Source organism: Mangrovibacillus cuniculi (assembly GCF_015482585.1).
GTDB lineage: Bacteria > Bacillota > Bacilli > Bacillales > R1DC41 > Mangrovibacillus > Mangrovibacillus cuniculi.
In genome coordinates this window covers 1718945-1776615 of sequence record NZ_CP049742.1, presented here as the reverse complement: position 1 = coordinate 1776615, position 57671 = coordinate 1718945, and the positions used below count along the sequence as shown (strand labels likewise).

Below are 57671 nucleotides of genomic sequence, written 5' to 3'. Positions count from 1 at the left end.
CGAATGCGTGACGAATCAGGTGTTATCTCAGAAGAACAAGCGAAGAAATTAATTGAAGAAGCAAAGAAACAACGAGATGGTGTCATTGATGGGGCAGAAGCAACCCATCAGAAAGTGGTGGAAGAAGCTAAAGCACAGGCTGGTGAACACGTCAGTCAAGTGGACTGGGAAACTGGGCAAGTAAAAAGTAAATGGCAAGTCATGAAAGAAGATGTCGGACAAAAAATGAGTGATATGGGGGACGATATCTCCGATAAGTGGGATCGTGCATTGTTTATCACGAAAATCATAGGTAAAGAAATTAAAGAAGAAGGTATTCAAAAGTTTGTAGAGCTACGAGATGGCATCAAGGAAAAAATCGAATCTGCACGTGATACCATTTCTACTGTACTAGCTGAAATCAAAGGATTCTTTACCAATCTAGTATTGAAAATACCTACGCCAGAATTACCGAAACTCCCTAAATTCAACCTAGAAACTTCCTCTACAGAAGTATTAGGAAAAACAATTACTTATCCTACTGGTTTTGGTGTGGAATGGTACAAGAAAGGTGGCGTATTTACGAAGCCTATTGTATTTGGAAATGCTGGATTTGGAGATGTTAACGAAGCCATTGTGCCATTTGAAGGACCACATGCAGATCGCATAGCGACACTAATTGCAGACCGAATGCCACGAAGCCAAGAAAACACACAAAACTTCCACTTTTACCAACATGAAATTAGTCCTTCCGAAGTGGCTCGCAAAAATAAACAAGCACTTCGTGAACTCGGGATGGGGTTATAATCGTGCAACAAATTACGTTTCATAATAACTTAGGCAAAAGTATTGTCTTATCAAATCATGCACCTTTTATGTTGAATAAGGTTGAAGGATTAGGCGATGTAGGTGTTTCCATCAACAGTAGTAAGTCACCCTATCAAGATGGTACAACCTACATAGATAATACCTTAGAGCCACGAATGATCACTATGGAAGTAACTATTCTTGGCGAAACACCAACAGATATGCAGCGGAACAGAGCTTTGTTAAGCTCTATTCTTAATCCTAAACTCGGCCCTGGTGTCTTGCGATATGAAAACGATTTGACCGTAAGCGAAATTCGCTGTGTCCTCGAGTCCGTTCCGAAGTTCCCTAGCGGTATGGATTCAAGAGGCATGAATTTTCAACGTTCTTTATTGACGTTCTACTGCAATAGTCCTTTTTGGAAGTCATTAGTGGTCGAGGAAGAACCTACATTCGAGGCTCTTTTTCAATTTCCTTTTGAAGATGAATTTGAAATGGGAATGCAACGCGATCGTCGAGTTATCCACAATGATGGAGATGCACCTTGTCCTATACAAGTAGAATTTCATGGTCCAGCAGTTAATCCAATTATCACGAACACCACAACCGGAGAATTTATTCGAGTTAATCAAACACTAGGTGAAGATGAGTACATGTTGATTGATACTAGCGATGAAGAAAAGTCTGTAGTATTTATCGACGGTCAAAACAACCAACGGAACGTATTCAATTGGATTGATTTACGCAGTGATTTCTTCAAGTTACAGTTAGGAGAAAATATCATTGAATACTCTGCAGATAGCGATATACAAGGGGCTATCGTCAATATACGTTACCAAAAACAATTCAACTCAGTATAGGAGGTATAACATGGCCGAGCGTTATTTATTTTTTAATTCAGCGCCAGGAGATATTCGGAAGTATCAAGCTAACGACTTCGCCACCTATTTTTCAACATTTATGACATCTGGCATCGTTACTACGTCAACACTAGGCGATTTACTCCGTGTCCGTTGTGAAGGGGACGACTTACGAACATATGTATGTGCCGGCAGCGCAATACTAGGAGGTCATTTTTATCAGAATACTAGTGACCTATACTTAGAACATGCCATACCAGAAGCAACGATGGACCGTATTGATCGAATCGTTTTACGGTTAGATAAACGTAATCAAAGTAGGTTTATCAAGTTATTCGTCAAGCAAGGAACAGCAGCAGCAAATCCATTTGCACCTGTCCTTCAACGTGACGAGTTTATTTACGAAGTATCTCTGGCACGAATTTTAGTTAGAGCCAACACTTCTACTCTTCGCACAGTAGATCTGTTAGATGAACGCTTGGATGAGTTACTATGTGGAATTGTTCAACTAAATATGAAACTACCAACCAGCCAATTCCAAGAACAATGGGATGCTTTTATGGCCGAAGTACAGGACGATGGTTTTGCAACTCCTAGTTATGTAGACAATGCGATTGTGTCGCATTCGGCGAATGATGTGCTTCATATTACAGCACAGGAAAGGTCATCATGGAATGCGAAAGAAACACCTTTCGGTGCACAGTTAAAAGTCGAACATGACTCTTTTAAAACTGTCAAAACGTCAAAGGATTCTAATGGTATTTACACAACAATCGAGCATCGGAGAAATTCGGATAACACACTTATTAGACGCTCCGTATTAAGTGGGGGAACTAGTCCTGCGTACACTACAAGAACCGTAACGTTTTATGGAGTAGATGGGGTTACACTTTTAAGAACGGATGTCTATACGCTGACCTATGACTCTGATGGCGAATTAGTAAGTGAGGTGTAGAGATGATTGATATCAGAGATCATGGTGGTAATTATGCAGGAAAAAAAGGTTTAACTATTGAAGGTGTTTTTGAAGAAAGGGCAAAGTGTCATACTAGTGTTAAAAAAAATAACATATATTCTATCAATAGATATAATTACGTAAATGATTATAAACAATATTTATCAGGTCACGGTTGGATAGCAGGAAGTTCTGCTATGACGTGTCCAGATTTATTTAGCTTGGGTAACGATATTTATTTAGTGGTTTCTGGAAACAACAAAAGTGAGATATATGCAATGTTTTTTAAATTAACAGGAAACATAATGAGTTTTATAAGAGAATTCAAAATAGCTGATGGTCTTGTTAATTACGGATTCTCAAAAATCACTAAAGATAAGAAAAAGCTGATTATAACTTATAGGGATTTAGTAAACTACGATGGTACAGTTATATGTTGTGCTATAAACGAAGACCAAACACTAACTATAGGGCAATCGAAAATGCTTGTGGACAGTGGGACAAATGCTTCTGTTTTACAAATATCGGAGATGCTAGACGATAATTGTGGAATTTTAGTATCCAGAATAAATGGTAGTAATCATACATTCGCTACGCTGTTTAGTTTAAACGGGAACAATATTAACGCGCACAACAGTTTACAGGTATCTTCAAATGCTGGTGGTAACGGTTTAACTATGAACGCTGTTGATAGTAACACAGCTATTATAACTACTAGAAAAAATAACGACGCATCAATGGTCTATTACTATATGCTTAGACGAACTGGTTCTACACTTTATAAATCTGTAGAATACGCAACTTCAAATCAATCAATATATCCAGTTGGTCAAATTTCAGACTTATCAATATCTTCACAAGACGAAGTTTATTATTATGTAAATTTACTAACTGCTGGTGCAACATACTCTAGTAGCTGGAAATTTAGAATCCCTAAGGATAATACTAATTTATCATTTAGTTTACTCAGCGTAACTAATTATCCAAACGAAGTATCGGGGCTTAGCACTATATCGTTTATAGATAATCACAGAAACGGAGTTTCTTGTCGACGAGATACTGCAGCGACAAGTATAGCGAGACTAAGAATGTGGAACTCAGAATATGCAAGTGGATATAACGAAGTTAGCGCCTCTTTAATGTACAACATGTCTAATGATATGTGCATGTGTAAAGATGTTATTTCTGGAGATACAAAGAAATTTTTATTATTTACATTTGCATCATTCCCTACATTTATAATTTTTGAAACCGAACATAAGCTAAACATTTATAAACCTGGTCAACTGACTAGTACATCTTATAATGGTGCCTTTTTTTCAGTACCTAAGGAAGATGGCCCAACTAACAGTTGGGTTAAAACTTCAACTTTAATTTAAATTAGGAGGAATAAGAATGAAGCTTATAACTAGAAAGCTTGATGATGTAATTGTGCTAAGTAGTTCTTTAGCAAATATTACTGATAACGGTATTGAAGTCGAGAAAAACTCGTTTATCCAACCAACTCAAGATTACAACATATTTGAGGTTAGTGATGATTTTCAATTCTTAGCTAATAAACAATGCTTTGATGGGATTCATCTAACCGATAACCCTAACTATGTTGAACCACCGTTAAGCAATGAAGAAAAATTAATGCAACTTGAACAAAAACAAACCCTTATGCAGAAAGCTCTAGACGACTTATTACTAGGAGGTATGATGTAATGGGTGCTTATTTAGGACAAAGGATTATCTATGGAGCCTTCACTTACGAATATGTTATTGAACGTAGACCAGACTTAAAAAACTCCATTGATGTTTACCTAATTGAAAAAGAAAGACAAGACTTAATGACTGCATAGGAACATTATAGGACACACCCTTCTCCCAAAACGCAGTTGATTAATATCCAATATTATCCTATATTGAATGTTATAGGAGGGGAAGATATTATGTCAGACACACCTAAAGATTGGGTAAATGGTTTAACTCAAGATCATCTTCAGAGAGTAAAAGATATCATAGATGATAGAAACTTTGTTACTGATGAAGATGGTATCCTTTCAAGAGGAATGATTGAAAGAGCTTCTGATGAGTTAATTGAAAGGCTTCATAATGAAGCAGACTGGGATTATCCTTTAGACACTGCTAGTGAATTCGACCCTAGGCATGGACAAGTTGCAGCGGTTTATAGAAAGGATATTTATGAGGATGAGGAAGATTTTAAAGAAAGAGCACTTAGACCTTATATTGAAGAACAAATCAGGAATTTTAGTGAGTAATTAAGAAAATGAAAGGGCTAATAGCTTTTCTTTTTTATGTAAAAAAAGGTGGTCTATACGTGGATACAAATGAATTAAAAGTAATTGTTAACATGATTAAAAATACATTTGAGTCAGAGCTTGAGAACGAACCCACTATATTAATAGGGGCTGATGCACAAAATTACGTAGATTCAATGGAAGAGTTATATTTAAGTAAAGGTGTTTCTTTAAAGAAACAGTTTAAATGTAGTAACGGAATGTATCTATGGTGGTTCAATGATAATACAATTATTTTAAAACAAAACTTTAGAGTTAAAACTTTAGCTCACGAACTAAGACATGCTTGGCAATTTGAGAATAATGAGGATGGGGAATTTCGCTTTATAGAGGGTGTGATTGAGAAGAACCCAATCCTATATTACTTTTCAAGCAAAGAACGCGATGCAAGAAAATTTGCGAGAAAGGTTAAGAGTAGAGTAAAAGGTTTGAATATAGGGCATTAATATGTACATTCGGACCATTTTCCGTATAATTGTATATGGAATAACTTTAATAACTGGTTTTTGTGCAATTCAAAATCTCCCAACTGCTACTCTTAATAGTCTAACTTTATTTTTAAGCACGGATGGCTGGTTTATAGGTACAGCTTATGCTGGACTTCTATCAGCTTGTATCAGTAATGTATTAAACAAAATAGAAATGAAGTTGGAGATGATTTATAATATGACAAACTATAGTGTGGTTTTAGTTGCCTTGGCGCTTTGCGGGGAGCCTAGAGGCCAGTTTCTATAAGCCAAGCGCATAAGTAAAGGATGCAGCACCATATTAAATTACTTAATAATTTGAGTTATGCTGCATCTTTTCACTAGCAACTACAATATAGCGAAAAAGCAAATCCTTTTAGGGTTTGCTTTTTTGTTGTCATTTAAGGAACATTATGCGACATATATATAAATGGTTTTGGTAGTTCTTTTAGGCTTAAATACAAAATATATTTTATTAACTCAATGCATTTCATCTTAAGCAAGAATAAAATTATTGTTATTTCTCCTTTTAATACTTAAAATTAAGTCATAATTAATTTGTGTAGGAGGAGAAGCCCTTTGGTACAGAAAATATATGTTGATACCGTATTGCGTTATTTAGGACAAGGAGTAACAAAACCTGCTTTAATAATTGGAGATGATTATAGACAATATGTTTTAAAAACGCAAAAAGTTGTTGAGAATGGTAAACAGACAAACTACGATTGTATGTTTATTAATGAGCTTCTGTCATATCAAATTGCTCAACATCTTGATGTACCTATCCCGGAAGCTGCAATTGCCTACTTGGATCAAAGGTTGATTGATAAAGATCCTACTATTAGATTTGTTCATAGATTTTACGAAGGTAACCTTTTTGCCTCTTTAGAATTAAAAGACACAGAAGAAAATTTAGTGGAGAACTATGAAGAAATGAGAGATATGGGGAAGGCATACTTAACTAGAACTTGGAATGCCTTTTTTTCAAATATTGTAAATCAAGAGGATATTTCAAAGATAATTGCTTTTGATGTTCTAACAGCTAACTTTGATCGATACGGAAATACCGGTAACCTTTTAGTTGCAAATGTAGAAGAAGGAAGAAAGATATTTACAATTGATCACGGGCATGCATTTTTTGGGCCAATATGGGATACTGCTAAAATAAATGCATTAAGGGCACCAGTGTCGAATTTACAATATATTGACACTTTTGTTAGTATAGCTCTAAAAAATAATGGAGGATTGGCTGATGGATTTGGTACAGTATTCCGTGCCATAGAACCAAATATAGATTTAAAAGATATACAAAACCACTGTTTTCAAGAGATAGTAACTGTAATTGAGAAAATCTCTGAGGAATTAATTGATGAGTGGATTAGCTTTATTCCAGAAGAATGGTTCAATCCTACTGATAAGATGGCGCAAATAAGCTACTATAAGAATTTTTTACTTAAGCAGAAAATGGTTGTCAAACACATCTTGCAAAGAATGGCAGAAAGAAAAGCCTTTACGAATTATTTAGGAGGTGTATTAGAATGGCAGAGAGAAAAGAATGTTGGTACAGTATAATCAGATATTCAGCAAGTGAACTTGCAGGTGAGACAATTAACGTTGGTGTGTTAATGCATATATTTGATGAAAAAACCAATACAAAATTTTATCTACTTGAAGAGCACTCTCCAAAAATAAGAGCTATCTCAGATTCGAACGTAGATATAAATATCTATAAGTCATTCAAGGATTCGTTAGAGTACTACCTTAATAACTATAGTGACAATTTGTTAGGTAAGGTTGGTGAAATAATTATAGGTTCCCCATTAGAGGAAAACTTCTTGGAAAGACTTTATGAACAATACAAAGAAAAAAAATTATACTTAACAAGACCAATGTTTTCTTTAACTTCTAATCCTGACCTGTTGTTTAATCGTATTTTTGAATCGTATATCGGGAAAAAATACTTGAATAAAAGTGATCATAAGCAAGTTAGTGTTAAGAAATATTTAAGGGATATATTTCAAGAAAAGAAATTGCTTGATAAGAAAGTAGCGCATGATTTTTCCATTACACCGATAAAGGACCTAGATAATATAAAAATTAACATAGATTTCGGGTACAAAAATGGAGTTTGGAATTATATGCAAACTATACCTACTCTTACAGGACCGTCCAAAAACACTGAATGGTTCGCAAAAACAAAGTTTATGTTTGAAAACTTAGAAAAAGATACAAAAGTACATTTTATGTATAGATCATCAGAAATATCTGATGAAAAGGAATTCTATGGTGTATTAGACTACCTAACTAAGTTTGATACTAATAGGATATTAAAATTTGATTTAGAAGAAAAAGGAAAAGTTTTAGAGTTGTGCAGTATTATTGAAAAAGATGCACATGATATCAAGGATTTACTTATCTCATGAAAAACCGACTATTTTTTGTCGGTTTTTTCTATGAGTGATTTTGAAAATCCTATAAAGACTTATAAGTTCATACTTAGAATATCCAAAACATAATTCGACACAAACACCACTAAATAGTAGGTGTATTTTTTATGCCTAAAAGCAGGTGAACACATGAAACCATTAAGAGTAATGACGAGAGATTTCCAACTGATTACAGAAATCTCTCTTTTTGAATCTCTGCAGCTTACAAGATCCTGGCATGGCATTGGGGAATTACAGTTAAAAATAAATCGTTACCTACCAGGAGCGAATGAACTGACAAGAGGACGTATCTTATTCCCTGGTGGCCAACTACACAAAGGTTATGTTATTAGGCATCGTTCCATTGAATTAGACAAGAATGGAAAACAGTCTGAGAACTGGAGCATCGTTGCCTTACCATTGAAATCTTGGCTATTACAGCGTATAACAGAACCACCTAATGGCGTTGGATATGACATCATAAAGTCAAATACAGAAGACGTCATGAAGCATTATGTTAATACCAATACAATCAATCCTTTAGATACACGTCGTATCTTTCCAAATTTATTATTAGCAGCTACAGAATCTAGAGGTAATATCCTAGAATGGTCGTCTCGTTATAAAATTTTATCGGAAGAACTAACTGAAATATCTAAACTAACTGGCTTAGGATGGAACATTCACATTGATGTGACACAGTTAAAATATATTTTCGATGTCAAGTTAGGAAAAAATCTTACTGTTAATCAAAACGAATTACCACCAGCTATCTTCTCTCCAAAATTCAACAGTGTAGGAAAACTATCTTATACAGAGTGCGATCTTAACTATCGAAACGCTGCTATTGTCGCTGGACAAGGTGAAGGAGTAGAACGACGTATTCTTAAGGTCGGTGAAAGTGAAGGTTTTGATCGTCATGAACTATTTGTTGATGCACGAGATGTAGAAGAAGTTATTGACGATGTACCTGTTCCAGTACAAGACATAGTTGACCGATTGATGAATCGTGGACAACAAAAATTAGCTGAACAACAACATGAATTTTACCTTGAAGGACAAACATTACAAAAGTCTCCTCTGGAATACGAAATTGATTATGATCTTGGTGACATAGTGACACTTCAAAATGTAGAGTGGGGTGTAACATTAGACACTAGAATCACTGAAGTAAAAGAGATTTTCGAACGAGATGGAAGGAAAATAGAATTAATTTTTGGAAATAGGCAACCTACACTAGTAGACAAAATAAAACAAGGATTCTCTGTATTTAAACCAGAGATGACGAGATAAGGGGATATTTTCATGTGGTCAACTTTTAGCGAGTTACAAGTAATACACGCTTACTTATTGGGGGAGTAAGGTTTTTGGATTTCCTAGCATTGTTAATGCTCATTGATATTATATCTGGAGTCATCAAGGCTGCAATGCAACGTCGCCTTAGAAGTAGAAATGCACTCTATGGGTATGCTCGTAAAATTCTCATTTTCGGTGTCATTATTATGGCTAATATCATTGATAACATGCTTAATCTTAACGGTACGGTGGCGTTTGCTACGGTGCTTTTTTATATTGCAAATGAAGGACTATCTATTCTCGAAAACCTTGCTCAAGTTGGGGTTAAGGTCCCTACAGTCATTATTGATAAACTTCACGTAATACAGGAAGAACGAAAGGATGGTGATAAAAATGGTTAAGATTAAACAAGATCTATTAAAATCAGATAGGTATGAGATAAAATGTCCAAACGCCATGTTTCCAAATTTTATTACCGTGCATAATACAGCTAACGATGCACTAGCAGCCAATGAAATTGCATATATGAAACGAAATGACAATCAAATTTCCTTCCATTTTGCTGTTGATGATAAAGAAATTATTCAAGGTATACCTACTAATCGTAATGCATGGCATTGTGGTGATGGTTCAGAAACAAACTCTGGTAACCGAAACTCTATTGGTATTGAAATTTGCTATTCTAAATCAGGTGGGGAACGATACAAAAAAGCAGAGAAGTTAGCAATAAAACTCATCGCTCAATTGTTAAAGCAATACGGTTGGGGTGTCGACCGTGTAAAAAAACATCAAGACTGGAATGGTAAGTACTGCCCACACCGAATCCTTGATGAGCGCAGATGGCTTTCGTTTATTGCAGAAATTGCTAAGGAATTAGATGTTCCTAAAATAGCCACAGTAAAAGATGACGTAAAAAGTCACTGGGCTGAAAATTCCATTAATAAAGCAAAAGACAAAGGCATTATGAACGGGTACGCAGATGGCACTTTCGGACCCAACGACACTCTAACTAGGGGCCAATTCGTTTCTGTATTAGACCGATTAGGGTTATTAGAATAAGTAAAGGGCGCCTTGTAAGCGCCCTTTTCCTAAAAAGGTAAATCATTATTCATTTCAACAGGTTTTAACTGTCTAACATGATTAGTAATGTCTGCCCCATCCCACAACACTTGTTCAATAGCAATTTTCCTACCACTATATTCTCTTTGTATACTTTTTAACCACAAGTATGAAGTAATAGCAGCTTCTCTTTCTGGATCTTTTTTATAGCTAACTATATTAACAGTAAACACACCTTGCCTTAAGATTCGATGCCCTTCAATACCTAATTTCAATTTTAAATGAATTTTCATTATGTATTGTCCTATCGTCGGTATTTTAGTAGCATTATATTGTAGTTAAATTATACCAAAGGAGGATATTTATATGAAGAAGAAAGTTTTTGCAGTTTTAGTAATCTTAACATTGACATTTACTGCAGGTGTCATGGCAGCTCCACAATTAAAACTAATAATTAACGGTACACCAGTTACTAGTCCTGCACCCAAACTAATTGATGGTTCTACATATGTGCCATTACGTGTAGTATCGGAGATGTTAGGAGCTGAGGTAGGTTGGGATGCTAAATCGTACACTGTTACAGTAGATAGTGAAAAGCAACCTACCGATGGCCAAAAAGTAGAAGGTTTTCATTTCCACAGTATAGATATTCAAGATGTGGAACATGGTTATCATGATGTCTATCTAAATGTAAAGAATAATACAGGTAAAGAAGTGAGATCTGCTTATTTCAACTTAGTTTTTTATGACAAGTCAGGCAAAGTATTGGCTTCTGAACTTATTTCTACCGGTGAATTAAAGAACGGTGAGACAAAATTCATAGATTTAATGGTTGAAGATAAGATTGCAGGTTATTCTTCTTACAAATTCCATAAAGATGCTATCTATTTTAAGTAACTTTTAATGGACCCATATATGTGGGTCCATTTCTATATATCAAAGAAATCATCAGCCTTTGCTTTTGGATCCACCTCACGAATTACCTTCATTATCTTCTTTATAGTAGCTAAAGATGGCTCTCTCTTTCCAGATGACAAATCACTAATTGTATTTTTATTGACCTTTGCTTCCTTTGCCAACCAATTTTGAGAGATTCCTCGTTTATCTAGAAATTTACCCAGTCGTGATCTTGGTTTTCCTCCCCATAAGCTAAACATTTTTATACACCCCTTACCGTTTTTAAATACATTTTGACCATTTTTTTTACAAGCTATACTCAACGATTAGGAAAATTTTATTAACCAATTAGGAAAGTTGGACAAACGGTGCTGCATACCTTAAACCATCACCAGGTAAACCACCTGTAGAAATAAAAGTAAAGTATCTAGTAAACTTTTACAAACACTAATCCTAGTAAACTAATCATCACACTTTATGCGTGGTTATAGCTTTTATCAAATTTGTCTAAAGGAGTGATTGGAATGAATATGACAATCAACGAGTTTATGGCTAGAAAACACAAAAATCCACAATACCGTTTTCCTACTAAATGGAATGAAAGTATTAAAAAAACTGCCTACCCAGTAAAACTACTCTCGATTTCACCACTTGTCTTTATAGACCCTTTCATGTTCGCTATTGGTGGTGGGTTCTTATTTATCGCCTTTGTAGAAAAAGGATTAGAAATTGCAGAGTTAGAGGGGGTTGCCTATTACTTAAGTGGATTTATTAGAATTTTGCTTCCCTTAGTAGGAATAGGCTTCTTCATCCACTTCATTACAACGTTGCCTTTTATCTGGTGGGTATTATGAGCGTTCTACAAAAGATAGTAATTAAATCCAAACTTCGTTACGCATTTAAGAAAGCATCAATCTTTACTAGTTATAAGAAAGGAACAGAAACCTATCTCAGAAGGCCAAAGATACACCATGTAGACGTTAAGGAGAAGTATGTGGAGATAGTATTCACGTTGCCAAACGGATTTAATCCAGAGGAAATGCTGAGTAAACGTTACGTCCTACAGCAGGTCTTTGGTCGTAACCTTACGCTTGAAGGAGACTTGAAGAAATTTGTCCTAAAACTCTATTTCAAAGGCCTCCCCAAAGAGGTTACCTATCGAAGAGAAGAATTGGAGGAATTATGCCAAGGCATTCCGTTACCGATTGTGTGTGGAAAGGATTTAAACGGAGAACATGTGGTGTATGATGCCAACCTATCCCCACATCTGTTAGTTAGTGGAGAAACAGGTTCTGGTAAGTCGTCTTTGCTACGAGTCATCTTAACAACGCTCATTCTTTCAAAACCAGTAGAAGAAGTACAATTCATCTTAGGAGATCTCAAACGTTCTGAGTTTGGACTATTTCGTAACCAGTCACATGTAAGAGGTGTTTATGTCTCACCGAAAGAGCTGCTTGCAGCCTTGAAAAAGGTAAACGCAGAAATACTGAAACGCGGAGACTTATTAGATGAACATGAAGTAACTCATGTAGAGGATTTACCAATGAAGGTACCTTACATTATTGTGGCAATTGACGAAGTAGCACTCCTAAAAGGGGAAAGTGCGATTATGAACATTATTGATAACATTGGCGCAGTCGGTAGATCGTTAGGTGTGCAGCTCATTTTATCGATGCAACGTCCTGATCACAAACTGTTAGAAGGGAAATTAAAGAATAATTTAACGGTACGAATAAGTGGAAGACAGTCTAACAAGACCAATGCCAACATCGCTGGGGCAGAAGATGCGCACATGATTAAGATATCGGAAAAAGGACGAATGATTTTAAACCTAGAAAAACTCATTGAATTGCAGTCGCCTTGGTTATCGTACCAAAAGGCGAAAAAGCTTTTAGTGCCATTTAAAACCATCCCAACCGAGAAAGGAGCAGAAGTAAAAGAAAAAAAGCTATTAGAGACTTTACCAGAGAACTTACTTAATGAGGAGGACATTATCTTATGACAACGAGAGATCAAGCTATCATCAACGACTTAATTAAGTTGGGTTGCATGTCTAGAAATGATGTAGCAGCCATTCATTTTGGTGAACTGAAAGATCCTGTGCGAAGTGCGAACAGTGTCCTCAAACGATTGGTACGAGACGGGAAAATTAAGCGTAGTAGAGATTTCGTTCCATATGTATACTTCCCTATTGATAGTAAGATAAAAGCCGATTCCACAAAGATTCCACACTTCTTAGAGATTGTATCGGTGTACAAAGAAATGGTACGCATTCAGAAGCCGAAAGTATTCTTAGTAGAGCCTAAGTACGGTGATAAGGGCGACTACATGGAGCCAGATGTATTTGCTATCTGGAGAGGAACGCCAGTCTTCATTGAAGTACAAAGAACTCGAGTGACGGAACAAACTATTAAAGAGAAATTAGAGAGATACGAAGCATTCTATGAAAGTGAACTATGGAAGGATGAGGCATGGCAACCAAAAGAAAAACCGATATTCCCATCTGTTGTCTTGCTGTGTGAGAACAAATATGGTGTGAAAAGTGATTTGCTACATTTTTTTGAAGCTAGAACTATCTCAGACGTGATTAGAAAGCCTGTAGACATTAAAGAAAGTCAAAATATCATTATTAGTTCAAGTAATATCAAGGTACTCCGATGATTAGGTCAAAAAAGGATGCCAAGTTGTTTCTTGTTAATTTTATGGACTACGCTAAATTTGATGGTGTTAAATACTTTTTAAAAATTGTTGAAAAAGACGGAGATTTGACACTGATGCAATATCAAGATGGATCAACCACCTGTCATAGAAAGTTTAAGACGTTCTGGGATGTGAAAGAATGGGAAGTAGATAGCGATTTTATTTACTGGAACAGAAGAGCGATTAATCTACATTTAAAAATGATTGGAGTTAAACGATGAAAGTACTATTTACTTCTCCAAATAAACTAGGTGTTCTATATGAAAAAGAATTTACACAAATCGATCATCTATTAGAGATGGTTAAGTCAAAAACAATCATCAATATAATATAAAGAGATAATGTTGTATTAGAAGGAAGATTGACGTATCATTACTACAGTATTGAAAATGGTGAAGAAATACTCGAGATAGAAATCAACAAGTGATAGCACTGCGATACACGAAACGCAATGCTACACAAATACTACACATAAAAATTTAAAAAGCTACATTTAGCAAGGGTTAAGGGTTGATTATTGATGTCCTCCTGGGACGTTATGTTATGAATTAAGACAAGATTCTTCAAAGAAAAGCACCGAAAACTTGAACTCTTCAAGTTTTCGGTGCTTTTCTTTTTTAATTTTGTCAGAAAACTTTGTTAGAGCCAAGGAAATAGATAATGGATTGGTCTATCATAAAATCCCACACAAGCTACCTACTGCGTTGAATTTATCTTAATAGAACAATTGTAAGATTCTTAGTCACAATTTTCCATCAACTCAATTGACAGTTAAAGTGAATCGCCTCCCACCTTTCATAAAATCTTCTTGCAGACTCCGTAGTATAAAAATAGGTTTATGTAGGATTTAAATAGTAATTTCATCTACTAATGCATAAAGACTATTAGTTAGTCTATACGGATACCAGTTCTCTGAATATAGTATTTCTATAAAGAGGATCGGGGGTGAAAGAATGATTCAAATCTTCAAATGTTGGGTAGGTGCTGCTTTGGCACTTCTCGGAATTGGTGGGATAGGATTAGCAATTGGTATGGCAGGTGGTGCTGGACTAGAAGGTATTGCAAGACAACCAGAAGCTACTGAAAAAATATCAAATTTCATGTTGACATATGTAATCCTACCAGAATTATTTCTTGCGCTTATTTTATCAGTACTATCACTGTATATTTTAAATAAGTGCAAATGTGAGAGAGATTGTTGACCTATAGGTGAAAGACAAAACGCTCTGACCATTCAGGGCGTTTTGTCTTTCGTCTAACGTACTATGAGCTATTTGTATAGTAATAACTTGTTTAATGCCTTCTGTGTTATCGATAGAGTTGCCTCAGTAGAATATAAATTACCGAAATTTTTATTTAAAAGAATTAGTCTATAGCAGTTTGGAAAAATACGATTTTGTATTCGATACTAGCAAATTTATTGTTACTTCATCAAATTATATCGAATAAGTGACTTAAAACAGCGGCTTTTTTTGAGGTAACAATTCTTTTGTTGGGAGTAATGAGAGAATTTTTCTTTTATATCAAGAGGGGAGAATATATAAACCCTTAGAAGTGATGATCTCTGTAACAATAGTAAATGTATAGTAACTGAAAGGCTAATTAAATTGAAATACTTAACTTATTATAGTAGGGTATAAATCAGAACGTCTTAGTTCGAAATAAGTCCGATATATATTGATTTTAAATAGGTGTCAAAATGTCTCAGTAGCTCAGCAGAGTAGAGCAACGGCCTTCTAAGCCGTCAGTCGGGGATTCGAACCCCTCTTGGGACGTTAAATTCGAATCTTAGACAAGATTCATTATAGTCACCTTAGCTTTTGCTAAGGTGGCCTTTTTAATAAGAAAGTTACTATACATACATCTAGTACCTATTTAGAGTAAAGGACGGGATAACATGAAACGTAAACCAATAAAAGAAAATGTCGTCATGTTCCCTGGGACGAAAAAACGCTTAGTAGAAGTAGGGATGGAAAGACTGGAACAACGATTATATAACGAAGCGGTGTCCTTATTAGAACAAGCCTTCTCTCTAGATGAAACAGACGAGCGTACAGGTCAGCTACTATTAATGGCTTATTACGAAAATAAGAATTATCAACAAGCTAACGAACTTGCTTCGGTATTCTTATCTGAAGGATTTGATGAATACACGGACATTCTAAACATCTACTTGTTAACCTTAATTCAACTGCATCAATATGATAAAGTTTACGACGTTATCAAAATGTTAAAAGAAGAAAATGTATTGCCAAAAGAAAAAGAAGAACACTTTTTAACCCTGATGTCTATGTCGGAAAGAATTGTGAGAGAAAAAGAGGTAAGCGATTCTGATGGTGAAATATCCTTTGTAAACAGTCCGGTAAATGAGCAAATGATGATGATTGCACAATTAGCTAAACAAAATTGTCGTCCTTTTGTAAATGAATTGAAAAAAGTGATAGAGTCTAAAGAACAGCATCCATTTGTACAATCCATGATTATTGAATTGTTTCGTGAACAGGAAATTCAAGAACATTGCACTGTCAGAAAATTTAACAGAGAAAAAGTAATCGTACCATCTCAACTAGCAAACCCATTTGAAACAAAACAAGCCGAAGAGTTACTGTCTTTGCTTATGGGCTCTAACTTAGAGAGCAATCCCGTTTTACTGGAACAACTTCTTGAAATGGTCAAGCGTCACTTGTTTGTCACTTACCCAATACATCAAATGTTTGAACCAGTTTCCGAGTGGGCTGCAGCATATGAAACTTACATTAATAGCTTATATGAAGGAAATAACGTAACTCCCCAAGATGAAAAACAAACCTTCATACATGAATTGGAAGAGAAAACTTTCCCTAACATGTAAGTGATTTGTTGAAACAAGAGTAACGTATGTTATAATATAGTGGTTGTATACTTACGTGTTGGAGAGATTGATCTCTCACTAGTATAAGAAGAGAAAAACGTTGATGCCTTTTTTGGCATTACATGATTTGTTGGAGGGAAATACATGTCAGTTAAATGGGAAAAACAAGAAGGGAACCAAGGCGTTCTTACAATTACAGTTGAAGCTACAAAAGTAAACGAAGGCCTAGACAAAGCGTTCCAAAAAGTTGTTAAACAAGTAAACGTACCAGGTTTCCGTAAAGGAAAAATGCCTCGTCCATTATTCGAAAAACGCTTTGGTGTAGAATCTTTATACCAAGATGCGCTAGATTTCATCTTACCTGAAGCATATGCTAATGCGATTGACGAAGCTGGAATTGAGCCAGTAGATCGTCCAGAAATCGACGTTGAGCAAATGGAAAAAGGTAAAGAGCTTGTAGTAAAAGCTACAGTTACTGTTAAGCCTGAAGTTCAACTTGGAGAATACAAAGGTTTAGAAGCTACTAAACTAGAAACAGAAGTTACAGAAGAAGACGTAACTGCTGAATTAACAGCTCTTCAAGAGCGTAAAGCTGAGCTTGTTCTTAAAGAAGAAGGTGCTGCAGCAAACGGCGATACAGTAGTAATCGACTTTGAAGGTTTCGTTGATGGCGAAGCATTCGAAGGTGGTCAAGCTGATAACTACAGCCTAGAATTAGGTTCTAACTCTTTCATTCCTGGATTCGAAGATCAATTAGTTGGTCTTGAAACTGGAGCAGAAAAAGACGTTGAAGTTAGCTTCCCAGAAGAGTACCATGCTGCTGAATTAGCTGGTAAGCCAGCTACATTCAAAGTGAAATTACACGAAATCAAAACAAAACAACTTCCAGAACTTAACGACGAGTTCGCAAAAGAAACAGAAGAAGAAGTTGCTACTCTTGATGAGTTAAAAGCTAAAATTCAATCTCGTCTAGAAGAAACGAAAAAAGCTGATGCAGAGCAAACGCTTCGTGATTCTCTAGTTGAGCAAGCTGTTTCTAACGCAACAGTTGATATCCCGGCTGCTATGATTGAAACAGAATTAGATCGTATGGTTCAAGAATTTGGCCAACGTCTACAAATGCAGGGTATGAACCTTGAGCTTTACTTCCAATTCTCTGGACAAGACGAAGCTGCTCTACGTGGACAAATGCGTGAAGATGCAGAAGCTCGCGTTCGTACAAACTTAACGCTTGAAGCTATTTCTAAAGCTGAAAACGTGACAGTTACTGACGAAGATGTAGACGCTGAAGTAACTCGCATGTCTGAGCAATTCAACCTATCTGCTGATCAAATCAGAACAGCTCTAGGTGGAAACTTCGAGCAAATCAAAACTGACTTACAAATTCGTAAAGCAGTTGAGTTCTTAGTAGAAAACGCTAAGTAATATTTGTTATAATAGAGGAACAATAAACAAGGTGCGGTTACGTGCCTTGTTTGTTCCATATATACATATTTTTAGATACATACATACTATCCATGCTTTTTCCTACATAAAAGTGAATATTGGGTGATGGTTTGTGGGAAGAATGGAGTAAGTTTCAACTTTTTACATACACTAGAAGACCAGACCTTTTTGTCAAACTGTAACCACAGAATGTTAAATGTTATAGGAAAAGGTCAAACTATGTTACAATGCAATACATAACCATTTTGAACCACAATTAAAAATTGTGAACAACAAGATCGTCTATCAATTGACCCATACAGGGGTTAAAACTCTTAAGTTATCACAAGGGGTGAGCATCTATGTTTAAATTTAATGATGAAAAAGGACAATTAAAATGTTCTTTTTGCGGTAAGTCACAAGACCAAGTTCGTAAATTAGTTGCTGGTCCTGGAGTCTATATTTGCGATGAGTGTATTGAGTTATGCACGGAAATCGTAGAAGAAGAACTAGGGACAGAAGAAGAAGTTGAGTTTAAAGACGTACCAAAACCAAGAGAAATTCAAGAAATTTTAAATGAATATGTAATTGGTCAAGATCAAGCGAAAAAATCACTTGCTGTAGCCGTTTACAATCATTACAAACGTATAAACTCTAACAGTAAAATCGATGATGTGGAACTTTCAAAAAGTAACATTTCCTTAATAGGTCCTACTGGTAGTGGTAAAACGTTACTAGCTCAAACACTAGCTCGTATCCTTAATGTACCATTTGCTATTGCAGATGCTACTTCTTTAACGGAAGCTGGTTATGTTGGGGAAGATGTAGAAAATATCCTACTAAAGTTAATTCAAGCTGCTGACTACGATGTAGAAAAAGCAGAAAAAGGAATAATTTACATCGATGAAATTGATAAAGTAGCTCGTAAGTCTGAAAACCCATCTATTACGCGTGACGTATCTGGGGAAGGAGTTCAGCAAGCACTATTAAAAATCCTTGAAGGAACGGTAGCGAGTGTTCCTCCTCAAGGTGGACGTAAGCATCCTCATCAAGAATTCATTCAAATTGACACAACAAATATCTTATTTATTTGTGGTGGAGCATTTGATGGTATCGAACAAATTATTAAACGTCGTTTAGGTCAAAAAGTGATTGGTTTCGGATCTGATGGTGCTAAAGACCTTGAAGAAAAATCTCTTCTAACAAAAGTGTTACCAGAAGATTTACTTCGTTTTGGTCTAATTCCAGAATTCATTGGTCGTCTTCCAGTAATTGCGTCTCTAGAGCAGTTAGACGAGGAAGCGCTAATTGAAATCTTAACAAAACCAAAAAATGCACTAGTGAAGCAATACGTTAAGATGCTTGAGCTTGATGATGTAGAACTTCAATTTGAAGAAGGAGCCCTAGCGGAAATAGCGAAAAAAGCTATTGAGCGTAAAACTGGTGCTCGTGGTCTACGTTCTATTATCGAAAGCATTATGTTAGACGTAATGTATGAATTACCTTCTCGCGAAGACATTCACACTTGTGTCATTACAAAAGAAACAGTTTTAAATCAAGCTCCTCCTAAACTTCTTTCGGAAGATGGAGAAGAGCTAACATACGAAACAAAAACTCCAGCTTAATGGGAAGAAAGAAGGATGGACTTAGGTTCATCCTTTTTTCTATTTCACTTCCCGACTAATCGCACACCTTTCACTTTTCTTCATATCTAGTTCCAGCGGCTTGAGTCGCGCGATAAAGTGGTAAGTCCTACGGAAAACAGGTTTTCCTTCAGCCTCCCCACTTTACAGTCGACTCAGGACAGCCGCTTTTACTTTTCTTTATGTCTAGTTCCAGGTGTGCAGCCGCTCGGGAAACTTGGATCGCACTGCGGTGGTTGAAGAACTACCTCCTCGGTCGATCCAAGTTTCCTGCCGCGCCTAAACGCCCACCTTTCACTTTTCTTGTTTATTCCTCCCCTCTCAAGGAGATACTAGAATTACACATCAAGAGAGTGGAGGAATAAATGATGGGATGGACAGAAATTGCTTTACTCATTCAGTTGTTCTTTGGGGTAATCATTGGACTTTACTTCTGGAACCTATTGAAGAGTCAGCGTACACAAAAAGTATCCATAGATAGAGAGTCACGTAAAGAGTTAGACCAACTGCGTAAAATGAGATCAATCTCCTTAACAGAACCTTTAGCTGAAAAAGTACGACCTACTTCGTTTGCGGATATAGTTGGTCAGCAAGATGGAATTAAAGCCTTAAAAGCTGCCCTTTGTGGACCGAATCCTCAGCATGTCATCATCTACGGACCACCAGGTGTAGGAAAGACTGCTGCAGCACGACTAGTTTTAGAAGAAGCAAAGAAAGAAAGAATGTCTCCATTTAGACAACGTGCAGTTTTCGTAGAATTGGATGCTACGACCGCTCGTTTTGATGAGAGAGGAATAGCGGATCCTTTAATTGGATCTGTGCATGACCCGATTTATCAAGGGGCGGGGGCCATGGGTCAGGCTGGAATACCTCAACCAAAACAAGGGGCTGTAACGAATGCACATGGCGGGGTTCTATTTATTGATGAAATTGGAGAGTTACACTCCATTCAAATGAATAAACTTCTAAAAGTCCTAGAAGACCGTAAAGTATTTTTAGAAAGTGCCTATTATAATGAAGAAAATGCAAATATCCCTTCTCACATTCATGACATATTTAAAAATGGTTTGCCGGCAGATTTTAGATTAGTAGGTGCAACAACTAGAACTCCAAACGAAATCCCCCAGCTATTCGTTCAAGATGCATGGAGGTATTCTTCCGTGAATTGACAGCAGATGAATTAGTGGAAGTTGCTCAAAATGCTGTTGAGAAAGTACATTTGGATATAGCAAAACCAGGACTAAAGCAGATAGCGAAGTTTGCTCGCAATGGACGAGAAGTAGTAAACATGGTACAGATTTTAGCAGGGCTAGCGCAAACCAATGACCGAAAATCAATAACATCAGAAGATATTGAATGGGTCGTAGAATCTAGTCAACTTTCCCCTAGAATGGATCGAATGGTTGATGACTCAAAGGCAATTGGATTAGTAAACGGACTTGCTGTTACAGGACCGAATACTGGTGCACTTTTAGAAATTGAGGTTACTGTCATTCCTGCAAAAGAAAAAGGTAACATTACGATTACTGGAATTGTAGAAGAAGAGAGTATTGGTAACAGCGGAAAGTCTATCCGTAGAAAGAGCATGGCAAAAGGATCCATTGAAAATGTGGTGACGGTGCTGCGTTCTATGGGAGTACCTGCAGAACAATATGATATTCATGTGAATTTTCCTGGTGGCGTACCGGTTGACGGACCATCTGCTGGTACGGCGATGGCAACAGCAATTTATTCTGCCATCTATCGAATTCCGGTTAGTCAAACGGTAGCTATGACAGGTGAGATGAGTATTCATGGAAAAGTGAAACCAGTCGGAGGTGTTTCTGCAAAAGTTCGTGCAGCTCAATTAGCTGGTGTAAAACGTGTACTAATACCAAAAGAGAATGATCAACCATTGCTGCATCAATTAGAAGGGATTTCTGTTGAAGTGGTAGATAATTTTGAAGATGTCTTGTCATTTTGCTTAGAGAGAGAGGAAGAACAAGTTTTTCCTTTTGAGCAAATTGCCATTAATAAAAAAAGTATATAAAAGAAGTTATAGGTCTTCTATAGGACCTATGACTTTTTTCGTTTTCTCACCATATAATTGGATAACGTGGCATTCATAAATCCTCCTCTACAACTAATACTATACTTAGGAAAAAGTTACGTAGCTGTGTGAGAACATAAGCCGTTCATTAGACAGAAAAGGTCAAATGGGGTAGAATTGTACAAAGATTTACGAGGCTGGCGAACAGTTTAATTGATTCGCCAGGGAGGTGGACAAATGACAAAAAAACAAACAAAACAGTATCCTTTACTACCTTTAAGAGGACTTTTAGTTTACCCGACAATGGTCCTGCATTTAGACGTAGGAAGAGAAAGATCCATTGCAGCTTTAGAACAAGCAATGCTTGGTGATCAAAGAATATTTTTAGCTACACAAAAAGATGAAGATGAAAAAAGTCCGACAAGAGAAGGGCTATATGATATTGGAACGTTAACGACTGTAAAACAAATGTTAAAGCTTCCAAATGGGACCATTCGTGTCCTTGTAGAAGGTGTAACACGTGCTGAAATGGTTTCTTTTGATGACGAGTCGGAAGAGTGGATCTCTGTAACACTGAATGAAGTGAAAGAGGTAGATGCGGAAGTTACGCCAGAACACACAGCGCTAATGAGAACATTGTTAGATCAATTTGAGCAATTTACAAAAGTTTCAAAAAAGGTTACTGCAGACACATTCGCCACTGTAGCAGATATCGAAGAACCAGGTCGTTTAGCGGACATCGTCTCCTCTCATTTACCGTTAAAAGTAAAAGAAAAACAAGAGATTTTAGAGACAGAAAATGCTACAGACCGCTTAAATAAAGTGATTTCGATTCTACAAAATGAACGTGAAATTATGCAGTTGGAAAAAAAGATTGGTCAACGAGTAAAGCGCTCTATGGAAAGAACGCAGAAAGAATACTACCTGCGTGAACAAATGAAAGCTATCCAAAAAGAGCTTGGTGATAAAGACGGTAAAACTGGAGAAGTTGCGGAACTTCGTAAAAAAGTAGAAGCTGCAAATATGCCTGAACATATTGAAAAGACAGCGCTAAAAGAAATCGAACGTTACGAGCGAGTACCTGGAAGCTCTGCAGAAAGTGCCGTTATTCGTAATTATGTGGAATGGTTACTTGCCTTACCATGGTCCGTAGCAACGAAAGACCAACATGATATTAACAAATCAGAGAAGATCTTAAACCGTGATCACTTTGGTTTGGATAAAGTAAAAGAGCGTATTCTAGAATATCTAGCAGTAAAGCAGCTAACTGATACGATAAAAGGACCTATCCTTTGCTTGGCTGGACCCCCGGGAGTTGGTAAAACAAGCCTAGCTCGTTCCATTGCTGAATCTTTAGGAAGAAAATTTGTCCGTATTTCTCTTGGAGGAGTGCGTGATGAATCAGAAATTCGAGGACATAGAAGAACGTATGTTGGAGCGATGCCTGGTCGAATCATTCAAGGGATGAAAAAAGCAGGATCTGTAAACCCAGTTTTTCTACTAGATGAAATAGATAAAATGGCAAGTGATTTTAAAGGTGACCCTTCTGCAGCAATGTTAGAGGTTTTAGATCCAGAGCAAAATCACAACTTCAGCGATCATTATATCGAAGAGCAATATGATTTATCTCAAGTTTTGTTTGTTGCGACAGCAAATAACTTAGCGACGATTCCTGCTCCTCTTAGAGATCGTATGGAAATTATATCTATCGCTGGTTATACAGAACAAGAAAAGTTACACATTGCAAAAGATCATTTATTCCCACGTCAATTAGATAACCATGGTTTAAAAGGTTCACAATTACAAGTTAGAGAAGATGGACTAAAAAAACTTATCCGTTCTTACACACGAGAAGCCGGTGTACGTGGTTTAGAGCGTCAGTTAGGGTCAATTTGTCGTAAAGCCGCTAAGTCTATTGTTTCAGGTGAAAAGAAGAGAATTGTGATTTCTGAAAAGAATTTATCTTCTGTCATCGGGAAACCATTATATTCTTATGGTAAAATGGAAGAAGAAGATCAAGTGGGCGTTGCAACAGGTCTTGCTTACACAACAGTTGGTGGAGATACACTCCAAATTGAAGTGAGTTTAAGTCCGGGTAAAGGAAAAACGATTTTAACCGGAAAACTAGGAGATGTCATGAAAGAATCCGCTCAAACAGCATTGAGCTTTGTTCGTTCTAAGTCAAAAGAACTTGGAATTGATACGGATTTTTATGAAACAAATGATATTCATATACATGTTCCTGAAGGTGCTGTTCCAAAAGACGGACCATCTGCGGGTATAACAATGGCAACTGCCTTAATTTCAGCTCTTACGGAAAAACCAATCCGTCGTGACGTAGGAATGACGGGGAAATTACCTTAAGAGGACGTGTACTTCCTATTGGTGGAGTAAAAGAAAAGTCGTTAAGTGCGCATCGTGCAGGAGTGACCACCATTATCTTACCGAAGCAAAACGAAAAAGATATTGATGATATTCCAGAAAGTGTACGTAAAGAGCTAACATTCCATTTAGCAACAACCATGGATGATGTTCTATCCATTGCGTTAGTAGGTGAATAGTAGTGAAAGTAAATCAAGTTGAATTAGTAATAAGTGCTGTTCGTCCGGAGCAATATCCAGACGAACAGTTACCGGAATTTGCGTTAGCAGGCCGATCAAATGTTGGTAAATCATCATTTATCAACAAAATGATCAATCGTAAGGCGCTTGCTAGAACATCTTCCAAACCTGGTAAAACACAGACGCTTAACTTTTACAAGATTGAAGAGTCTGTATACTTTGTCGATGTGCCAGGATACGGATACGCTAAAGTATCCAAATCTGAGCGTGCTGCATGGGGCAAAATGATTGAAACGTATTTCACGTCTCGAGAAGGCTTAAAAGCAGCCGTATTAGTTGTAGATTTACGTCATGCACCATCCAAAGATGACGTTATGATGTATGATTTCTTAAAGCATTATGATTTACCTTGTGTTGTGGTAGCAACGAAAGCGGATAAAATCCCTAAAGGTAAATGGGAAAAGCATAAGAAAGTCGTTCGCGAGACACTTGATTTGGCTAAGGGAGACGAGATCATCGTTTTCTCTTCTGAAACAGGACAAGGGAAAGATCAAGCTTGGAATGCATTAAAGTCACGTATGTAAGAAATAGCCGAGGAAACTTTTGTTTTCTCGGTTTTTTTTATGGGTATTTACATACGTAGTTGGAAATAACTTTGCGGAAAAACAAAAGAAGGGTAAAAACTGTGTAGGTGGTCTAAAAAAAGTTCCCGCGGTATAGCAAAACGCAGAAAAACTGAGTTAGGTATACCAGAGGAACGTCTCGCGATATAGCAGAAGGCAGGAAAACCGAGTTAGGTATACCAGAGGAGCGTCCCGCGGTATAGCAGAAGGTAGAAAAACCGAGTTAGGTATACCAGAGGAACGTCCTGCGATATAGCAGAAGGCAAGAAAACTGAGTTAGGTATACCAGAGGAATGTCCCGCGGTATAGCAGAAGACAGGAAAACTGAGTTAGGTATACTAGAGGGACGTCCCGCGGTATAGCAGAACCCAGCAAAACAAACTTAGGTATACCACAATACCGATTACGCTCTATAAAATTATATGTGTATGACATCAGACCTCCATGCTGGAATCCAACATTTACTCCTTGACGATTCCCCTAGTTATGGTATAGTTACACAGTGTAAAATCTCATAAGAAGTCTGTTGCTACTGGCAACAGGAGAGGTTCGCGAACTCCCTCTATAAAAAACTAGCAGGCCCATTGCCATCCGTGCATGTGGTCTCATTTTGCTACCCGTCTGTTCGCACTTGTCAGAGGGGTTTTTGGCGTTCTTGAATCTCGCCTTCTAATAAAGGAGCGAGGGATAAATGAAAAATCAGAAAGCGCTTGTTGTCTTTAGTGGAGGACAAGACAGTACAACTTGCCTGTTTTGGGCAATGAAGCAATTTAAAGAAGTGGAAGCAGTCACATTTAAATATGGACAACGTCATGAAGAAGAAATTCATGTTGCAAGACGAATTTGTGAGGACTTATCCATCAAGCATCATGAAATTGATATGAGTGTGTTAAGTCAGTTAACAAGCAATGCGTTAACGCGTCATGATCAAACGATAGAGACGGATGAAAAAGGTGTTCCTTCCACTTTTGTAGATGGAAGAAACCTTTTATTCTTAAGTTTTGCAGCCGTAATTGGAAGAACTATTAACGCTAAGCACATCGTTACAGGTGTATGTGAAACCGACTTCAGCGGATATCCAGATTGTCGTGATCAATTCATTAAGTCATTGAATGTAACGTTAAATCTTTCAATGGATGATCAATTTGTCATTCACACACCACTAATGTGGTTAACAAAAGAAGAGACGTGGGAACTAGCAGATCAGTTACATGCATTCGATTACGTTCGAAACAATACGTTAACGTGCTATAACGGAATTGTTGCAGATGGATGTGGTACATGTCCAGCTTGTGAACTTCGTAAAAATGGACTAGATGCTTACATGGCTCGAAAAGGAGTGATGTAAATGAATCAGTGGTATCCTTCTGTCATACATGACTATAGTTATGAATTAAACAAAGACTTTCAATTTGCTGCAGCTCATTATGTTCCACATGAGTCAGCGGGTGTTTGCCAGCGTGTTCATGGTCACACCTATTATGTAAACGTAACAGTAGCAGGCGATGACTTAGATCATGCAGGTTTCCTCATCGATTTTAAGCAATTAAAAAATTGGGTACATGATCGATTTGATCACCAATTATTAAATGAAGATCCTTTATTTAACAATGAAGATTCAAACCGTTTTCCAACTACAGAAGTAATGGCAAGAACAATTTGGGAAATCATTGAGACGAATTTACAAAAGCTTGATCATCAACCAACTTGCGTGCAAGTAATTGTTCGTGAGACACCAACGAGTTATGTTATTTACCGACCGAAGAAGGAGGTAAATAAATGAAGCTTCCTGTTCTAGAGATTTTCGGGCCAACCATTCAAGGAGAAGGAATGATGGCGGGTAAAAAAACGATGTTTGTGAGAACAGCAGGTTGTGACTACTCGTGTGCTTGGTGCGACTCTGCTTTTACCTGGGACGGTTCAGCCAAGGAAGAAATCATTCAAATGTCTCCTGAAGAAGTTGTGAATGAACTAGAGAGAATCGGTCAATCAGCATTCTCCCACGTAACTATTTCAGGTGGTAATCCTGGATTGCTTAAAAATATGGGTGCCTTAATATCTCTACTTCATTCAAAAGGAATCGAAGTAGGGTTGGAAACACAAGGTAGTCGTTATCAAGATTGGTTTTGTGAGGTAGATCAACTAACGCTCTCTCCTAAGCCGCCTTCATCTAAAATGGATACGAACTGGGATACACTTGATCTCATTGTGAATGAATTGGTGACTCACAAAAGAATTCATCACACTTCACTAAAAGTGGTGATATTTAACGAAGAAGATCTTGCTTATGCAAAGACCGTGCATCAACGTTATCCTCAGTTCTCTTTTTACTTACAACCAGGAAACGATGACGTGTTAAGTACAGATGATACAAAAATTAAATTACGTTTACTAGAATGTTATGAATGGTTAATAGATCAAGTGGTTCAAGAAAAGGAATGGAACGATGTAACCGTATTACCACAATTACATGCCCTAGTATGGGGTAACAAACGAGGTGTCTAACATGAGTGGAAGAGTGGATCAAGAATTAGAAGGTGTAACATTGTTAGGTAATCAAGGAACAGACTATGTATTCTCTTATAATCCTAAGGTGTTAGAAACATTTGATAATAAACATCAAGGTAGAGATTACTTTGTTAAATTTAATTGTCCAGAGTTTACTTCTTTATGTCCTAAAACAAATCAACCTGACTTTGCGACAATCTACATTAGTTACATCCCAAATATCAAAATGGTAGAGAGTAAATCATTAAAACTTTATCTGTTTAGTTTCCGTAATCATGGTGACTTCCATGAAGACTGCATGAATATCATTATGAATGATTTAATCGAATTAATGGATCCCCATTATATTGAAGTATGGGGTAAATTTACCCCTCGCGGTGGAATCTCCATCGATCCGTATACGAATTATGGACGTCCGGGAACAAAGTATGAAGAAATGGCGAATTACCGTTTAATGAATCATGATTTATATCCGGAGACAATTACGAATAGGTAAAGAGAAAAGACAGGGAGAGAAGTAGTGATTACTTTTCTCCCTGTCTTTTTTGTTACGTGACCAGAAACAATCCATTATTTCCTCTTCCAAACAAGCAATCCTAGTCCAATGATTACAAGCAGAATTGGCCAGAAGTTTGTGATAAGAATAACGCCTTCTCCTAAAATACCAAACCAAGCCATAACAGTTTCATAAAATAAAAGCAGGATGGAGATAACTAAGAACAAAGCACCTTGAAACATTCCGTTACCAGTTTTTTGGTATCGTAATAGAAACGCAAGGGCGATAATTAAGATAAGAATTCCTATATTATTAGGCCAAATCGTCAATTTATTTACAACATGAAAATGAATGCCGAAACCAACTAAAATGACTCCTGGGAAAATCGATTCGTGGTCTCTTGCCCAATATCCTTGAGCTAAAAAAGCAGCTCCAATTATTAGCAGCAATGTTGGCCATAGTAGAAAGGTAGAAGCAAAACTGTATGATGATTGTTGTAAATAAAAGTAGAGTCCAAATCCTATTAGAATAATACCAGGGAATATTCGTTGACCTTTCATGACACGCTTCCTTTCTCTCAAACAAACAGCTTGAATTCATGTTACAAGTTTGTTACGCTGATAGAAGTGTAATTCTTGATATAGCAACAATGGAAGTGTTTTCACATTGCGAAGAATTTTCACGTTTAAATCCTTATCATCTTAACATATCTTTCATTTTCTGTTCACATTTATCGCCTCAGTAAGCGGTGAAACGTGTTATACTATTTATAATGATTCTAATTGGGGGTGACGGAGTACATGCATATCATCGTTGTCGGGGTAAATTATAAAACCGCGCCCGTGGAAATTCGCGAAAAGTTATCGTTCGTCGAATCAACATTGGGACATGCAATGGAAACGTTAAAAGAGAAAAAATCGATACTAGAAAATGTCATCGTTTCTACTTGTAACCGCACAGAAATTTATGCGGTAGTAGATCAATTGCATACAGGTCGATATTATATTAAAGATTTCTTAGCTTCATGGTTTGATATTCCAAAAGAGGAATTCACACCATATTTGTTTATTTATGAAGGCGACGGAGCCATTGAACACTTAATGAAAGTATCTTGTGGCTTAGACTCTATGGTCGTTGGAGAAACACAAATTTTAGGACAAGTACGTAAAAGTTTCTTAACAGGACAAGAACTAGAGTCTACAGGTACGGTGTTTAATCATTTATTTAAGCAAGCAGTCACATTAGCCAAAAAAGCACATTCAGAAACAGACATTGCTTCTAGTGCTGTTTCTGTTAGTTATGCAGCAGTTGAGTTAGCAAAGAAGATATTTGGTGACCTTTCTACTAGAAATGTGTTAGTTCTAGGTGCTGGTAAAATGGGTGAACTTGCTATCCAGAATCTGCATGGTAGCGGAGTGAAAAAAGTTACTGTATTGAATCGTACTTTTGAAAAAGCGGAAGCACTTGCTAATCGTTTTGACGGAGAAGCCAAAACACTTGCAGAACTTCAATGTGCGCTAATCGAAGCGGATATTGTAATAAGTTCGACGGGTGCTAGCAATTACCTGCTTACAAAAGAATTAATTCAAGATGTAGAACGCATCCGCAAAGGACGTCCTTTATTCTTAGTGGATATTGCTGTACCTCGTGATATGGATCCGGCAATTGGCGAATTAGAGTCTGCTTTCCTTTACGACATTGACGATCTTGAAGGTATTGTACAAGCTAATTTAGCTGAACGTCAAAAAGCAGCAGAAGAAATTTATATGATGATTGAAGAAGAACTCGTTCTTTTCCACGATTGGTTATCTACTTTAGGAGTAGTTCCAGTTATTTCAGCTCTTCGCAAGAAAGCATTAGCTATACAAGCAGAGACGATGAATAGCATAGAGCGTAAGCTTCCTCAATTGTCAGATCGTGAAAGGAAAGTTCTTTCCAAGCATACGAAAAGTATTATTAATCAACTATTAAAGGATCCGATCTTGCATGCAAAAGAGCTTGCAGCTGGACCTAACGCAGATTATGACTTAGAGTTATTTAAGCGAATTTTCCAGATTGAAGAACTCGTAGAATTAGAAAAAGAACCTAAAGTGTCGAAACAAAAAGTAGTGACAGAAGTCAAACCTGTCACGATTGTAGAGCCGTCTTTACAGGCGTAAAGGAGACATTGCTCATGCTAGACGAACTACTCGCACGACTTCATGAAGGTATGGTCATACTCTACGCACTATGTATTCTTTTATATTTTATTGATTTTGTTCAAAATGACCAGAAGGTGAATCGAATTGCCTTCTGGCTTCTTGCTATTGTTTGGGTTTTACAATCGTCCTTTTTAGCATTATATATGATAGATACTGGAAGATTCCCAGTCTTAACAATTTTTGAAGGACTCTATTTTTATGCTTGGGTGTTAGTGACTCTTTCATTGGCAATCAATAGAATGTTACGTGTAGATTTCACTGTTTTCTTCACAAATATTTTAGGGTTTGTCATTATGGTCATCCATACATTTGCACCAGTCCAAGTTCATTCAGAAGCAATTAGTGAGTTTCTGCGTTCTGAATTATTAGTCATTCACGTGACAATGGCCTTTATTTCTTACGGAGCATTCACGCTATCATTTGTCTTCTCTTTGCTGTACTTAATTCAATATAAATGGCTAAAAGAAAAACGTTGGAATAAGCGCTTGCAAAGACTAACAGATCTTCAGCGGTTAGAAACATTGTCTTATTGGTCTACCATTATTGGAGTTCCGATGCTGCTTTTAAGTTTAATTTTAGGATTGCAATGGTCTGTTATTTCATTAGATGGTGTGCCGTGGTTTGATAGTAAAATCATTGGTTCATTTTTTGTGTTACTCTTATATGGATGGATTATCTATTTAAGGTTACGTAAAGGAATATTTGGAAAGCGATTGGCGATGTGGAATAGCGCTGCATTTTTGTTCGTGTTAATTAATTTTTTAACAACAAGTAGACTATCTACTTTCCATGTATGGTATTCCTAAAGTGTAGGGGGAAGAAAGATGAGAAAAACAATTCACGTAGGTTCTAGAAGAAGTAAACTAGCTTTAACGCAAACAAATTGGGTAATGGATCAACTAAAGAAAATCGATCCTTCTATTGATTTTACCTTAACGGAAATTGTCACTAAAGGGGATCGTATCCTAGATGTTACACTTTCTAAAGTTGGTGGGAAAGGTTTGTTTGTGAAAGAAATTGAACAAGCGCTCTTAGATAAAAAAATAGATATCGCTATTCATAGCATGAAAGATATGCCCGCGGAATTACCTGATGGTCTTACGATAGGGTGTATCCCTGTTCGCGAAGACCCTCGAGATGCCTTGATTTCAAAAGATCATCTGACGTTAGAAAACTTACCAACAGGTGCTGTAATTGGAACTAGTAGTTTAAGAAGAGGCGCACAATTAGTTCATATTCGTCCAGACCTAGAGATTAAATGGATTCGTGGAAACATTGATACTAGATTAGAAAAGCTACAGTCTGGAGAATATGATGCAATCATTCTTGCTGCTGCTGGTTTATCTCGTATGGGTTGGTCGCAAGATGTTGTAACAGAATATTTAGAGCCAATTCAATGTGTTCCGGCTGTTGGTCAAGGTGCACTAGCAATTGAGTGTCGTTCTGATGATACAGAGCTGCTACAACTATTAGAAAAGTTCACTAACCATGAGACGTCTCTTGCTGTTACTGCAGAACGTGCTTTCTTAAAAGACATGGATGGTGGGTGCCAAGTTCCTATCGCTGGATATGCAACTGTTAATGGAGAACAAATTACCTTAACTGCGTTAGTTGGCTCTCCAAAAGGTGAGACAATTTTAAAAGAAGTTGTAACCGGTTCTGACCCAGTGCAAATCGGAAAAGAAGCAGCGAAACTTATTTCAGCGCAAGGCGGATACGATTTAATTCAACAAGTGAAAAAAGAGTTAGAAAAAGAATGAGTAAGGAGAAGCGACCTGCGTTAATTATTACGGCACAAGCTTCTCGAGCGTCAGAATGGGTGCAGTCAGCATGGGACCACTCAGATAAGTGGGTCCCATATGCTGCTCCTCTTATACAAACTACTAGTAATCAAGTTTACATAGCAGATGATGAAGTGAAAAAAGCAGATTGGATTATGTTCACGAGCCAAACCGCGGTGGAGGTTTTCTTTTCTACGATTAATACTGCTGTTCTACAAAACTACACAGGAAAATGGGCAGTCGTTGGTTCCAAAACAAAGCTTGCCTTAGAATCACATGGGGTTATCCCAGATTTTGTCCCAACTTTGTATTCTCGAAAATTACTAGTGACGGAGTTCTTGGAGACGAATAATGTGCCACAACGAATTCTTTTTCCTAGAGGAAATAAAGCAAATTTGGATACAATAGAGACGTTGCAACTAGCTGGACATAAGGTGAATGAATTGGTGCTATATAAAACGGTTGAACAAGATAATAGTAGTCAACTAAACGATATCATTCAAAATCATTCCGCAACGTACTTGTTTTTTGCAAGTCCAACGGCTGTTACTAGTTTTGTCAGACAAGCGCATAAGATTACAATTCCAACGTTGCATCAACTTTTTTTTATTCCTATTGGTGATACAACAGCAGAAGCGTTAACGGCAAAAGAGCTTCCCGTTCTTTTTGTTCCTTCTAATTTCACATTTCTTCATGCATTAAGTGAATTACAACAATTTTTAAGGAGTTGACAAGGAGATGGAAAAATTACAGTTTGACCGTCATCGTCGTTTACGTAACAGTGCAGCGATGCGTTCATTAGTGCGCGAAACACATTTACATACATCCGATTTAATTTATCCACTATTTGTAGTAGAAGGAGAAAATATTCGTTCAGCTGTTCCTTCTATGCCTGGAGTGGAACACATTAGCTTAGATTTATTAGAAGAAGAAATTTCAGGACTAGTAAAACGAGGCATCTTATCTATCATTCTGTTCGGTGTTCCAGCTCATAAGGATGCAGTAGGTTCGCAAGCATACGCGACAGAAGGTATTGTGCAGCGTGCTACTAGAGTGGTCAAAGAAGCATATCCTGAAATGGTGGTTATAGCTGATACTTGTTTATGTCAGTACACAGACCATGGACATTGTGGAGTTATTCATGAAGGGTATGTTGATAACGATGAGACATTAACGCTACTAGCTAAAACTGCTGTCAGTCAAGCGGAAGCAGGTGCTGATATAATTGCACCTTCTAATATGATGGACGGATTTGTTGCAGCAATTCGCAAAGGATTAGATGAAGCGGGCTACGTAAACACGCCAATTATGTCTTATGCTGTAAAATATGCAAGTAGCTTTTATGGACCTTTCCGTGATGCAGCTCACAGTACACCACAATTTGGGGATCGCAAAACATACCAAATGGACCCTGCCAATCGCCTGGAAGCACTGCGTGAAGCGGAATCGGATATGGCAGAAGGAGCAGATTTCTTTATTGTCAAACCTGCTTTATCCTACCTAGATATCATGCGCGAAGTGAAAGATTTTACGAAACGCCCAGTGGTTGCCTACAATGTTAGTGGTGAATACTCCATGGTAAAAGCAGCTGCGCAAAACGGTTGGGTGGATGAAAAAGCGATAGTACTAGAAAAATTAACTTCCATGAAGCGTGCAGGTGCAGATCTAATTATTACCTACCATGCAAAAGACGTTGCCGATTGGTTACAAGAAAGTTAATCGTTATAAATTTGTAGGAGGTAATCTCATGAGATATGAACGTTCAAAAGAAGCATTTCTAGAAGCGAAAGAACTAATGCCAGGCGGTGTAAACTCCCCTGTTCGTGCGATGAAATCAGTAAATATGGATCCTATTTTCATGGAAAAAGGGAAAGGCTCTAAAATTACGGACATTGATGGTAATACATATGTAGACTATGTGTTATCATGGGGGCCTCTGATCTTAGGTCATGCGGATGATCAAGTGGTTCAAGCGATTCAAGCTGTCGCAGAAAAAGGGACAAGCTTTGGAGCACCGACAGTCATTGAAAATGATTTAGCTAAATTAGTCCAAGATCGCGTACCTTCCATTGAGATGGTTCGAATGGTTTCTTCTGGTACAGAGGCCACGATGAGTGCACTACGCCTTGCTCGTGGATACACTGGTCGTAACAAAATAATGAAGTTTGAAGGATGTTACCATGGCCATGGTGATTCTTTATTAATCAAAGCTGGGTCTGGAGTTGCAACACTGGGCTTACCAGATTCTCCTGGTGTACCTGAATCTATTGCGCAAAATACAATTACGGTTCCTTACAATGACTTAGATAGCGTGAAACTTGCTTTTGATCAGTTTGGTGATGATCTAGCAGCGGTTATCGTGGAACCAGTAGCGGGGAACATGGGAGTAGTACCTCCAAACCATGGTTTCCTAGAAGGTTTAAGGGAAATTACGGAGCAACATGGTACTGTCTTAATCTTTGATGAAGTAATGACAGGTTTCCGAGTTGCATATAACTGTGCCCAAGGTCACTACGGTGTGAAACCAGACTTAACATGTCTAGGGAAAGTAATTGGTGGAGGTCTACCTGTTGGAGCATATGGTGGTAAACGTGAAATCATGGAGCAAATTGCCCCAAGTGGAACGATTTATCAAGCTGGAACACTATCGGGTAACCCACTAGCTATGACTGCTGGTTTTGAAACGCTTCGTCAACTAACGCCTGAGACGTATAATCGTTTTGACGAGATGTGCGATATGCTAGAAAATGGTATTAGTGCTTCTGCAGAGAAGTACGATATTCCAGTAAGTTTCAACCGTGCAGGCTCCATGTTCGGAGTATTCTTTACAGACAAACCAGTGCGAAATTACGATGATGCTAAAACATGTGACTTGGCATTCTTTGCAAATTACTATCGTGAAATGGCGCTAAACGGAGTATCGTTACCACCTTCTCAATTCGAAGGAATGTTCTTATCCACAGCTCATACGGATGAAGACATTGCCTTTACATTGGAAGCAGTAGAAAAGTCATTTGCAACTTTGGCGAAGAAGTAAATAACAGTTTAGATATTTTAGTGGACCTTATTTAAGGTCCACTTTTTCTTTGTACAGGAAAGTAGAAATAAAATAAATGCAGTGAAAATGATTTTTTGAAAAATTCTTGTGCAGTCACTTTTGGTTTTAAAATCCCTAACACTATTTTCCAAAAAAATGAATGTAATATATGATTCTCCTCCCTCATACATTGATAAGGACAATACTGAATGGAATTGTAGCTTGGGAGGAGGAATTATATTGTCACAAGAACAATCATATTTACGTGTAACTCTGGAAGAAACAGTATGGTTCAAAAGAGGACAGGAAGTAGAAGAACTTCAATCCATTTCTTTGGATCCTAATATAACCATCACGGAGCAAGAACACTACTACGTAATTCGTGGGATTCTAGAACTTACTGGGGAGTACGCGCGAAACCAAGAAGAACAAGAAGAATATTCAGAAGAAGCAGAGAAAACGGTTCAGTATGTAGAAAAGACAGAATACAGAGAAGACGGTACATGCTATATTGAACATCCATTTCCTATTGATATCGCTATTCCAAAAACAAGAGTAGCGAATACAAATGATGTGGACGTATCCATTGCTTCATTTGATTATTCATTTCCAGAAAAAGCGTGCCTACGTGTACAAGCGGAACTAATGATTGAAGGAGTTAAAGATGAGAACTATTTTCCAGTAGGACTGAACGAAGAAGTAAATCAATCCTATGAGGATTTCCGTGGAACAGCTTATGCTGAACCAGAAGCAGATACGGAAGTGGAAGTAGAAGTAGAGCTTGCGCACGATGAAGAAGTGCAAGAGCCTGCGGAAGATAGCCCATACTTCTATACAGAAGCTCGTAAAGTCGCTGAAGCAACTCCAGCGGAAGATACAGAAGAAGTGTACGTTCAATATGATCAAAACTATCAAGAGCAAGAACCACCTGCCTATCAAGAACGTGATGATAAAGAGTATATGTTTGACTTAGATCTATTTGAAGAAGAAGAAGAATCTTCTAGTAGCCCAGATGTAGAAAAGCCCTATGTATATCCGGAAGCTTCCAAAGAAGAAGAAGTGCAAGAAGATGAAGAGAGTAGCCCTTTAATGTTAGATGTCAAAGCATCGAAATCAAAGAAAGAAGAGTCTATTTCTCTAACAGATTTCTTTGCTCGTAAACAAGAGGAGCAATCTACTAGATTACGAATTTGCATTGTGCAACAAGGAGAGGAACTACAAACTATTGCAGATCGTTATAAAGTTCCCTCCCATGCTATTGCAAAGGCAAATGAACTTGGAGAAGATGAGTATCTGAAAGAAGGTCAAGTGCTAACGATTCCAAGTACAAGTAACATTTATTCGTTTAAACAATAGCTGGAACGAAACAAAGCAAGGGGAGATAGCTCTCCTTGCTTTTTCTTCAAAAGGTGGGGCTAAGCATGTCTTCAACACAAGATAATTCCAATAGAATTGGATCTGTGCTTCAAGCGTATGGGTTAGAAGCGCAATTTTTAGAAAAAAGAGACTGCGTATATAAGGTGTACGCTCGTTCAGGGAACTATATTTTGAAAGAGATTCCTGCTAAAGTAGGGTTAGATTTTGTTCGAAATATTCATTTTATGGCGCAAAAAGGATTCCAAAGATTAGTGCCAGTATTTCCAACACTAGATGGCAGATATGGTGTTCTTGATGGAACAACACTCTATTATTTAATGCCCTTTGTTATGAATGAAAGATTAGAAGAACGACAAGAAAAAATGGATAAAATGCTGAAGGAATTAGCAAGGTTACACCTACTATCTGTGAAAGAAGAAACTGTTTCAAAGGAAGATCGTGAACATCACTTTCAAGTTTTAGATGGAGAATGGGAAAAAGAGAATGACTTTCTAGAAACATTTTTAAAAGAGTGTGAAGAAGAGTGGTATCCATCTCCTTTCCAACTTCAATTTCTAACATTTTATCTAGATGTTTCACAAGCGTTAAAATATGCTAGAAATAAATTAGAGGAATGGTTTGAAGAATCAAAAGAAAATGAAAAAGTACGAACTGTGTTAGTGCACGGAAAGGTAAACTTAGACCATTTTTTATTTGATGAAAAAGGGTTAGGTTTCTTCACAAGTTTTGAAAGATCTGTCTATGGTTCTCCTTCTCATGATTTATTACCATTTATCTATCAAGTAGTAGATACTCCGATGAAACCACACGAAGATTTACTTTTTGCTCTGCAAAGCTATTTTTCTCATTTTCCTTTGAAAAAAGAAGAATTGCTCTTGTTCCAGGCATACTTAGCGCATCCTGGAAAATTGACTACAGTTGTCCAGCAGTATCATGCGAAGGAACATCGACGTAACGAGATGAAGTATGTCCAAAGGTTGCAGAATAGCTACTGGAGACTGAAGAATATTGAGTACATTGTGATGCGTTTGGAAGAAATAGAGAAGCAAAAAGAAGAACAAAACGGATAAAAAGGAGCCCACCAATGCTGGAGGTTTCCTTTTTTTGTTACGTGAATCGTAACAACTAATCGTTAGCCACGTGATGTGGCTCGCTCTTAGATGAGTCTCCTTTAGGGATCATTTTGTTTACCAGTGGACGCCAAAGGAGAAAACAGAGTGTTAGGATCCCTTGGTAGTATATATAATAAACACTATCTAATGAATAAATTTTCAGCCCAATTTTAAATGCTAATGAATTGAAGGTTGACGAATGTGGCTATAATTGTATACTATAAAGAAAATTACATAAAGATGCCGAGATAAGGAAGAGTACACAAGTAGGCGCTTTTAGAGAGGGTGTTCTAGGCTGAAAGACACCTAAGGGCTCATTGTGGAAGGTCGCCTTGGAGCAGTTCTTGTGAAAGTACTAGTAGCAAGAGCCGGTTAGAAGCCGTTATGAGATGAAGAGCTACAACAAAGTGGTTTATTTTGTTGTATGAAAAAAGGTGGTACCGCGAAAACAACTCCATTCGTCCTTTTGACGGAAGGGGTTTTTTGTATTTTCTACACATTTTTAGGAGGCGAAAATCGATGTCAACACAAGAAGAAACAAAGTTAGAAATGCCAACAAAATATGACCCGAAATCGATTGAATCTGGTCGTTACGAGTGGTGGCTAAAAGGAGCTTTCTTTGAAGCAAAACCAGATCCAGAGAAAGAACCATATACAATCGTAATTCCACCACCAAATGTAACGGGTAAATTACACTTAGGCCATGCATGGGATACAACGTTACAAGATATTTTAACTCGTATCAAGCGTATGCAAGGCTATGATGTACTTTGGTTACCAGGAATGGACCATGCGGGAATTGCAACGCAAGCAAAAGTAGAAGAAAAACTACGCAGCGAAGGTAAATCTCGTTACGACCTAGGTCGTGAAGCATTCGTAGAAGAGACGTGGAAGTGGAAAGAAGAATATGCTTCATTCATTCGTTCTCAGTGGTCAAAGCTAGGACTTGGATTAGACTATTCGCGTGAAAGATTTACATTGGATGAAGGTCTATCAAAAGCCGTTAATGAAGTATTTGTAACGCTATATAAGAAAGGACTTATCTATCGTGGTGAATACATTATTAACTGGGATCCAGCTACAAAAACGGCCTTATCAGACATCGAGGTAATTTATAAAGATGTGCAAGGTGCATTCTACCATATGCGTTATCCTCTAGAAGATGGAAGCGGCTCTATTGAAATCGCTACAACACGTCCAGAGACAATGCTAGGAGACACAGCTGTTGCAGTTCATCCAGAAGATGACCGTTACAAGCACTTAATTGGGAAAAAAGTTAAATTACCAATTACAGGTAGATTGATACCTATCGTTGGTGACGACTATGTAGATATGGAATTTGGTTCTGGAGCAGTAAAGATTACTCCTGCGCATGACCCTAACGACTTTGAAATTGGTAATCGTCATAATTTAGAGCGCATTCTAGTAATGAATGAAGACGGTACAATGAATCAGTTGGCTGGAAAGTACCAAGGTATGGATCGCTTTGAATGTCGTAAGCAAATCGTTAAGGAGCTTGAAGAAGCAGGTGTAGTATTTAAAATTGAAGAGCACTTACATTCTGTTGGCCACTCTGAGCGAAGTGGAGCAGTTGTAGAGCCGTATCTATCTACACAATGGTTCGTAAATATGCAAAGTTTAGCTGCGGAAGCAGTTGCGCTTCAAGAAAAGGAAGACAAAGTAAACTTTGTACCAGAAAGATTTGAAAAAACATATTTACGTTGGATGGAAAACATCCGTGACTGGTGTATTTCCAGACAGCTTTGGTGGGGACACCGAATTCCAGCTTGGTATCATAAAGAAACAGGCGAAGTATATGTAGGACATGAAGCACCATCAGATGCGGAAAACTGGGAGCAAGACACAGATGTATTAGATACTTGGTTTAGTTCTGCACTATGGCCATTTTCTACGATGGGCTGGCCAGAAACAGAATCACCAGACTTTAAGCGTTACTATCCGACTTCAACATTAGTAACAGGATACGATATCATTTTCTTCTGGGTATCTCGTATGATTTTCCAAGGTATTGAATTTACTGGACAAAGACCATTTAAAGATGTACTTATTCATGGTTTAGTTCGTGATAGCGAAGGTCGTAAAATGAGTAAGTCTCTGGGTAACGGTGTAGATCCAATGGATGTTATTGATCAATATGGTGCAGATGCACTACGTTACTTCTTATCTACTGGTTCTTCTCCAGGTCAAGACTTACGTTTCAGCATGGAAAAAGTAGAGTCTATTTGGAACTTTGCTAATAAGATTTGGAACGCTTCTCGTTTTGCTTTAATGAACATGGATGGTTTAACGTATGAAGAAATCGATTTAACTGGTAAGAAATCTGTAGCAGATAAATGGATTTTAACTCGTCTTAATGAAACAATTGAAACGGTAACTCGCTTATCCGACAAGTATGAGTTTGGTGAAGTAGGTCGTGTTCTATATAACTTCATTTGGGATGACTTCTGTGACTGGTACATCGAGATGTCAAAACTTCCGTTATATGGAGAGGATGAGGAAGCGAAGAAAACAACTCGTTCCATCTTAGCTTATGTTCTCGACAACACAATGCGACTTTTACATCCGTTCATGCCGTTTATTACCGAGGAAATATGGCAGAACTTGCCGCATCAAGGCGAATCTATTACGGTAGCAAGCTGGCCAGTTGTCGATAAATCACTTTCGGATAACAAAGCAGCAGAAGATATGAAACAATTAGTGGATATCATTCGTGCAGTACGTAACATTCGTGCAGAGGTAAATACACCACTAAGTAAGAAAATTACGTTAGTAATTAAATCTAAGGATGCGGAATCTTTAGAAGCAAACAGAGGATATATTGAGCGTTTCTGTAATCCAGAAACATTAACAATTGGAACAGACATTCAAGCTCCAGAAAAAGCGATGTCAGCCATTGTAACAGGTGCAGAACTATTCTTACCTCTTGAAGGGTTAATTAATGTAGAAGAAGAAATTGCCCGTTTAGAGAAAGAGTTACAGAAGTGGACGAGTGAAGTAGACCGCGTTCAAAAGAAACTTACTAACGAAAGATTTGTGAGTAAAGCTCCTGCTAATGTAGTGGAGGAAGAAAAAGCGAAAGAAAAAGATTATTTAGAGAAGAAAGCGTCAGTGGAACAACGTATTCAAGAACTGAAGCAACTATAATTCATGGAAGGATTGGACGAAACATCATAATGACTGCAGAGGGATTTCCGCTGCAGGGGGACGCTTTCCGCGGGGCGGGCATCTGAATAGAAATGCGTAAGGGGCGCGTTCAGCCGCGGCAGAAAACTCCAGAAGACCGAGTAGGCAGATCTTCAGCCAACGGAGGGCTTTTGGAGTTTCCCTAGCGGTTGCGCTCCTGTAGCTAGACACTGCCTCCTCGTCGTTGTCGCTTCGCTCCTAACTCCTGTGGGGTCTCAGCTACCCACCTTTTCCGCAGGAGTCGCCCCCTTTCGCTCCAATCCCAGAATATAAATAGAGTAAAGCACAATTATTGCAGTAAGATTTTTTTTACTGCCAATCTTATCATTATAAATTTATAAAAAAACAGGTGGATCTATTTATATAAATCCACCTGTTTTCTATATAATCTACATGAATTTCTTAAGAAAATAATATACGTTGATTTCAACTAGAAAAGAGGTTATGAAACGTGTCTTGGACTGTAGAAGAAGCAATTAATTGGATCCATTCCACCTTAAAGTTTGGTATTAAACCTGGTTTGAAGAGAATGGAATGGTTGATGGAGCGACTGGATCAACCGCATTTGAAAAAGCCTGTTGTACATATAGCTGGAACGAATGGTAAAGGGTCTACATTAAATTACATGCGATCTATTTTGCAAGAATCAGGTTTAACAGTTGGCACTTTCACTTCACCTTATTTTTTGTATTTTCAAGAGCGGATTTCCGTAAACGGAGAAATGATTGCCGATGAAGACTTAGTAAAAGCAGTATCTATTATTAAACCGTTAGCGGAGGAACTAGGCGATACGGAACTTGGCTACCCAACAGAGTTTGAAATTATTACAGCTATCGCTTTCTACTATTTTGCTTCTAGAGAGGATATAGATCTATTACTTATTGAAGTAGGGTTAGGTGGTCGATTAGATTCTACAAATATAGTGGAACCAATTTTGAGTGTCATTACAACAATTGGTTTTGATCATCAAGCGATACTTGGAGATACAATAGAAGAAATAGCTAGAGAAAAAGCAGGAATTATTAAGTCAGGAGTTCCGGTTGTATTAGGTAATATAGAAGGTGCTGCCAAGACTGAAATTTTATTAGTGAGTGAGAAAATGAATTCTACAACGTTATTAAATGACACATGGAAAGTAGAGCAAATTTCTTCCTCATCTTTAGGGGAAGAGTTTCTGTACATAAAAAGTAACGAGTCGTTTCCTGTGAAAATACCGTTGTTAGGGATTCATCAGATGGAGAACGCGGGATTAGCCATAACAGCTGTCCTTCAATTACCTTACCATATTACGCCATCTCAAATCCAAAGTGGATTAGAGAACGCTCGTTGGGCTGGAAGAACGGATATTGTCTTCACCTCGCCAGATATCATATTAGACGGTGCGCACAATAAAGAAGGTATGACTGCTTTAGTAAATGCAGTGCAAACTGTTTATCCCAATAAAAAAGTGAAAGTACTTATAGCATTACTCAAAGATAAGCCGATAAAAGAAATGTTTAAAGAACTTGTAAAAATAAATAATGTGGAAGTGTATGTAACAGAATTTGACTTTCCGAGAGCAGCAAGCGCAAAAGAAGTTGCTCAATTAATGAAAGATAACAAGATTTATGTTCAACCGGTTATGGACTGGAAAGCACTTCTAAATGATTGGATAGAAAATAATAAAGAAGATTTGCTCGTTGTCACCGGTTCTCTGTATTTCATACCTGAAGTAAGGAAATATCTTCAATCTGAGAAATTTTAAATAGAATGGTAAGTGACAATTTTTAGATAATTTGGTATTCTGAAAGCATGACTTTTTTACTAATAATATTTGGAGGGGGACATGCTGATGAAAAAAGAAGTGAAGGCGTTTTTCTGGATTGCTTGGTTAATTACATTGCCAACAGTTCTATTCTATACCTATCAGCATTACCCTCCTACCATCGAATATGGTTGGAACTTAATGGTGTTTTTCTCATTGGGAATCATTGTTTCTATGTTTCCAATTACCATACAAGGTAGAGATTTCTTTATCATTCAATGGCTTTCGTTTGGTGCTTTTTTATTGTACGACTTGTATATCGAAATACTAGTTGTGCAAGCTTCTATTTTCGGATTACTACTAATTAGGAGGATTCCTAGAAAAGAAGCACATAGATATCCTATTAATTCATTAATGTTTTTGATCGTATCTTTCCTAAGTGGTCTGTCCTTTTACGCGGTAGGAGGAGTCACTGGTCCTCAGCCTATACAACATCTAATAATTCCTACGATTGTTTATATGGCATCAAATATGATTGTCAGTCAATTATTTTTGCTATTATATGCAAAGTTATCTAAGGTTCAAATGCCAGTATTCGGTAGAGATTTTTTGTGGGAGGCAGTGGGATCTCTCTTCTTTTATCCATTTGCTATAACTACTTTTTACTTACATATTGCTATTGGCCCGTGGGCAATTGTGTTGCTCGGAATACCAATACTTTTAGCAGTAGGATTACTACAAATATATAACACTACCGAAAAGGTGAATGATTACTTACAACAAGCAGTCGAAATTGGACATGAACTTACAGGAAAATTAAAAGCATCTGAAGTACTAGATTTATTTATTCAAAAAGTATCCGCCACGTTAGAAGTAGATTATGCTTATCTGCTAGATGTAATTGATGATAAAGAGCAACTGGAAATCCTTCGTCAAACGGAGAAGGGACAACTTTATAAAACGAAAATTGAGCCTTTAAAGAAGAACCAAGGAATTAGCGGTACGGTTTGGGCTAGTCAAAAATCCGTCTTATATCATCAACGTTCCGATTGGGAGACTTTAGCAGAAGGATACATGCCTAGTGATATTGAAAGTGTCATTTGCGTACCAATTATCCGTAATAATCAGGTTGTAGCTGTGTTGTTTTTAGGTTCAATAAGAAAAAGAGCTTTTGAGAAATTCCAGTTAATGACGGTAGATATTTTATGCTCCTATTTTGCTGTTGCAATCGAAAATGCTAGAAATCATGAAAAGACAAAAAGAGAAAGCGAACATTGTGCTTTAACAGGTTTATATAATTATAGATATTTTGAGAAATCATTATCTTACGCATTTCATTCCGTTGTTATGAAAAAAGAACAACCTCTATCTCTAATAATGATTGATTTGGATCATTTTAAACAAGTAAATGACAGTTACGGTCACCAAAGCGGAAATCAGATTTTAAAGGAAGTTGGGGAACGATTAACCCAAATGTTTCATCATTTAGGTACTGTAGCACGATTTGGTGGAGAAGAGTTTGTGGTGTATCTTCCGAGCTTTAATAAAAAAGAAGCATTGGAGATTGCGGAACAATTTCGAGAAGAATTAGCTACAACACCTTTTAAATTGTACACAGACTTAAGTGAAGTAAGAAAAGAATTATCTGTATTTGTAACTGCAAGTATTGGTGTAGCAACTGCGCCGTTCGACGCGGATGATGCATTAACATTAATTAGACACGCTGACCGAGCACTGTATACTGGTGCAAAGCAGGCGGGGCGTAACCGGGTTGCGGGTTATGTTAAATAAGACAGTAGTCCAGAGTAAGCGAATAGCTAAAAAGGACTACTGTTTTTTTATTTACGTGAATGGTAAAATGACTTATTTCAACAAATATTGGTTATGCACAAAAAGAGGTTACTGTAATACAAGAAAAATAAATGAAATTTTATGAGGAAATATGACAAATGTACTACTTCTTTCCTTTATAGATTGATATAATTAAGTATCATATTTAAATAGGAGGGCTTGAAGTGAAAAAATTCATGAAGCCTTTTATTCCAGTTGTACTTTTACTAACATTTTTTTCGTCCGTAACTAGTGCTCAAACTACTACAACACCAAGAGTTGACTATACAGTAACAGCTTCACCAGCAAATGTAGTAAAGCCAGTAGATAGTAATGCTAAGGCTAATTTGTCTATTCAGTTTAATCCTAGTGGTAGTGTATCTACTGCTGATCGGGAACCAGTAGATGTCGTATTCGTTTTTGATAAGTCGGGGTCGATGAATGAAGGAGGCTTAAACCTTGGAAAGTATGCCTCAGCAAAAAACGCAGTTTACAGCGCGATTGAATACTTCAGGCTAAATGGACATCCTGAAGACCAATTTGCTCTAGTACCATTTAGTGATACTGTAGAAACTAATCACTTATTGAATTTTGGAAAAGGTCAGTCACAATTAAATTTAATTGAAAATATGGTGCAACAGATTAGCGCAAAGGGTGCAACAAACTATACTAGTGCACTAATTAGAACTAATGCTTTATTTAACAATTCACTTAATGCAAACAATACGTATAAACCTAATAAGTCTAAACATGTCATTTTTCTAACAGATGGTAAGCCGACTTTCTCAGAGAGTATTGAAAAAGTTCAATATAAAAAAGTTACAAAGATGAATTCTAATGGTGTAGATTATTCTAATAAGTTATTTGAAGGTTTTAAAACTGTCTATTATGAGAATGCATACTCATGGTTTGGTCAGTACTTCGTTAGTTACATCATTGATGAAAATCATAATCATAAGCATACCAATGCATCCATAATTGATGGCAATCAAACCATAAATTTAGGTTTCATGAATAGTTCAGATTATTATGAAACTATTAAACGTCATACTGTTAAACAGTTAGAGTTTTTTAAGGCAAATAACATTCGTTTCCATACTGTAGGATTCGGTGATAAACCGGAAGAACTTGATCATGAGTATCTTCAACAATTGGCTAGTGTAGCTGGAGGGTCTGCTATTAAGGCTTCGACATCAAACATCAATAGCGTCTTTCAACAGATCGCCGAAGCTATTAGTGCTCCTTCTATTTCAACAGATGTGTCGATTGATGTATCAAAGTTCAATGGGAAAGTAGTAGTTGGACAAAACAGCGGAGCTACGCAAGAAGGAAATCAAATTAGTGTAAGGCAAGTTTTTGAGTTCTTGCCAAATCAAGGGACACCTTCTTCGAGAACTGTAACGTTACCATTAGAGTTTAAAGAAAAAGGTACGTATACATTTGACTCTATTTGGATGAAATATGTGGACCCAAAAACAAAAGAAATGGTATCCTTTAAACATAATCCAGTTACTGTAACAGTTTCGGATGAGGCTCCACCAAGTATAGAGGGATCTGCGAGTTTAGTGCAGGTGACCAACAGAGTAAATAGTCTTTACATCTATGAAAGACAACCAACTGGTCATCACTTTGATGTGAACTATAGACTTACACCAGGGGGTCTAACTAATAGTGTGAATGGAACTATTAGGAATATTAAGATTATCCAACCTCTGCCACCTGGAATATCTTTAGTTAGTAGTTCAAATGGAGTAAGAGTTACGGACTCTAATGGAGTAAAAAATTTAGAGATCTCCGTACAAGACGCTTTAACGTATACTAATGGAAAATTCTCTAGTAATCTATTACAAAAAACTATTAGACTAAAAACAGATTGGTCACTAAATCAAGTGGCACTTCCTGCAGCAAAAGTTGAATTTACTGATTCTCGCTTCAGTGCTAGTGGAGTACAAATAAATAATATAACTCAAGCAACAGATCGTATCACGTCAAAAGTTAGATTAGATTGGCCCTATGATACATTACTAGGTTTAGGAATTCCAGATTTCTTTTTAGATGGAGAAGCTTCCGGAAGCATACAAAAAATAGAAAATTCTACTGGTAATTCTGTTGCAAGATTAATTAGTTCTGAAACACCGGAGCTTACTGTTAAGCCTATTAAGAACATGAACTATAAGATCGGTACAGATAACTCAGTTATTCAAATCACCTACGCAGATGATGATGTTCGTGAAATATATCTAGTTGCTGATTACGATATTATAGAAGATACAACGAATAACATTATTCCATCAGGTGGAAAGACATCAATAGGTGCTAGTACCAAACTAACTAAAGTACCTCAAGGAAAAGATGTATCTTTAGAAATACGTACAAAAACAGGAGATGCTAGTTGGACCGAATGGACGTCATTTAATAAAAACTCTGTTCATCCGCTTGTCGGAAAAGGTCTAATCGAGATAGAAGTTAGGTCTAGAGGTGCCTTTGCTTTAAATAGAGTAATTAGAAAAGAAGTTACTGTTAATCGATTAGTTCAGTCCATCAATGTTTCACCAAATCCAATTAAACTTGATAAGGGTAAGTCAATGGATGTTTCTGTAAATATAAGCCCTATCGATGCTACAAATAAAAAGTATAAGGTAACCATATCGGATAAAAACATAGTCACTGTAAATGAATCCATTCTTAGCGATCTTTTACCGCCTATTGGTAACCTGTTAGAGTTCGTTTATAACGGCAATAAGATAAATATTGTTGGACTAGAAGTTGGAAAGACAACGATTACGTTTTCAGCTATAGATGGAAGCGAAGTGAACACAGTTGTCAACATAGAAGTAATAGATCCTTATATCCCGTTGACCGGTATGTATTTCACTAAACCTTCCTATTCAATTGTAGAAGGTGCAAAAATTCCAGTAGAATCGTTACTGATGTTTACACCGAGTAATGCTACAAATAAAAAGTTATCAACAGTAGTTTCTACAGACGAAACAAAGATTAATATTATCAATGAGAATAATGTTTGGTACATTGTTGCGGAAGAAAAAGGCTATGGTACTGTCACAGTAGTTGCTGATGATAATAAATCTATTAAAGCAAACGCTGTATTTGAAGTAACTCCTGAAAATCCCGTGTCTGACAACGGTGAAGGAAAATGGTAAGTAAAAAGGTTCTCCATCTTATTGGAGAACCTTTTTACCTTTATTGAACTGTTTGTTGATCAGTGATTAATGTAAGTTTAGATGGTTTTGGTAGTGCGTCAATGTTTTGTAGGATAATATCTCTCTTATAATCTACGATAAAACGTGAAAGTTGATCTTGTTGATTTTCACCTAAGATACTCGATGCTTCTGATATATTATCGATACTACCTCTAATAGCGTTTATTGTCAGATCTTCTTTAGCGAAAACTCCACCATTAACAAAAAATGAGGAACCTACGCCATATAATTCCGCACCCTTCTCGGTATAAAAGAACGCTTGAAGTGAAGAAATACTGGAATCTTCTCGATCTGGAAGTCCGTTCTCTGCTTCTTGTATATTAGCATCAAAATAACTAAACTCATTAATTCTATATATATTCAATTTATCCCCTGCTAATAGAATTAACTGTCCATCGGTACTTTCAGGTTTTTTTATGCCTAAATTAGATACATTTGCTTCTCCTAGAGAATAGATTACAGAATCGAATTGAATAAAATCATCTTCTTCCGTTGTATCACTACTGTCACCACTAATAGTTACTTTACCTTCCGTCAAGAGAGTTCCTGTTACAACAAAGTTATTAGAGCCAGAAGATTTTAAAAGTAAATCCCCTGCTGCAAACAAATCTCCACCAATAACTGTATTAGACACACTCTCAATTTCTATTTTCCCTAATGAAATAAGCTTACTAGTTGTAGGTAAATTTACAGAGTCTTTCAAATTAATAACTTTAATATCCCCTGTTGCAATAATGTTTTTTAAATCAATTGGCTTATTTCCTAAGATAACCACGTCTCCGTCCACAATAATGTTTGGTAAAGATAAACTATTGGAAAGATTTGTGATTACTAAATCACCTGTGTGTGTTATTAATTGTGTTCCTGCTGGAATGATTGGATCAATTAATGCCGCAGCATTTGTAAATACCCCTTCAATGTCTAGTACATTTTCAATAGGAAGATTTTCAGTGATTAAACTTCCAACGTCTGAAAGTGTGTTATCAAGACCTAAATCGGGTATCGGAATTAGATCAAGTGCACGGATTCCTTTTGTATTAGCTATATTGCTTATAGTTTGAGAAGTAGAGCTTAATAAATCTAATGTAGTTCCTTCAACAGTAATATCAGATAAAATTAATTGACGTTGCTCTGTAAATCCTTTGAGTAAGTCGACATTTGTAAACTGACTGTCACCTTTTATCTTAGGCACTGCATTTTTATAAAAATTTTCTTGCGTTATTAAAGGTAATATTCCTGGGTTATTAGAGAAAATATCACCATTTACAAAAGGCATTAGCGAATTAGCTGTTTTAAAAGATTTGCAGTCATCTAAACAATAGTTAGCTTGATCTTTTATTAATAAATTCCCTGCATAAATATCACCATTTATAGTGGGAGAGCCATTCAATATTAAATCACCACCAGCACCCAATGCATAATGTAAAAAGCTAGGTAGAGGTGATAGAATTATCCTCTTCCTCAGAGTACGATTAATATTGGCTTGTGTTTTCTCGGTGTTTTTTGTTTGAATAATAATCTCGTATACTCTACTTGTGGAACCATTCAATTGAAGTGTTGGTCCATCTAAAGTAACACTATCATCGCAATTACCATTATAGTTTGATTTTAGTACAGACTTTGGTGAGCTTTCTGTAACATCCACTACACTTACGCATTCGATAAAACTTTTATTTTCTAATTCTCCTAATTGTAATGTACTTAGGACATTAGTGATTTGATTATCAACAAATGAAGTAGTTTCAGATATTAATTGAGGTGGATTACTTAAGAGTGTAGTTATGGAAAATTCCTGTAATTTTGTTGCTAGCGTAGATGTAATGTCATCTGCAAGTTTTATAGCTTCATAGGTTATCTCTATATCAGCTTCTCTAAGCTCTGTTCTTTCTGCCCCACCAATGGAGGCTGCGACGATTGCTAAGCCGAGTGTTGTCAAAACTAGAGTTGTTACTAAAACGGTTATTAGGGAATTACCATTCTCATTTATTATCATTCTACTCACCTTTCTAAAAGCCAAATTGACTAACCAATTCTACAGAATGATCATTTTGCTTAGATTGAACAACAAGCCTTAGTTGAATAACTCCTTCTGTGCATGAATCAATGGTTCGAGGATCAGTAATGGCTTCCCCATTGCAAGATGTTAATTCAATGGTAGAACCGCTATACTTTGCTTGAAGTGAAACCGGGGATCCATTAATATCAATGGAACTAGTTGGTTCAGCAACCTCTATTGGGAACCCAGACTCATTTGCATCTTTTCGTGTAATGTCAGTGTACTCACTATTATCTCCGTATGATGTTCCACTCAAAGAGGTAGTGGACAAAAAAGAAAGACAGTTTTCTTTATTTTTACATGGTTCTACGGTATCAAATGGATTAGCATAAAGAGTGTTTACAATCATGGAAGATACATAGTCTGCCTCTTCCCTAAGTTTTGCATCTATAGTAATGTTTTCATAGACTTTCATACCCGAAATGAGAACACCATACATAACCGGAAAAAGGATTGCAACGATAGTTAATGTAATAAGTAGTTCAATTAAAGTTACACCTCTATTATCGAATATCTTCACTAGTTACCTTTCCTTCCAAAGTGGTTTCAAATTCTCTCTTGTTAATCTCCCATTCTACTGTAACTTCTATTGGAATAGTATTAGATTCACGCTTTGACCATTGTTCCTTATCGCCTTTTGCCTTATAAGTCACTTTGTATGGAAGGTTATTAATAACAACGTGCTCACACTGGTTTGGTGGTTGAGATACGGTAGAATAGGTGTATCCTTCTATGCATATATACAAATAGTTTACTTCATTATTTATAAATCTTTGCTTCACCTCTAAAAAGCTGTCATTCTCAATGTACATAAGGGCATTACGTGCAACATTCACTCCGACAGTTTTTTTTAGGTTTTGGTTAGTAAATGTATTCGCTTGTATAAAGTATTGTAAGAAGGTGAGTAAAACAATTGCGAGAATGGTAACAGAAACTAATACTTCAATTAGTGTGAGACCTTTGTCACTTTGTAGTAAATTTCCTTGTTCCAATTCATTCACCTTCTTTCTTTATCTGTAAGTTTATTATACAATAACTTATAGTCGAAAACTGTCTAAATTCATACTTTTGTAGTAGTAATAGGTATATATTATTCTATTAATGAAAAAAGGGGTAATGCAATGGTACCGTTTATATTTTTATTCATTGGAGTTTTGCTATTGGTCCCAATTATAGCTTTTCTCCCATTACCAATTTCCTTTCGAGGCAGATGGTACATAGTAGGGATTTCTTTGATTTTTGCTACAATTGGTACAGCAGGTCTTACTGTTTTATCTTTATATGAAGTTAGTCTTTATCTACTTCTGTTATGTCTGATTGTCGCTTACTTTGTAGAGAAGAAGTTTTCTATGTTTTTTCTGTTAGCACATGACTCTAATACAAATGCAGAAAATGCAGAAGATAGCTACCAAACACAACATGTAATTGAATCAGAAAATGAAGAGTTGGAAGAAGTAATAGAAAGCAATAATTTTATTCAAAAAGAAGCACAAGTTGAAACAAATTTATCAAGTGATACATTTGAAAATGATGTGCTTATAGCCTTAAATGAAGAGGACAATTTAGTAGATGAAAGTATTGAAAATGTAGAAAAAGTAGATGAACTAGAAGAATTATTTGGAAACGGACAAGTTGCAGTGACTGAAACAGAAGAAGAAATAGTTGAGGTTTCACAGGACTGGTTGGAACACTTACTAAACTCGACAGATAGTAATGCTGAGGCTGATCTTCCAAAAGAACTAGTAGATGAAACTTCATCACTTGAATTAGAAGAAGATACTTTAGAGGAACTCCTAGAATTCTCTGATATGGAGAAAGAACTAGAGCTATCCAGACCTGAAGTTGATGCTGAAACCGTTCAAGAACAAGAGCAAGAACAAGAGCAAGAGCAAGAACAAGAACAAGAACAAGAGCAAGAACAAATCATAACAGAAACAGCGCCACCTGAACAAAGTTTTAACTTAAACAGTGAAATAATCGAAGACACGTTCATTTCCGCTGGAGAAGCGGATGAAACGCAAGATAAAGTCGAATTAGAAGAATTATTCTTGGAAGAAGTAGAGGATTCACCTCAATTAGACGCAGAAGAAGAAATGCTAGAAATGGAGACATCCTATTCAAATGAAAAGGAATCCTCTGAAACAATAGAAATGTCTAGAACCTCAAGAGAATTATTGCATTCTATCACGAATCAACTTCATCTTTTACAATTAAATGGAAATTTACAAGATTTTGAAGAATTAATTGATACCATGTTACGACAAGATTTACCGGATGAAATGTACTTTACATTCATCTATGAAAAGGTGAACTACTTGTTGCAGAATAAACGTTTTGAAGATGTTACGGAACTATTTAACTCTGTTTCCGTTCGTTATCAAAAGTATCCTTTACTATTTACACAACTTGCACAAATGAATGAAATTGCCATGGAAAAAACAAAACAGTAGAAAATTACAGATAGGTGTGAAGGTCATGAAAAAAAGTTCTGAAGTAAAAAACTTACCAATTATTAGCCTTAACTCAGGAGATCAACTTGGAGTAGTAAAAACACTAGTAGTTAATCCAGAGAAAGGCTACGTTGACTTTTTAACAATTGAAAATGAAGAGTGGCAAACTAGCGTTAAAGCCATTCCTTTTAAGAAAATCATTGGAATTGGAGAATTTGCCGTAACAATTGAGAATGAGCATTCTGTTATTGATTTAAATGAAATTCCTATTGCAAATAATCTAGTAAATAAAAACATTCGTATAAGTGACACTCGAGTAATGACAAGAAAAGGACAGTTAGTGGGTTCTGTTTTAGAGTATGGGTTAAATGAAGATACAGGTGAAATAATGGGCCTAGAATTAAAAGTTGGCTCTGAACAAGTTATCATGCCGTCATCTTCTGTTATGACCTATGGAAAAGATCTATTAATAGTCCAGGAAGATGCATTAGAATCAACACGTAAAAATTGGATGGAAAACGCAAACGAAGTGTTGGAGCAAGAAGTTGATTCCCTTTCTAGCTTGAAAGAAAAACAAGCGGAACTTCTAGTTGGAAAAGAAGTGACGAAAGACATTAAGGGAATTAATGGGGAAGTAGTAGTTGAATCTGGAACTATCCTGACTTTAGAAGATGTGAAGCAAGCTCAAGCAGAAGGGACCTCTGTATTTGTAGAACTTGGAATGAATGTTAGATAAAAATAAGGGAGGAAGAGTACAGTGAATAGCCAACGTTTTGCTATGTATTTTATTATGCTCGTACTCTGCACATCCTTCATGCTAACGGTTTCTCAATTAGGTCCGATTTTCTTTTCCTCTATCGTTCCTTCTTCTTCTACATATGAGGAAGGGACAAAGCTAGGTGGACTTGATATATCTGGTATGACAAGAGAAGAAGCAGCAACTCAATTGACAAACAAGGTGAATGAATGGAGAGAGGCAGCAATTATTGAGTTTCGTATTCAAGGCGAAGCATATTTCTTTCCAAAAGATGAGATTCGCTTTACGGTGGATGAAACATATAATCCAACTAGTGGGATAAACAATCCAGTTCCTGTAGGTCTTGAAGTTAGTAATGTGGACAAATGGATTAAGGAAAACATACCTACTGAAATTGCTAGTGTATTAGATATAGAACTTTTGACAGTCAAAATTAAAGAGGTAGCTAGTTTCTTAGTAGCAGAGCCCACATTAATTAGAGCCGAAGAAGTGTTGGTAGCTAGTGCTCTTACAGAAAGTTATTTGGTGGAAAAAGTAAGGTTGCTAACTAGTTCTAACGAAAATTGGACGGATATTTCCACTCTTTCCATAACCATTGATCCGAAATCTACTATTTCTTTTCTACAAAAAATGGAAGAAGATGGCGTAACGGATTTATCTGAGATACAACAAGAGATGTTAGCTTCTCTTACATACGAACTGGTTTTAGAGACACCGTTTGAAGTTAGAGAGAGAAACTATGGTAGAACAGAGCCTACTTTGCAGCCATTAGGTTTGGAAGTGGACCTTTCTGAAGCACTTAACAAGGATTTCGTATTTTATAACCCGACAGAGACTTCATATGAATTAACGTTCTCCACATTACCAGGTGGAATTGCTGCACAATTAAGCGGAATGCCTTTTTTATTTTCTTATGAAATGGAGATTCGTCAAATTCAAGAATTTCCACCAAGAATTATTAAACAGTTTAATCCATTACTGACAATTGGTACAAAGAACATTTTAGAAGAGGGTAGTCCAGGTAAATTAATCAGTGTTTACCAAATTATACAAGATGAGTCGGGGGCAATAGTGGAAGAAAAGTTAGTATCAGAAGACTTTTATCCTCCTGTACATCGCATTGAGGTACATTCTATTTTGAATGATTTAGTTAGCTCAGCTCCATCATCTAGTGAAACCGTGACACCACCAGTTGACGAACAAAATAATGAGGATACTGGCAGAAATCCACCTTCTAATGAGGAAAAGGATCGTAACAATAGTGCGGAAAACGAATCCTCTCGTAAAGAGGTAGAGGTAATTTGGGAAGAACCAGCCGGTGAGGAAAAATAAGTAAGGAGGCGAGCATGTGAAAGAGACGAGAAAAAGATTAGGTGATCTACTAGTTGATGCAGGGTTACTTTCGAATGATCAATTAGAAAGTGCGCTAAAAGAAAAAACAAAAGAGCAACGTCTTGGAGATGTTTTGCTTCAGCGTGGTTTCATTACGGAGCAGCAATTAATTGAAGTGCTAGAATTTCAACTTGGTATTCCTCATGTCAGTCTTTATCGTTATCCTTTCGATGTGAAACTCTTTTCTTTAATTCCGAAAGAACAAGCGAAACGTAATGTGATTGTTCCTTTAAAAAAAGAAGGAGATAAGCTTTACGTAGCGATGGCAGATCCAATGGATTTCTATACTATTGAAGACTTGAGATTAGCCACTGGCTTTTCCATAGAACCAGCCATTGCAACAAAAGACGATATACTGCGTTCAATTAACAAATTTTACGATGCAGATGATGGGTTAGATCAGCTAGCAAAAGAAGTAAGTACGGTTGAACAAGTGAAAGAAGACACCATTACGGATCAGGATTCACCGATTGTTAAACTAGTAAATCAACTGCTTTCTAATGCAGCGACGCAAAAAGCAAGTGATATTCATATTGATCCACAAGAAACGAAAGTCCTTGTGCGATATCGAGTGGACGGCATCTTACGAACAGAAAGAACCATTCCGAAAAGCATGCAAAACATGTTAATTGCTCGTATAAAGATCATGTCGAAATTAGATATTACCGAACATCGAATCCCACAGGACGGACGTATTAAAACAAATATTGATTATCGACCAATTGATTTACGTGTATCGACGCTTCCAACTGTTTATGGAGAAAAAGTAGTAATGCGTATCTTGGATCTTGGTTCCTCGTTGAATGATTTGAATCAACTTGGATTTAACAAAGTGAATCTTCAGCGTTTTCAAGAAATGATTTCTAAACCAACAGGTATCGTCTTAATTACTGGTCCAACCGGTTCTGGTAAATCTTCAACGCTATATGCTGCATTAAATAAGCTGAACACAGAAGAAGTAAACATTATTACCGTGGAAGACCCAGTGGAGTATCAATTGGAAGGAATCAATCAAATTCAAGTTAACAGCCAAGTCGGATTAACATTTGCTACAGGTCTTCGTGCAATTTTACGACAAGATCCAAACATCGTCATGGTAGGAGAAATCCGGGATAGGGAAACGGTAGAAGTAGCCATAAGAGCTTCTTTAACTGGACACTTAGTGTTGAGTACTATTCATACAAATGACTCTATATCCACGGTTACCAGACTTCTAGATATGGGAGTAGAGCCTTTCTTAGTAGCATCTTCTTTATCAGGTATTATTGCACAGCGATTAGTTAGAAGAGTTTGTAGAGACTGTGGGAAACCGCAAGTACCTTCTGTTCGAGAGAAAGAAATCTTCCGTAAAAGAGGTTTAACCATTGATACGGTAATAAGAGGAGAAGGTTGCTCTTCTTGTAATATGACTGGATATAAAGGTCGTGTAGCAATTCATGAAGTTTTATCTATTCATGAAGATATGAAACGATTGATTTTAAACAATGAGCCATTGTCAAAACTACGGGAAGTGGCGATACAGCATAAAACAATCTTCTTATTAGACGATGGTTTATTGAAAGTAAAACAAGGGATTACAACAACGGAAGAAATTCTCCGTGTTGCTATGGAGTAAGAGAATAATGAATAGAGAAAAGATTGATTCCATTTTACGGCAAGCATTTGTTCATAAAGCATCTGATGTTCACTTAACTGTTGGGGTACCTCCTGTTTTCCGTGTGCATGGCGAATTAAAGAAATTAAACACCGAACCTTTAAAGCCTGAAGACACGGAAGAAATGGCCAAATCTATTATCGCGGAGAATATGTGGGAAACATTTAAAGAACGAGGAGAACTTGATTTTTCGTATGGAATCTCCGGTATTGGCCGTTTTCGTGTAAATACCTTTCATCAAAGAAGTTGTATTTCTTTAGCTTTTCGTGCCATTCCAACAGTCATTCCAACATTGGAAGAATTAAAATTGCCTTCTATCTTAAAAGAAATTGCACAAAAGCCACAAGGGCTAGTGCTCGTAACAGGTCCAACTGGAAGCGGGAAATCTACTACACTTGCATCCATGATTCAGTATATAAATCGCCATGCGAAAAAGCATATTATTACGTTAGAAGACCCAATCGAGTATTTACATAAACATCAACTCTCCATTGTAGATCAACGTGAAGTAGGATTTGATACGAAGAATTTTTCAAGCGGATTAAGAAGTGCATTACGACAAGATCCGGATATCATTCTACTAGGAGAAATGCGCGATTTAGAAACGATTCATACAGCCATAACTGCTGCTGAAACGGGACATTTAGTGCTAGCTACGCTTCACACATCTAGTGCTTCATCCACAGTAGAACGTATCATAGATGTGTTTCCGCCAGAACAACAAGCACAGATTCGAATACAGTTAGCTAGTGTTCTTCAGGCAGTTATCTCCCAGCGATTGTTTCCAACTGCTGATAAAAAAGGCAGAATTGCAGCCCTTGAAATTATGATTCAAACCGCAGCTATTGCCAATTTAATTCGGTCTGAAAAGGTGTACCAAATTGATAGCGCCATTCAAACGTCAGGAGGGTCAGGAATGCAGTTGATGAGTAGTTCGGTTCGCAAATTACTAGATCACCAACTAATTTCTAAAGAACATGCAGCTCCTTACCTACAGGAGGGGAACAACTAATGGCGCGTTTCCGTTATAAAGGTAGAAGTAAAAGTGGAGTGAAGGCTGGAGTCATAACAGCGGATTCTAGGCGAGATGCCATAGTCAATTTGCAAAAACAAGGTATTCGTGTTACCGAGATTAATCAACAAGCAGAGACTATTTTGACAAAAGATATTGCTATTGGAAATCCGGTGAAACTGCAACATTTTATGATCTTCTTACGTCAGTTTTCAACGTTGTTAAAAGCAGGTATCACAGTAGTAGAAGCGACGAAAATAGTAGCCGCTCAAACAGACAGTAAACCTTTAGCAAAAGCTTTATTAGACATTGAAGTAGACTTACGAGAAGGAAACCCATTATCAGAAGCATGTACTAAGCATTCGAGAATCTTTGAACCAATTTTTATCAATATGATTCGAGCAGGAGAGGCAACGGGTTCCTTAGATGAATCATTAGAGAGATTGGGAGATCATTATGAAAAAGCGAATCAGACAAAACAAAAAATTGTTTCTGCTTTAGCTTATCCGTTAGTAGTTGGTTTCATTGCGATTGGAGTAGTTATCTTCTTATTAGTAGCAGTTGTTCCTACATTCGTAACCATGTTTAATGATTTTGGTGGAGAACTACCTGCTATTACTCAATTTGTCTTAAATGCTAGTGCGTTTATGCAGCAGTTTTGGTATGTAATAGTTGGTATGTTTATTTTACTTTTAGTTGTATTGATGTTCATGAGAAGAAAAGCAGAAACGAAGTATCTATTAGATTACGCTTTGTTGCGAACTCCTATTTTTGGTCCGATTGTTCAAAAAGCTGTTTTGGCAAGAATGACTAGAACACTAAGCTCTCTGTTTTCTAGTTCTGTCCCTATTCTCCAGGCGCTTACCATCGTAGAGAAAATCGTGGAGAATGAAGTAATTGCAAAAGTCATTCGCCAATCTAGAAGTTCTCTAGAAAGAGGAAGCTCATTAACGAGTCC

At 36.9% G+C, this 57671-nt stretch carries 51 protein-coding genes, 1 tRNA gene, 2 pseudogenes, 1 riboswitch and 1 other annotated feature (2 of these 56 running past the window's edge); of the genes and pseudogenes, 48 read left to right on the top strand and 6 right to left on the bottom strand.

Annotated elements, in window-relative coordinates; translation table 11 throughout:
• The 13 genes from G8O30_RS09095 to G8O30_RS16110 all read left to right on the top strand — a co-directional run.
• A protein-coding gene (locus G8O30_RS09095) for a phage tail tape measure protein (protein ID WP_239671774.1) crosses the window boundary here: on the top strand, positions 1-786 show its 3' portion. It extends 2550 nt beyond the left edge of the window; the window shows 786 of its 3336 coding nt (coding positions 2551-3336); its start codon lies beyond the left edge, outside the window; it ends in the stop codon at positions 784-786.
• A 2-nt stretch (positions 787-788) separates the two neighbouring features.
• A complete protein-coding gene (locus G8O30_RS09090; RefSeq protein WP_239671773.1) occupies positions 789-1646 on the top strand; it encodes a phage tail family protein in 858 nt (285 codons plus the stop codon).
• A 10-nt stretch (positions 1647-1656) separates the two neighbouring features.
• A complete protein-coding gene (locus G8O30_RS09085) occupies positions 1657-2601 on the top strand; it encodes a hypothetical protein (RefSeq protein ID WP_239671772.1) in 945 nt (314 codons plus the stop codon).
• Between the two features lie 2 nt (positions 2602-2603).
• Positions 2604-3980 (top strand): hypothetical protein, encoded by a 1377-nt coding sequence (locus G8O30_RS09080; RefSeq protein WP_239671771.1) that lies wholly within the window; start codon positions 2604-2606, stop codon positions 3978-3980.
• A gap of 16 nt (positions 3981-3996) precedes the next feature.
• The gene (locus G8O30_RS09075; RefSeq protein ID WP_239671770.1) at positions 3997-4308 is read left to right on the top strand and encodes a hypothetical protein; all 312 of its coding nucleotides are present in this window, start codon (positions 3997-3999) and stop codon (positions 4306-4308) included.
• Positions 4308-4445 carry a hypothetical protein gene (locus tag G8O30_RS09070; RefSeq protein WP_239671769.1) on the top strand — a complete coding sequence of 46 codons (138 nt, stop codon included), beginning with the start codon at positions 4308-4310 and terminating at the stop codon, positions 4443-4445. The genes G8O30_RS09075 and G8O30_RS09070 overlap by 1 nt, the downstream gene beginning before the upstream one ends.
• Before the next feature lie 90 nt (positions 4446-4535).
• Entirely contained in the window at positions 4536-4865 is a 330-nt protein-coding gene (locus G8O30_RS09065; RefSeq protein WP_239671768.1) for a hypothetical protein, read from the top strand.
• Between the two features lie 59 nt (positions 4866-4924).
• Positions 4925-5350: a hypothetical protein gene (locus G8O30_RS09060; RefSeq protein WP_239671767.1), complete on the top strand. Its 426-nt coding sequence runs from the start codon at positions 4925-4927 to the stop codon at positions 5348-5350.
• Positions 5351-5950: 600 nt separating this feature from the next.
• Positions 5951-6943 (top strand): HipA family kinase, encoded by a 993-nt coding sequence (locus G8O30_RS09055; RefSeq protein ID WP_239671766.1) that lies wholly within the window; start codon positions 5951-5953, stop codon positions 6941-6943.
• Positions 6910-7794, top strand: coding sequence for a DUF3037 domain-containing protein (locus G8O30_RS09050; protein ID WP_239671765.1), 885 nt, complete (start codon positions 6910-6912; stop codon positions 7792-7794). The genes G8O30_RS09055 and G8O30_RS09050 overlap by 34 nt, the downstream gene beginning before the upstream one ends.
• A 153-nt stretch (positions 7795-7947) precedes the next feature.
• On the top strand, positions 7948-9090 hold the full coding sequence (locus tag G8O30_RS09045) for a siphovirus ReqiPepy6 Gp37-like family protein (protein ID WP_239671764.1): 1143 nt from the start codon (positions 7948-7950) through the stop codon (positions 9088-9090).
• Positions 9091-9185: 95 nt separating this feature from the next.
• A complete protein-coding gene (locus tag G8O30_RS09040; protein WP_239674530.1) occupies positions 9186-9494 on the top strand; it encodes a phage holin family protein in 309 nt (102 codons plus the stop codon).
• On the top strand, positions 9487-10152 hold the full coding sequence (locus G8O30_RS16110) for an N-acetylmuramoyl-L-alanine amidase (RefSeq protein ID WP_275576477.1): 666 nt from the start codon (positions 9487-9489) through the stop codon (positions 10150-10152). Before G8O30_RS09040 ends, G8O30_RS16110 begins: the two co-directional genes overlap by 8 nt.
• A gap of 29 nt (positions 10153-10181) precedes the next feature.
• On the opposite strand, the gene G8O30_RS09025 is transcribed toward G8O30_RS16110, so the two are convergent.
• On the bottom strand, positions 10182-10445 hold the full coding sequence (locus G8O30_RS09025) for a hypothetical protein (RefSeq protein WP_239671763.1): 264 nt from the start codon (positions 10443-10445) through the stop codon (positions 10182-10184).
• Between the two features lie 73 nt (positions 10446-10518).
• Here G8O30_RS09025 and G8O30_RS09020 point away from each other — a divergent pair, with 73 nt between their 5' ends.
• Positions 10519-11049, top strand: a complete 531-nt coding sequence (locus G8O30_RS09020) for a stalk domain-containing protein (RefSeq protein WP_239671762.1) — start codon at positions 10519-10521, stop codon at positions 11047-11049.
• 32 nt (positions 11050-11081) lie between these two features.
• On the opposite strand, the gene G8O30_RS09015 is transcribed toward G8O30_RS09020, so the two are convergent.
• Positions 11082-11309, bottom strand: coding sequence for a helix-turn-helix domain-containing protein (locus tag G8O30_RS09015; RefSeq protein ID WP_239671761.1), 228 nt, complete (start codon positions 11307-11309; stop codon positions 11082-11084).
• Positions 11310-11573: 264 nt separating this feature from the next.
• On the opposite strand from G8O30_RS09015, the gene G8O30_RS09010 reads away from it, so the two are divergent.
• The 16 genes and pseudogenes from G8O30_RS09010 to queF all read left to right on the top strand — a co-directional run bounded on the left by G8O30_RS09010 (position 11574) and on the right by queF (position 27885).
• The gene (locus G8O30_RS09010) at positions 11574-11903 is read left to right on the top strand and encodes a hypothetical protein (RefSeq protein ID WP_239671760.1); all 330 of its coding nucleotides are present in this window, start codon (positions 11574-11576) and stop codon (positions 11901-11903) included.
• Complete coding sequence (locus tag G8O30_RS09005; RefSeq protein ID WP_239671759.1) at positions 11900-13051, top strand: FtsK/SpoIIIE domain-containing protein; 1152 nt, start codon at positions 11900-11902, stop codon at positions 13049-13051. Before G8O30_RS09010 ends, G8O30_RS09005 begins: the two co-directional genes overlap by 4 nt.
• Positions 13048-13710: a replication-relaxation family protein gene (locus G8O30_RS09000; RefSeq protein WP_239671758.1), complete on the top strand. Its 663-nt coding sequence runs from the start codon at positions 13048-13050 to the stop codon at positions 13708-13710. The genes G8O30_RS09005 and G8O30_RS09000 overlap by 4 nt, the downstream gene beginning before the upstream one ends.
• 23 nt (positions 13711-13733) lie before the next feature.
• Complete coding sequence (locus tag G8O30_RS08995) at positions 13734-13970, top strand: hypothetical protein (RefSeq protein ID WP_239671757.1); 237 nt, start codon at positions 13734-13736, stop codon at positions 13968-13970.
• 732 nt (positions 13971-14702) lie between these two features.
• Complete coding sequence (locus G8O30_RS08990; protein ID WP_239671756.1) at positions 14703-14951, top strand: hypothetical protein; 249 nt, start codon at positions 14703-14705, stop codon at positions 14949-14951.
• A 499-nt stretch (positions 14952-15450) separates the two neighbouring features.
• Positions 15451-15524 (top strand) — tRNA-Arg (locus G8O30_RS08985).
• Positions 15525-15646: 122 nt separating this feature from the next.
• On the top strand, positions 15647-16600 hold the full coding sequence (locus G8O30_RS08980; RefSeq protein WP_239671755.1) for a tetratricopeptide repeat protein: 954 nt from the start codon (positions 15647-15649) through the stop codon (positions 16598-16600).
• A gap of 144 nt (positions 16601-16744) precedes the next feature.
• Positions 16745-18025, top strand: a complete 1281-nt coding sequence (gene tig, locus G8O30_RS08975) for a trigger factor (RefSeq protein ID WP_239671754.1) — start codon at positions 16745-16747, stop codon at positions 18023-18025.
• A 362-nt stretch (positions 18026-18387) separates the two neighbouring features.
• On the top strand, positions 18388-19650 hold the full coding sequence (gene clpX, locus G8O30_RS08970; RefSeq protein ID WP_239671753.1) for an ATP-dependent protease ATP-binding subunit ClpX: 1263 nt from the start codon (positions 18388-18390) through the stop codon (positions 19648-19650).
• 386 nt (positions 19651-20036) lie between these two features.
• Positions 20037-21619 (top strand): annotated as a pseudogene (lonB, locus tag G8O30_RS08965) (ATP-dependent protease LonB); the annotation flags it as partial.
• A 315-nt stretch (positions 21620-21934) separates the two neighbouring features.
• A pseudogene (gene lon, locus G8O30_RS08960) lies at positions 21935-24258 on the top strand (endopeptidase La).
• Between the two features lie 2 nt (positions 24259-24260).
• On the top strand, positions 24261-24842 hold the full coding sequence (gene yihA, locus G8O30_RS08955; protein ID WP_239671752.1) for a ribosome biogenesis GTP-binding protein YihA/YsxC: 582 nt from the start codon (positions 24261-24263) through the stop codon (positions 24840-24842).
• Positions 24843-25419: 577 nt separating this feature from the next.
• Positions 25420-25463, top strand: a riboswitch (PreQ1 riboswitch).
• 109 nt (positions 25464-25572) lie between these two features.
• Complete coding sequence (queC, locus tag G8O30_RS08950) at positions 25573-26229, top strand: 7-cyano-7-deazaguanine synthase QueC (RefSeq protein ID WP_239671751.1); 657 nt, start codon at positions 25573-25575, stop codon at positions 26227-26229.
• Complete coding sequence (queD, locus tag G8O30_RS08945; protein ID WP_239671750.1) at positions 26230-26664, top strand: 6-carboxytetrahydropterin synthase QueD; 435 nt, start codon at positions 26230-26232, stop codon at positions 26662-26664.
• Entirely contained in the window at positions 26661-27386 is a 726-nt protein-coding gene (queE, locus tag G8O30_RS08940) for a 7-carboxy-7-deazaguanine synthase QueE (RefSeq protein WP_239671749.1), read from the top strand. The genes queD and queE overlap by 4 nt, the downstream gene beginning before the upstream one ends.
• Position 27387: 1 nt before the next feature.
• Complete coding sequence (gene queF / locus G8O30_RS08935; RefSeq protein WP_239671748.1) at positions 27388-27885, top strand: preQ(1) synthase; 498 nt, start codon at positions 27388-27390, stop codon at positions 27883-27885.
• Positions 27886-27959: 74 nt separating this feature from the next.
• On the opposite strand, the gene G8O30_RS08930 is transcribed toward queF, so the two are convergent.
• On the bottom strand, positions 27960-28445 hold the full coding sequence (locus G8O30_RS08930) for a LiaI-LiaF-like domain-containing protein (protein WP_239671747.1): 486 nt from the start codon (positions 28443-28445) through the stop codon (positions 27960-27962).
• A 240-nt stretch (positions 28446-28685) separates the two neighbouring features.
• On the opposite strand from G8O30_RS08930, the gene hemA reads away from it, so the two are divergent.
• The 12 genes from hemA to G8O30_RS08870 all read left to right on the top strand — a co-directional run bounded on the left by hemA (position 28686) and on the right by G8O30_RS08870 (position 47332).
• A complete protein-coding gene (gene hemA, locus G8O30_RS08925) occupies positions 28686-30044 on the top strand; it encodes a glutamyl-tRNA reductase (RefSeq protein WP_239671746.1) in 1359 nt (452 codons plus the stop codon).
• Between the two features lie 14 nt (positions 30045-30058).
• Complete coding sequence (locus tag G8O30_RS08920) at positions 30059-30892, top strand: cytochrome c biogenesis protein (RefSeq protein ID WP_239671745.1); 834 nt, start codon at positions 30059-30061, stop codon at positions 30890-30892.
• An 18-nt stretch (positions 30893-30910) separates the two neighbouring features.
• A complete protein-coding gene (hemC, locus tag G8O30_RS08915; protein ID WP_239671744.1) occupies positions 30911-31846 on the top strand; it encodes a hydroxymethylbilane synthase in 936 nt (311 codons plus the stop codon).
• Positions 31843-32598 (top strand): uroporphyrinogen-III synthase, encoded by a 756-nt coding sequence (locus tag G8O30_RS08910; protein WP_239671743.1) that lies wholly within the window; start codon positions 31843-31845, stop codon positions 32596-32598. Before hemC ends, G8O30_RS08910 begins: the two co-directional genes overlap by 4 nt.
• 7 nt (positions 32599-32605) lie before the next feature.
• Positions 32606-33586, top strand: coding sequence for a porphobilinogen synthase (gene hemB, locus G8O30_RS08905; protein ID WP_239671742.1), 981 nt, complete (start codon positions 32606-32608; stop codon positions 33584-33586).
• Between the two features lie 28 nt (positions 33587-33614).
• Entirely contained in the window at positions 33615-34904 is a 1290-nt protein-coding gene (gene hemL, locus G8O30_RS08900; RefSeq protein WP_239671741.1) for a glutamate-1-semialdehyde 2,1-aminomutase, read from the top strand.
• 240 nt (positions 34905-35144) lie between these two features.
• Positions 35145-36260 (top strand): stage VI sporulation protein D, encoded by a 1116-nt coding sequence (gene spoVID, locus G8O30_RS08895; protein ID WP_239671740.1) that lies wholly within the window; start codon positions 35145-35147, stop codon positions 36258-36260.
• Between the two features lie 65 nt (positions 36261-36325).
• The gene (gene ysxE, locus G8O30_RS08890) at positions 36326-37351 is read left to right on the top strand and encodes a spore coat protein YsxE (protein WP_239671739.1); all 1026 of its coding nucleotides are present in this window, start codon (positions 36326-36328) and stop codon (positions 37349-37351) included.
• Between the two features lie 278 nt (positions 37352-37629).
• Positions 37630-37862 (top strand) — a binding site (T-box leader).
• Positions 37863-37912: 50 nt separating this feature from the next.
• A complete protein-coding gene (locus G8O30_RS08885) occupies positions 37913-40558 on the top strand; it encodes a valine--tRNA ligase (protein WP_239671738.1) in 2646 nt (881 codons plus the stop codon).
• Between the two features lie 490 nt (positions 40559-41048).
• A complete protein-coding gene (locus G8O30_RS08880; protein WP_239671737.1) occupies positions 41049-42341 on the top strand; it encodes a bifunctional folylpolyglutamate synthase/dihydrofolate synthase in 1293 nt (430 codons plus the stop codon).
• 87 nt (positions 42342-42428) lie between these two features.
• Positions 42429-44132 carry a sensor domain-containing diguanylate cyclase gene (locus G8O30_RS08875; RefSeq protein WP_239671736.1) on the top strand — a complete coding sequence of 568 codons (1704 nt, stop codon included), beginning with the start codon at positions 42429-42431 and terminating at the stop codon, positions 44130-44132.
• Between the two features lie 224 nt (positions 44133-44356).
• Entirely contained in the window at positions 44357-47332 is a 2976-nt protein-coding gene (locus tag G8O30_RS08870) for a VWA domain-containing protein (RefSeq protein ID WP_239671735.1), read from the top strand.
• A gap of 40 nt (positions 47333-47372) precedes the next feature.
• Here the strand turns inward: G8O30_RS08870 and G8O30_RS08865 are convergent, their stop codons facing one another.
• From G8O30_RS08865 to G8O30_RS08855, 3 genes are read right to left on the bottom strand one after another with little or no spacing between them, the layout of a single operon-like run.
• Positions 47373-49385: a hypothetical protein gene (locus tag G8O30_RS08865; RefSeq protein ID WP_239671734.1), complete on the bottom strand. Its 2013-nt coding sequence runs from the start codon at positions 49383-49385 to the stop codon at positions 47373-47375.
• Positions 49386-49398: 13 nt separating this feature from the next.
• Complete coding sequence (locus G8O30_RS08860) at positions 49399-49968, bottom strand: type IV pilus modification PilV family protein (RefSeq protein ID WP_239671733.1); 570 nt, start codon at positions 49966-49968, stop codon at positions 49399-49401.
• Complete coding sequence (locus G8O30_RS08855; RefSeq protein WP_239671732.1) at positions 49952-50440, bottom strand: type IV pilus modification PilV family protein; 489 nt, start codon at positions 50438-50440, stop codon at positions 49952-49954. Before G8O30_RS08855 ends, G8O30_RS08860 begins: the two co-directional genes overlap by 17 nt.
• Before the next feature lie 240 nt (positions 50441-50680).
• Here G8O30_RS08855 and G8O30_RS08850 point away from each other — a divergent pair, with 240 nt between their 5' ends.
• The 6 genes in view from G8O30_RS08850 to G8O30_RS08825 are tightly spaced (at most 25 nt apart) and all read left to right on the top strand, a layout consistent with a single transcriptional unit that may run on beyond the window.
• A complete protein-coding gene (locus tag G8O30_RS08850; protein ID WP_239671731.1) occupies positions 50681-51898 on the top strand; it encodes a hypothetical protein in 1218 nt (405 codons plus the stop codon).
• 25 nt (positions 51899-51923) lie between these two features.
• The gene (locus tag G8O30_RS08845; RefSeq protein WP_239671730.1) at positions 51924-52634 is read left to right on the top strand and encodes a PRC-barrel domain-containing protein; all 711 of its coding nucleotides are present in this window, start codon (positions 51924-51926) and stop codon (positions 52632-52634) included.
• Between the two features lie 21 nt (positions 52635-52655).
• Positions 52656-53987, top strand: a complete 1332-nt coding sequence (locus G8O30_RS08840) for a G5 domain-containing protein (protein ID WP_239671729.1) — start codon at positions 52656-52658, stop codon at positions 53985-53987.
• Between the two features lie 16 nt (positions 53988-54003).
• Positions 54004-55662 (top strand): GspE/PulE family protein, encoded by a 1659-nt coding sequence (locus tag G8O30_RS08835; protein WP_239671728.1) that lies wholly within the window; start codon positions 54004-54006, stop codon positions 55660-55662.
• 7 nt (positions 55663-55669) lie between these two features.
• Positions 55670-56713 (top strand): type IV pilus twitching motility protein PilT, encoded by a 1044-nt coding sequence (locus G8O30_RS08830; RefSeq protein ID WP_239671727.1) that lies wholly within the window; start codon positions 55670-55672, stop codon positions 56711-56713.
• Positions 56713-57671, top strand: the 5' portion of a protein-coding gene (locus G8O30_RS08825) for a type II secretion system F family protein (protein WP_239671726.1). It continues 253 nt past the right edge of the window; 959 of the gene's 1212 nt are visible here — the first part of the coding sequence; it begins with the start codon at positions 56713-56715; its stop codon lies beyond the right edge, outside the window. The genes G8O30_RS08830 and G8O30_RS08825 overlap by 1 nt, the downstream gene beginning before the upstream one ends.

Excerpts from the sequence above, each read along its gene's own strand:
- clpX (WP_239671753.1), top strand. The coding sequence starts at position 18,388 with ATGTTTAAATTTAATGATGAAAAAGGACAATTAAAATGTTCTTTTTGC.
- G8O30_RS09010 (WP_239671760.1), top strand. The coding sequence starts at position 11,574 with ATGAATATGACAATCAACGAGTTTATGGCTAGAAAACACAAAAATCCA.
- G8O30_RS09065 (WP_239671768.1), top strand. The coding sequence starts at position 4,536 with ATGTCAGACACACCTAAAGATTGGGTAAATGGTTTAACTCAAGATCAT.
- G8O30_RS08875 (WP_239671736.1), top strand. The coding sequence starts at position 42,429 with ATGAAAAAAGAAGTGAAGGCGTTTTTCTGGATTGCTTGGTTAATTACA.
- G8O30_RS08980 (WP_239671755.1), top strand. The coding sequence starts at position 15,647 with ATGAAACGTAAACCAATAAAAGAAAATGTCGTCATGTTCCCTGGGACG.
- G8O30_RS08990 (WP_239671756.1), top strand. The coding sequence starts at position 14,703 with ATGATTCAAATCTTCAAATGTTGGGTAGGTGCTGCTTTGGCACTTCTC.
- hemC (WP_239671744.1), top strand. The coding sequence starts at position 30,911 with ATGAGAAAAACAATTCACGTAGGTTCTAGAAGAAGTAAACTAGCTTTA.
- ysxE (WP_239671739.1), top strand. The coding sequence starts at position 36,326 with ATGTCTTCAACACAAGATAATTCCAATAGAATTGGATCTGTGCTTCAA.
- G8O30_RS08920 (WP_239671745.1), top strand. The coding sequence starts at position 30,059 with ATGCTAGACGAACTACTCGCACGACTTCATGAAGGTATGGTCATACTC.
- G8O30_RS09015 (WP_239671761.1), bottom strand. The coding sequence starts at position 11,309 with ATGTTTAGCTTATGGGGAGGAAAACCAAGATCACGACTGGGTAAATTT.
- G8O30_RS08930 (WP_239671747.1), bottom strand. The coding sequence starts at position 28,445 with ATGAAAGGTCAACGAATATTCCCTGGTATTATTCTAATAGGATTTGGA.
- G8O30_RS09075 (WP_239671770.1), top strand. The coding sequence starts at position 3,997 with ATGAAGCTTATAACTAGAAAGCTTGATGATGTAATTGTGCTAAGTAGT.
- G8O30_RS16110 (WP_275576477.1), top strand. The coding sequence starts at position 9,487 with ATGGTTAAGATTAAACAAGATCTATTAAAATCAGATAGGTATGAGATA.
- G8O30_RS09080 (WP_239671771.1), top strand. The coding sequence starts at position 2,604 with ATGATTGATATCAGAGATCATGGTGGTAATTATGCAGGAAAAAAAGGT.
- G8O30_RS08865 (WP_239671734.1), bottom strand. The coding sequence starts at position 49,385 with ATGATAATAAATGAGAATGGTAATTCCCTAATAACCGTTTTAGTAACA.
- G8O30_RS09070 (WP_239671769.1), top strand. The coding sequence starts at position 4,308 with ATGGGTGCTTATTTAGGACAAAGGATTATCTATGGAGCCTTCACTTAC.
- G8O30_RS09005 (WP_239671759.1), top strand. The coding sequence starts at position 11,900 with ATGAGCGTTCTACAAAAGATAGTAATTAAATCCAAACTTCGTTACGCA.
- tig (WP_239671754.1), top strand. The coding sequence starts at position 16,745 with ATGTCAGTTAAATGGGAAAAACAAGAAGGGAACCAAGGCGTTCTTACA.
- G8O30_RS09085 (WP_239671772.1), top strand. The coding sequence starts at position 1,657 with ATGGCCGAGCGTTATTTATTTTTTAATTCAGCGCCAGGAGATATTCGG.
- G8O30_RS09045 (WP_239671764.1), top strand. The coding sequence starts at position 7,948 with ATGAAACCATTAAGAGTAATGACGAGAGATTTCCAACTGATTACAGAA.
- queE (WP_239671749.1), top strand. The coding sequence starts at position 26,661 with ATGAAGCTTCCTGTTCTAGAGATTTTCGGGCCAACCATTCAAGGAGAA.
- queC (WP_239671751.1), top strand. The coding sequence starts at position 25,573 with ATGAAAAATCAGAAAGCGCTTGTTGTCTTTAGTGGAGGACAAGACAGT.
- queD (WP_239671750.1), top strand. The coding sequence starts at position 26,230 with ATGAATCAGTGGTATCCTTCTGTCATACATGACTATAGTTATGAATTA.
- queF (WP_239671748.1), top strand. The coding sequence starts at position 27,388 with ATGAGTGGAAGAGTGGATCAAGAATTAGAAGGTGTAACATTGTTAGGT.
- hemA (WP_239671746.1), top strand. The coding sequence starts at position 28,686 with ATGCATATCATCGTTGTCGGGGTAAATTATAAAACCGCGCCCGTGGAA.
- G8O30_RS08830 (WP_239671727.1), top strand. The coding sequence starts at position 55,670 with ATGAATAGAGAAAAGATTGATTCCATTTTACGGCAAGCATTTGTTCAT.
- hemL (WP_239671741.1), top strand. The coding sequence starts at position 33,615 with ATGAGATATGAACGTTCAAAAGAAGCATTTCTAGAAGCGAAAGAACTA.
- G8O30_RS08845 (WP_239671730.1), top strand. The coding sequence starts at position 51,924 with ATGAAAAAAAGTTCTGAAGTAAAAAACTTACCAATTATTAGCCTTAAC.
- G8O30_RS09050 (WP_239671765.1), top strand. The coding sequence starts at position 6,910 with ATGGCAGAGAGAAAAGAATGTTGGTACAGTATAATCAGATATTCAGCA.
- G8O30_RS08885 (WP_239671738.1), top strand. The coding sequence starts at position 37,913 with ATGTCAACACAAGAAGAAACAAAGTTAGAAATGCCAACAAAATATGAC.
- G8O30_RS09025 (WP_239671763.1), bottom strand. The coding sequence starts at position 10,445 with ATGAAAATTCATTTAAAATTGAAATTAGGTATTGAAGGGCATCGAATC.
- hemB (WP_239671742.1), top strand. The coding sequence starts at position 32,606 with ATGGAAAAATTACAGTTTGACCGTCATCGTCGTTTACGTAACAGTGCA.
- G8O30_RS09000 (WP_239671758.1), top strand. The coding sequence starts at position 13,048 with ATGACAACGAGAGATCAAGCTATCATCAACGACTTAATTAAGTTGGGT.
- G8O30_RS08910 (WP_239671743.1), top strand. The coding sequence starts at position 31,843 with ATGAGTAAGGAGAAGCGACCTGCGTTAATTATTACGGCACAAGCTTCT.
- G8O30_RS09040 (WP_239674530.1), top strand. The coding sequence starts at position 9,186 with ATGCTCATTGATATTATATCTGGAGTCATCAAGGCTGCAATGCAACGT.
- G8O30_RS09020 (WP_239671762.1), top strand. The coding sequence starts at position 10,519 with ATGAAGAAGAAAGTTTTTGCAGTTTTAGTAATCTTAACATTGACATTT.